Origin of the sequence: Halomonas sp. PAMB 3232, from assembly GCF_031954225.1 — a bacterium.
In the GTDB taxonomy this organism is placed as follows: domain Bacteria; phylum Pseudomonadota; class Gammaproteobacteria; order Pseudomonadales; family Halomonadaceae; genus Vreelandella.
Genome location: NZ_CP134865.1, coordinates 2,864,928 through 2,921,537 on the forward strand (window position 1 = coordinate 2,864,928; position 56,610 = coordinate 2,921,537).

Consider the following 56,610-nt stretch of genomic DNA (forward strand, 5'->3'; position numbering starts at 1 on the left):
TCGGCGCGCTGATCGCGTTTTTCGGCGCCTCGCTCTTGATGCTGCCTCAGGCACTTTCCGGTGGCTTCAACGGCGAGCTCACCGGCTACGCCATCGCGCTGCTTTCGGCCTGCTGCTGGGCGCTCTACTCCTGGTTTGGTCAAAGCGCGCCGGTGGCGCTAACGCCGCTTCTGCCGCGCCTGCTGTTGATCGCCTGCGCGTTAGCCACGGGCGCGAGCCTGGTGCTCGAAAACGACCTGACGATGCCGCAAAGCGAAGCGCTGCTGGCGGGTATTGCGCTGGGGTTGGGGCCTTACGGCATCGCTATGGTGGCCTGGGACAAGGCGCTGCGCCTGGGCCATTCGAGCCTGGTGGGAAGCCTTGCTTACGGCGTGCCGATTCTAGCCGCTCTGCTGCTGGTGCTGGCCGGCATGAGCGTGCTCGACTGGCGCCTGCCCATGGCGGCCATACTGGTCGTGGCGGGCTGCTTGAAGGCGGGGCGCTAGTACTACTCTCTAGTACTACTCTCTAGTACTACTGCCTAGCACTACCGTCTAGTACTACTGTGCCAAAAACAGCGGCAGGCAGCGCCGTCGTGCGACGGCGCTGCCGGTTACACGTCAAGCAACGCGGTTACTGGTCGAGATAGCGCGGTTTGGCGATACCGCGCAGTGCCTCCAGAGGAATCTCGAGCTCTGGCTGACCCACGGCGTAAGGGGCGATGTCGTAGACGTTGAATTTCACCACCCAGCGGTCCTCGAGCGGGGCGACGTTACGGGACTGGCTTAGCGGCCAGTTGGCCGCGAACGCGGCGTCCTGCTCGATCTCGTCGAGCCAGCGCTGATGCGCCTCGGTGACCAGCCGCTCGAAAGCGGCCTCGCGACCCTCGATCAGCATGTCGCCAAGCCCGACGGTTTCCCCTGAGCGCTCGTCGATCACCATGAACTCGGTGGCGGGCAGACCGTGCGCCTGGCCGCTAAAGTAGACGTAGCTATTGAGTTCCAGCGTCAACAGATCGTTGTGGTGGCCATACTCGTCGGCCTCCAACAGCGCTTCACTCGCCCCGCTTTCGGCAACGGAGGCGCCTTGACGCTCGACCTGATCGAAAAAGGCGTTAGCGTAGCCCGCCCAGGTCGTTTGGGCACTCGGCGCCCTGGCGCTTTCGCTTTCAAGCGGGGCCAACGCGATCAGCCGGCGGCGAAGCTCGCGCGAGAGCGTCTCGGATTTTGGAAACTCGAGTGCGGAGACCCGCAAGTGGGGGCACTGATCGAGCGCGCAGTCGGGGGCAACGAACTGCTTCTCCTGCGCCAGCGTGACGATCGCGTAGGGCTCGACCGGTTGAGACTGATAGCTTTGGCAGCCGCTGAGCAGCAGCGTCGCCGCGGCCAGTGCGCCCACTGTTAAACGTGGCATGATATTTTCCCTTTTGAGTTCCATTCCTTTGGTGTCGCGCCGAATTCGCTCGCTCGCGTGTGATCTTCGCGCGCGCCGACTTCATGCTCGACCCCTTTAAATGTAAACGCCCTTGCCGCACAAAGCGAACAAGGGCGTTTAGCATGATCGGCGGTGCCGCTGGGGTATCAGGCGTCCGGTTCGAGTTCGGTCGGCTCGAGTTCGGCGGTCAGTTCGAACAGACCGCTTTCACTGGCGCTATAGCCACGGGCATGCACGGTATAGGTGCCGGGCAGAAGCGAGGTTTCAAGCCGCGCGTTGGTGCCGGAGCCACCGTCGTCATTGGACTCGGACACACCGTTACCGGTCAATTCGAGATAGGTATCGAAGTGGCTCGAATCCAGCGCGATCGTCACCGCCGAGCTCTGTTCGACCTCGAGCTGGTAGGTCACGTCTTCGCCGCTGTACCAGCCGCTGAGCGTTTCACCGGGCGTCAGCTCGCCGCCGTTTTGAAGCTCGGTGCCCTCGGGCAGCTCGTTCTCTTCCACGGCGAGCGTGAACTGGCCGCCGGATGTGGTCTCAAAAGCGGTGCGGGCGACGATGCGGTAAGTGCCCGGTGCAAGGAAGTCCGCCAGGCGCGCATCGTAGCCGTCGCCACCGTCGTCGTTATCCCGGTAGTAGCCGTCGTCGTCGTGAAGCTCCAGGAACGCATCGACGTCGCTTGAGCGCATGTCGATCTGATACATCCCCGCCTCTTCGATCTCGAGGGTGTACTCGAGCGGGGCGTTGTTGTACCAGCCGGTCAGCGACTCGCCCGGTGCGATGGGGCCGTCGTTGCGAAAATCGCCGGCCTGGCCGCTCAGTGCGGCGGACAGCGTAAACATGCCGTTTCCGCTATCGTAGGTTTGCGCCTTGACGGTGTACTCGCCAGGCGCGAGGAAGTCGGTGATCTGGGCGTCGAGGTTGCCGCCGCTGTCGTCGTCCTCACGACGGTAGCCGTCCGGGCCTTCGATGGTCAGGTAGGCGTCGAACTCCTCGGAGCGCATGTCGATCTGGTAAAGCCCCGCTTCCTCGACCGTCAGCGTCACGACTTCTTCATCGGACTGCATCCAGTAATCCGCCGGCTCGTCGACGGCTAACGTGTCGCTGTCGCTGATTTCGACGGTACGCGGGTAGAGCGTGAACGGGCCGTAGCTGCTGGCGTCCATACCGCTGACCACCACCAGGTAATCGCCGCCCTCTTCGATGCGATAGCGAAGCGGGGCACCGCTGTCCAGCATCTGCAGATGGTCGTCGTAAAGCGTGACGGTGCCCTGGAGCGCGCCGTTCAGGCCCAGCTCGACCAGCGTGTCTTCGTCGAGCGCCAGGCGGTAGTAAAGCGAGCGGCTGCCGTCGTTGCCGTTGAGCTCGCCACTGGTGGTGAGCTCACCGCGAAGGCGCTCATCGAGGGTCAGGCTACCGAGCCCTTCGATGGAATCGATCGGGAGTGCCTGCTCGGTCTCTTCGGTATCGGCCTGCCCCGAGAAGCCGGGAACGTCCGGTACCACCTGGGCCACGAGAAAACCGGCGAGCGCGCCGCCCAGAACGCCCACGACGAGCGTTAACGATGAACTATTAGCCATTGAAAAAATTCCGTTGAATGACGTTTAAGGTGCGCTTTAGGGTCGCACATCCATTGTTATATCACACGATTCTTATAAAACGCACCGACGGTTTTGCATCGCCTTGTAACGCGAACAAGTGTTACACAAAAGAAGCACTTAAACGGTACCGATCAATTTAAATTATTTTTGGCGAACTAAATTCGAAACTTGGGGTACATCTTCGCCGATTATCGCAAAGCTTGCCCAACGCAGTTGGGGGCGTTACCATCGCGAAGCCTTTAGGCAAACCCTTTATTTATATGCACACGCTGATTAAAGAATGGCCGATCGAGATCAATAGCTGAGGTACTCCAATGGGAGTTCATGCAAACATCATCAAACAAGGTTTATTCGCGGCTTTATTAACGATGGCGTCCAGCACCGCTTTCGCCCAGGGCATCGACCAGCAAGGCGTAGCTTCCTTCTACAGCGACCGCTTCCAGGGCGCGACGACCGCCAGCGGCGAAGCCTTCGACCAGCAGGCGCTGACCGCCGCCCACCCTAGCCTGCCCTTCGGCAGCAAGGTGCTGGTCACCCGCCCGGATACGGGACAGGAAGTCGAAGTACTGATCAACGACCGCGGCCCCTTCGTCAAGGGCCGAATCATCGATCTTTCCAAGCGCGCGGCGCGCCAGCTCGGCATCGTGCGCCGCGGAACGGCCCCGGTCTTGCTGACGGTGGTCAACTAACCCGCCAACGACGCTTGGGCGTTGTGGACTTAACGGCTAGCGTACTCCCCGATGTACGATACCCCTTGAGCTACGTGCTCCACCTGTTGATTTCCGCCTTGCTCGATGATGAAAAAGCGGCCCCCATGGGCCGCTTTTATCGTTTCGACCACACCGGATATTTATTTATTAGCGATTGGCGAACTTGCCCGGGCGCCTATAGTCTTTAACAGGCTGTCTTTAACACGCCGTCTTTAACAGGACACGGCCGCTTGGCGGTGCCGCGAGACGATTCATCTACGCAGGAGGCTTTGATGCAGTCACGCTACTTTACGCTAACCGATTATCCGGAAGGGCTACCCCGCAGCGAGATTTTCAAACTCGAAACCCAGGAGCTTCCCGAGCTCGGCCCGGGCGAGGTGCGCGTTCGCAACCGCTGGCTTTCGGTCGACCCCTATATGCGCGGGCGGATGAGCGGCGTGCATACCTACGTTCCCCCTTTTGAGCTTGGCAAGCCCATGGACGGCGGTGCGATCGGCGAGGTGATCGAATCCAACGACGAGAAATTGAAAGTCGGCGACCGGGTCAGCCACATGGGCGGCTGGCGGGATATTGCCCAGGGGGCCGCCCAGGGCGTTTTCAAGCTGCCGGACCACGACGTGCCGGAGCAGGCTTATCTCGGTATTCTCGGTATGCCGGGCATGACCGCCTGGACCGGGCTTAACCGCATTGCCGAGTGCAAGCCCGGCGACAACGTGCTGGTGAGCGCGGCCAGCGGCGCGGTTGGTTCGCTGGTCGCACAGCTGGCCAAGGCCAAGGGTTGTCACGTGGTAGGCATTGCCGGCGCGGCGCACAAGCTCGCCTGGCTCGAGTCGGTGGGCGTGGAGCCGGTCACCTATAAAGAGCGCACCGCCAGTGAGCTGAGCGACGCTATCAAACTGGCAAGCCCGGAAGGCATCGACGTCTATTTCGAAAACGTCGGCGGCATCTGCCTGGAGGCGGCACTTTCCCAGCTCAACGAAGGCGCGCGCATCGCGGTATGCGGCATGATCGACAGCTACAACGCCGAGAAGCCCGCCCCGGGGCCCAGCAATCTTTCGCAGTTGGTGGTGCGCAAGGCGAAGATGCAGGGCTTCATCGTCGCCGACCACTGGTCGAACTACGGCTACTTCCTCAACGAAGTGGCACCCCAGGTCGCCGCGGGCAAGTTCGATTACAAGGAAACCGTGGAAGAGGGCCTCGAGCGCACGCCGGATGCCTTCCTCGCGCTGTTCGAAGGCGCCAATACCGGCAAGATGCTGGTCAAGCTCGACGGCTAACCGCTAGCCGCGCCAGCAGCGCCTTTTCAGCACCCAACAGGCCGTCGCGTACTCGCGGCGGCCTTTTTTCGTGAAAATCGGCAAACCCGTTCGACCAATATCCTATTGACGATTAAAATGTTCACCATAGAGCGTGCGCTAACCCATTGCCCTTTCGGGCCGCTTAATGAAGCGTCTTATCGCCCCTCGGCCGATGGGTTAGCGCATCAAGCGGGCGAGGACTCTCACGAGTCGCTTGCCCATCATGCGTGGTAACAGGGATATGGTATGAACGAACACAAACGCGCCCGCGCCGCCTGGCCGGCCGTGATTCTCGGGGTCGTGCTCGGCCTTGCGGGGCTGGCGCTGGCCGTGGGCGGCGGCCAACTAGTGAGCCTGGGCGGCAGCGCCTACTATCTGATCGCCGGTATCGCCGTGCTGGCCACGGGCATTCTGCTCGCGCTACGCAAGGGCGCGGCACTTTGGCTGTACGCCGCCACACTGCTGGCGACCCTCGTCTGGGCGCTGTGGGAAGTGGGTCTGGACTGGTGGCAACTGGTGCCGCGGGTGGCCATCCCGTGTCTGATCGCCATCGTCATGCTGCTGCCCTGGTGGCGCAAGCCGCTTGATTCACGCGGCGGGAGCCTGGCGCTAGGGCTTGGCGTGATTGCCTCTATCGCGGTCGCGATTGCCAGCCAGTTCACCGCCCCGGGCGTGGTCGAAGGCTCGCTTGCCGATAACCGCGCCAACGCCGAGGCCAACCCCGCCCAGGTCGCCGGTGACGACTGGGCCGCTTACGGCGGCACCAACGCCGGCACCCACTACTCGTCGCTCGATCAGATCACGCTCGACAACATCGGTGAGCTCGAGGAAGCCTGGCGCATCCAGACCGGCGATGAGCCCGGCCCCAACGCGCCGCCGGAGATTACCAATCAGAACACGCCGCTGAAAGTCAACGACCACCTTTATATCTGCACCTCGCACAGCCGCGCCATGGCGCTGTCGCCGGAAACCGGCGAGACGATTTGGGAGTTCGATCCCGAGATCAGCACCCAGGGCGCCGACGACTTCTCCGGCTGGGCGCACATGACCTGCCGCGGGCTCGCCTACTTCGATGCGGCCAACTATTCCGACAACGACGCTGAGGCTGATAACGACGCCAACAGCGAATCGGATAACGCGACGACCAGCGATGTCACCAACGGCGAGAATGCCACGCCTTCACTGCTGTTCGCCGAGCGCGACGCCTTCGCTATCGACGTGGCGATCCTCGAGCGGCTGAGCGCCCCAACGGCCACAGAAGACAGCGCCGTGCCGATGCTGAGCCAAACCGACGTGATGTGCCCGCGTAGGCTCTATCTACCCACGGCGGACGCCCGCCTGATCGCGCTCAACGCCGATACCGGCGAGCCCTGCGAAGGTTTTGGCGAAAGCGGCGAAGTGGATCTGACGCAAAACATCGGCAGCTTCGACCCGGGCGGCTACTACTCCACCTCGCCACCCACCGTTACCGAAAACCTGGTGATTCTGGGCGGCCACGTGACCGACAACAGCTCGGTCGATGAGCCCTCCGGCGTAATTCGCGCGTTCGACGTGCGCACCGGGGAGCTTGTGTGGAACTGGGACAGCGGCAATCCGGACGACACCGCCCCCATCGCCGACGATGAAACCTACACCCGTAACTCGCCCAACGTCTGGGCGCCGATCAGCGTCGACGAGGAGCTCGGGCTCGTCTACCTGCCCATGGGTAACGCCACGCCGGATCAGTTTGGCGGTAACCGCAGCGAAAACGACGAAACCTATAGCGCAGGGCTCGTAGCGCTTGCGCTCGACACCGGCCAGGTCGCCTGGGTCTACCAGTTCGTTCACCACGATCTATGGGATATGGACACGCCCGCCCAGCCGGTGCTGATCGACCTGAACACCGCTGATGGCGTTCAGCCGGCGGTGATCCAGCCCACCAAGCAGGGCAGTCTCTACGTATTGAACCGGGAAACCGGCGAGGCGATCGTGCCGATCGAAGAAGTGCCCGCCCCCCAGGGCGCGGTCGAGGGTGACCGGACCGCTGACACCCAGCCTCGTTCGGCATTGAACCTATTGCCAGCGCCGCTCACCGAGCGCGACATGTGGGGTGCCTCGCCGTTCGATCAGATGATGTGTCGCATCCAGTTCAACTCGCTGCGCTACGAAGGCCAGTACACGCCGCCGTCGCTCGAGGGCAGCATCATCTACCCGGGTAACGTCGGCGTCATGAACTGGGGCGGCGTTGCCGTCGATCCCGAGCGTCAGACGCTGTTCACCGGCGCCAAGTATCTGGCGTTCGTGTCCACGCTGGTCCCGCGTGAGGAGGTCGAAGGCGAACAGGGCTCGGCCAGCGAACAGGGGCTGCAAGCCAACGCCGGCGCGCCTTACGCCGTCGAGCTCGGCCCGCTGCTGTCGATCTTCAACCTGCCCTGCCAGGCGCCCTCCTGGGGCGACGTGGCCGGTATCGACCTGCAAAACGCCGAGGTCGTCTGGAAGCACCCCAACGGCACCACCCGTGACAGCATGCCGCTGGGCCTGCCGATTGGCCTGCCGGTCGGCGTTCCGGCGCTGGGCGGCCCGCTCACCACGGCGGGCGGCGTCACCTTCATGAGCGGCACGCTGGATCAGTACCTGCGCGGCTACAACCAGGAAACCGGTGAAGAGATCTTCAAGGCGCGCCTGCCCGCCGGCGGACAGGCCACACCGATGACCTATACCGGCGCTGACGGCCGCCAGTATGTGGTGGTCAGCGCCGGCGGTCACGGCACCTTCGGCACAAAAATGGGCGACTACGTGATCGGCTACGCGCTGCCACAGTAATCCCGCCGCTGGCCGGGTGCGTCATCCAGCCTTCAACGCAAAACGGGCAGCCCAAGGGCTGCCCGTTTTGCGTGTAACGCGCATTTAGCGGTTTAGAACGTAAGCTCCACACCGCCGTAGACGCTGCGCCCCGGCGCCGGCTCATAGTAGCGCCCGAAGGTGCCGTTCAAGCGCACGTTGGAATAGTGCTCCCGGTCGAAGACGTTGCGCAGGCCAACAAACGCACTGAGCCTTGATCGCTCGTCGAGCTGCCAGCCGTCGCCGACGCGCAGGTTCACCAGCCAGTAGCTGTCCGCCTCGACCTCATTGGCGTTATCCGCCAGCAGATCGCCGATGTATTCGGTCTCGAGCGTGGCGAAGCGCTCGCCCATGCCTTCCCAGGTGAGCTGGCTGATCCAGGTCTGCTCCGGCAGGCCCGGAATGCGGTTGCCGTCGAAGTTTGCCGTGGGCGTGGCGAACTCATCGAAGGTGTAACGCGCGAGCGTCAGGGCGCTGTCGAGACGCCACTGATCCAAAAACTGCCAGCCAAGCGCGAGCTCCATGCCATCGCGGTCGGTATTGCCAGCGTTCTGGTAGAAGGTACGCCCGCCCTCATCGAAAGGCACCAGCTCATCACGCACGCGCACTGAAAAGAGCGCCAGATCGTAGTCGAGCGCAAGCGGCGCCACGTAGCCGCGAAGCCCCACCTCGCGATTCCAGGATTTCTGCGGCTCCACACTGGGGTTGAAGCCGCCGCCGGCCGGGTTGGCGAACTCGGCAAACGTCGGCGTTTCAAAAGCCGTGCCGGTATTGAGATAGACCTGATGCTGCGGGCGGTAGCGATAGCTGAGCCCCGCCGAGCCGCTCCACTCGTTGAAGGTCTGATCGCCGCTTTGATCGCCGTCGTCAAGGTAGCGGTCGTCGACCTCGAGCTCGACGCGATCGAAGCGCGCGCCGAGTGACAGCGTGAGCCGATCCGTCAGACCAAGATCGCCCTGGGCGAACGCGCCGGTGGCCGTCGCGGTCTGCTTTTCGCGGGCCACCTGCTCGCCCACCGCCCCCGCGCCGCTGACGTCGTTGCGAAAGCGGTCGTCTTCCTGGCGCGCGACATCCACACCGACGACGTAATCCAGCGGCAGCGTCCCGAGTTCGATGGCGTGGTGGTACTCGGCGCTGCCGCCAATATAGTCGCGCTCATAGCCCAGCCGGCTATCGCCGACGTAGGGCAGTTGCTGCTCGAAATCGCGCCGAGCGTAGAAGCCTTTCACGTAGAGCTCACCGGGGCCCGCGCTCAGATCCTCGTACTGCAGGCCAACCAGCTGCTGGTCGACGTTCTGGTGTGCGTCCAGCGCGACTGAATTGGGCGCGGCCAGGTGGCGGCCCCGGGTGACTTCGCGGGCGTTGAGCGCGCCCGGGTCTTCTGATCGCGGGTTGTCGAGCAGGTTGACGATCGCGGTCAAGGCGCGTTCGCTTCCCAGCTCGCGGCGAAGCTTGGCATTGAGCAGATACTTCTCGGTGGAGCTCTGCTCGCGGTAGCCGTCCACGTTCAAGCCCGAAAGGCTCACGTGGTGAGACCAGTCGCCATTCTGGCCACCATTTTGAAGCGAAAGCTTCTGGTAGCCGTCGCTGCCCGCCTCGACGCGCACGCTGGAACCCGGATCGCTGCGCCCATCGGCGGTGGTGATGTCGATTACCCCGCCGGCGGCGTTGCCATATAGCACCGAGGAGGGCCCGCGAATCACCTCGATGCGCTCGGCGCTGTCCAGGTCGATGGCGTCGAGCGCTGCCTGGCCATCGGGCAGCGTGTAGGGAATGCCGTCGACGCGCACGGTGATGCCGCGCACGCCAAACGGGGCGCGGGCGCCGAAGCCGCGAATGGCGATACGCTGGCCCTGGGCGAAGTTATCGCGGTTTTGCACGAACACCCCGGGCACGCGAACGAGCGACTCGTCCAGGCGCACGCGCTGCTGACCGCGCTGAATCTCGTCCTCACCCAGCGTCGACACCGCCGCCGGGGTAGCGTAGAGCTCGCGGGCGAGCCTTGGAGCGCTGACCTGGACCGGCGCGAGGGTGACCGCTTGCTCGTCGGGGGTCGTCTGGGCCAATACGGGCTGGACGCCCATGGCGCTGGCCAGAAAAAAGGTGGGCGGCAGCAATATCTTCATGGGGCCTCGATGGGTTAATGAGCGCAGTAACGCTTGGGCACAAGGCCCGGCAATAGAGAAAGAAGCGCAGGATAAGGGGTCAGGCTAGCGATGGCGAGCCGTCGGGGCAAACTTAAATAGCCGACGCTATAAACGTTAAACATTCGCACACTGCCTCAAGGGCAACTACACTTTTCGCTAAGCCGAGCGACAGGCCGTTGCTCGTTTATTGAATAAGCATTGGAGGCTTTATGGCCCTGACCGCCACCGACCCGATCAAGATACTTTTCGCCATTTTGCTGCCCCCGCTGGGCGTCTTCATGGAAGTCGGCTTTAAAGGCCATTTCTGGCTCAACATTCTGCTGACGCTGTTTGGCTTCATTCCTGGCATCATTCACGCGCTTTACGTGATCTTGAAGTACTGATCCTCACCCGCCGGTGACGAGATCGAAAAAACGGGGCGCCTTGAGCGCCCCGTTTTTTGTTCGAATTTTCATTCAGGCGTCGCGGCTGCGATCATGAGGCTTCAAGCGTCTCGTCATGAGTCTCCTCCACCACCCCATCGAGCGCCTCGCCTTCGCTGCGCGCGACCAGCGCCGTGCCGGTCAGATCGCCGGTCACGTTGAGTGCGGTTGCGCCCATACCCACCAGTGCGTCGATCGCGGTCAAAAGCCCCACCACTTCGATGGGCAAGCCCACTTGGGTAAAAACGGTGGAAATCATAATGATCCCGGCGCCGGGCACGCCGGCGGTGCCGACGGACACCAACGTGCCGATCAGCACGATCTGCACCATGCTGGCGAAATCCAGCGGCGCACCGATGACGTTGGCGGCGAACACCGCCGAGATCGCGATGCGAATGGCGGCGCCATCCATGTTCATGGTCGCGCCCAGCGGCAGGCTGAAACCGTAGATGCTTTTCGAAATGCCCAGCCGATGCGCCGCATTCACCGTCAGCGGCAGTGTCCCGGCGCTACTTTGCGTGGCAAACGCCGTGGCCAGCGGCGTTCGTGCCTCGCGAAAGAAAGTGCGAAGGCGCACGCCGAAAAAGCGTAGCGCCACGCAGTAAAGCACCAGCTGCACGGCCAGCGCCACGTAGAGCACCAGCACCATATCGCCCAGCGCCAACAGCGTGCCAAGCCCTTGCTGGCTGACGGTGCCAGCGACGATGGCGAATACGCCGATCGGCACGACGTGAAGCACGCCCGCCATCACTTTGAGCGTCACCTCGTTCAACGCCTGCAGCACTTCGTACAGGCGCTCGCCCAGCGCGCGCTGGTGCGAGGTCTGGCGCATCTTCAAAAGCGCGATGCCGAACACCAGCGCGGTGAAGATGATGCCCAGCATATTCAGTTCGACGAAGGCGCCGAACAGGTTGCTTGGCACGATGTTCAAAAGCGCCTCGACCACGCCCGGGTTCTCCGGCACCGAGAAGCTCATGCCCTCCTGGGGCGTGGTGTTGCTGCCCGGATCGAACAGCGAGGCCACGGCCAATCCCACGACGATCGCCAGCGCCGACGAGGCGAGATAATAGAGCAGCACCTTGCCGCCGATACGCCCAACGCTGCCTTCCTGGGATTGATTGATGCCCACCATCAGCGTGAAAAGCACGATCGGTACGATCAAAAAGGTCAACAGGCGCAGCAGCAAATCGCCAAGCGGTGAAAGCCACGCGATCAGCGTCTCGCCGCCGAACAGCCCGGTGAGCACCCCCAGCACCAGCGCGATGCTGACGCGCAGAATCAACGAGGTGCGCAGGTAGCCCTGCAGTAACGTTTTCATGATTCTTGCCCCAACTTGCTCAAATGAATACCGCCTCGCGGGCGAACCCGGCTGGGCGGGAGTATAGACGCCCTGGCGCGCTTTAACTCTCACCAGGCGTCACGCACTCTTTCAGTAATGTCTCCAATGCGTCATCCCGGGCCGCGTAATAGACCAGGCGCAGGTGGCGCTCGTCGTCGATGGTCAATGAAATATGCTCGACCTCCACCGCGCCGAGTGGCGCCACGCTGAGCGTGCGCACGCCCAAACAAGGCCCATGGATCTCCTGGTCCGGCCACCAGACGCGAAACTCCTCGTCGACCTGACTGAGCGTCTCGACCAGAGCATTCAGCGCCGGGTCCGCCGGGGCGCGGGCGGCGTCGCGCTTGAAGCTTCCCAGCATCTGCCGCGCTTGGGCCTGCCAGGGGTCGAACAGCGCGCGGATGGCCGGGTCGGTGAACAGCAGCCACAACAGGTTGCGCGCCTCAACCGCGTGGCGGGAGAAGCCAAACAGCGCATCGGCGGCGGAATTGAACGCCAGCACGTCCCAGCGCAGGTTGAGTACGTAGCTTGGGCGGGTCGGCAGATCCGCCATCAGCCGGTGTACCAGCGGCGGCACCTCGCACCAGGTCTTGCCGGGCTCCGACGGAAGCCGCTGGTGGGCCAGCAAAAACAGATGGCGCCGCTCGGTCGCATCGAGCTTGAAGATGCGCGCCAGGCGCTCGAGAAAGTCGCTCGAGGCGCGAATATCGCGGCCCTGCTCGAGCCAGGTGTACCAGGTCACACCGACGCCGGCAAGGGCGGCCACCTCTTCACGGCGAAGCCCGGGGGTGCGCCGGCGCGCGCCGCTGGGGAGCCCCGCCGCCTCAGGGGCGATACGCTCGCGGCGGCTTTTCAGAAACGCGCCGAGCTCGGGGCGGGTACGCGCAAGCGTTCGTGTCTGGACCACGCGGATACCTTTTGTAATAGCATAAAGGGTTAAATTGTACCCCTTTAAATCGCGCTTCAATATGGCGGCGTTCATTTTTTCACGCCCGACCGGAGCGCCCATGTCCCTCTCTTCTCGATCATCCTTTTCATCGTCAGACGCTACCCGTTTTTCGACGCGACTCAGCGTGGCGCTGATCGCGTTAGGCGCGTTTGCCCTGGGGGTGGCGTCCTACGTCACCGCGGGGCTGATACCGCTGATCACCCGGGAGCTATTCATTCTCGATGCGGCGGCGGCCCAGCTGGTCACGGCCTTCACACTGGCCTACGCCGTGGGCTCGCCGGTGGTCGTGGCGCTGCTGCCTGGCCGCTGTCAGCGCGAGGGGCTGATCGCTGCGCTGGTAGTGTTCGTGCTGGCCAACGCGCTCTGCGCGATGAGCACCAGTTTCATCGCACTGCTGATCTGGCGGGGTGTCGCCGGGGTGGCAGCAGGCGTGTACCTGGCACTCGGCATTGCGGCAGCGGGAGCCATTTCACGCGAGGGGCGTCGCGGCCAAGCGCTGGCGGTGATCATGGGCGGCATGGCCAGCGGCACGGTGCTGGGGGTGCCCCTGGGCCTGGCGCTGGCCGAGCGCCTCGGCTGGGCGGTGGCCTTCTGGCTCGTAGCAGCCCTGGGGGCCATCGCCACCGCCGGGCTTGTCATCAAGCTGCCTCGCCTACCCGCCCCCGCGCCAACGCCCTTGCGGCAAAAGCTTGCCATTTTGAAGCATCCGCCAACGCTTGGCATTCTGAGCGTGTCGCTGCTGGCGGCGATCGCCAGTCTTGGCATGTATACCTTTATCGCGCCGTTCATGGCCGCGCCCGCCTTCGGCGGCGTCTCGTCTATCGCGCTCTATCTATGGATATGGGGAGTGGGCGGCATCGCAGGCAGCTTTCTGATCGGGCCCTTCGTCGACCGCTACCTCGAGGCGCGCGTCACCCTGGTCATCATGCTAGTGCTGACGATGGCACTGATCGCTCTGCCATTGGCCGCGGCCCAGCACCCGCTAATGGCACTCTTACCCATCGCCTTGTGGGGCGCCGTGGGATGGGCGCTTCAGGTGCCGCAGAACAATCGGCTCATGCAGGTGCGCGCCCCTCATGGCGATGCGCATTTGGCGGTGGCGCTGAACGAGTCCGCGCTCTATCTCGGCAGCGCCCTGGGAGCCGGTGCTGGCGGGCTGATCCTCACCGGCGGGCTGTCGCCCTAGCATCTGGCATTGGCAGCGGCCGGCGCTGCCGCGCTGGGTGCTTTTTTGCAACTCTTGCTCCTTACCAGGGCGCACCGGCGCTGAGATCGCCCGCCGCCTGATGGCTTGCCGACCAGACGTGAAAATAAATGCAAAAAGGCTTTGACGCGTCGCGCCAATCGTGACACTGTGTGGCCAGTGGTTAGCAAGCAGCATGGTTTCAGAAGCGTACGATCTTTTCGGCAGCCTGATATTGTATTCCTTGTTTCACCCGCCACTTCATCTGGGTAATACCAGGAACGTTATAACAGCGCACATTGCGCGAAAGGATTTAGACATGGCAACTGGCACAGTTAAATGGTTCAACGACACTAAAGGTTTCGGTTTCATCGCTCCTTCTGACGGCGGCGACGACCTTTTTGCTCATTTCTCCGAAATTCAAGCTGACGGCTTCAAAACTCTGCAGGAAGGTGCAACTGTATCTTTCGACGTAACCCAGGGTAAAAAAGGCCTTCAGGCTTCTAACATCAAGCAGACTTCTTAATCCTTTGGATTAACTGTTTGAGCGGGCTCTAGCCCGCACTAAAAGGCCCGCTCATGCGGGCCTTTTTACGTTTGGGCGCTTCCCTCCAGCGCCCGTTATCACGCCCTGACCCACCGCTTGATCACCACGTCGATCGTCAGCGTCAGCGTCTCGAGCGCCTGCGCCCTCTCCCGCCCTTCACTACTGGCCCGGTAAAGATGCGGGGTCATCGTGAGCAAATCGGCAATCTCCCCGGCGCTTTCCAGCGTGAAGCGCTCGCTGACGTGGCGCGTATCCGCCAGTTCGAACCCGTCGGGCGTTGGGGTGTCGTCTGCGCGCGGCGCCTTGAGGCGGGGATAAATGATTTCGCGCAGCTCGCGCAGATGCTCGGGCCCGGCCTCGACCTGTAGCCAGACGCCGCCGGGCTTCAGCACGCGTTCGAACTCGCTCGCCACGGGAAAGCCGAACATGCACAAAAGCCGGTCGAGGGTCTGGCTCTGCACCGGCAGACTGGCGTTGCTACCGACCGCCCAGCGAATGTCCAGCACCGGCGACGGCGGGCGGCTTTGCCGGGCGGCGGCGAGCACTGCCCACTTCGAAATATCCAACCCCATCAGCGAAAGCGCGCCGTCAGACGCCTGCGCCAGACGGCGCAGGTAGTAGCCTTCCCCGCAGCCGGCGTCCAGACACGCCAACGGTTCGTTCTCTGACGCGCCTTCGAGCGCCGCGGCGCTGACCGCGTCGGCGATGACCTGATAGTGGCCGGCCCCCAGAAAGCGCTGACGCGCCGCCACCATGACCTTGCTGTCGCCGGGGTCGACGGAGCGCTTTTGCTGCACCGGCAAAAGGTTCACGTGGCCCTGTTTGGCGATATCGAAACTGTGCCCCGCCGCGCAGCGCCAGGCGCCGCTGATAAGAGAGAGCGGCTGACCATCGAGCGGGCATGCAAGCGATTGAAACGGAGTCGTCGACATAAAAGTGGCTCTTCATGGAAGGGGATGTGAACCCGGCACGGCGCCGAACTCGAAAACGTGGCCCTGTCGCCCGTCGGGTGAGCCAACCGGGTTAGCCAACCGGGTTAGCCAACCGGGCTTAAACGCAAAAGGGCTAGCGTATCAAAAAGCTGGCCAAAAAGTGGCGCCGTCCTACCAGGCGAGCACGTCATATCGAGTGCGAAAAGCGCGCAATCACTCGAAAAGCTTGCACCCGGGGCGCGCTTAAAAGAAAGTCTAGGCACTTCGAAACGACGAGGCTGACTCTTCATGTGGCACGTGTTAAGCGTCCAGGGCGTTTGGCCCTACCTGATCGCGATCTTTCTCAACGCCTTCATCGATCTGGGCCACAAGGTCGTGATTCAGAACACGCTGTTCAAAAGCGTCGAGGGCGGCGCCCAAATCGCGCTTACGACGCTGTTGAACGCGTTGATTCTGCTGCCATTCATCGTACTCTTCATGCCCGCCGGCTTCGCCGCCAGCGCCTTCGCTCGCGTGCGGGTGTTGCGGGCGTTTGGCTGGCTGGCGCTAGGCATCTCGCTTGCAATCACCGCGGCCTACTACGCCGGGCTTTTCTGGCTGGCGCTTACGCTCACGCTCTTGCTGGCGATTCAGTCGACGTTTTACTCGGCGACGAAGTACGCGCTGATCAAGGGCCTGTTTGGCAAGCAGCGCCTGGCCGAGGCCAACGGCCTGGTGCAGGCCATCACCATTGCGGCGATTCTGGGCGCCACCCTGGTGTTCACCGCGCTGTTCGAACAGCAAATCGGCGCAAGCGTCGCAACGCCAGGCCAGGTACTGGCCGTCGTCGCACCGCTTGGCTGGCTACTGGTAGCGGGCAGTTTGCTGCAGGTCGTGGCGCTTTATCGCCTGTCGCCGGATCAACCGGTGCAGCCGGCCGGGCGGCGCCAGTACAAGCGCACACTGAGCGCTAGCTCGATGCGCCAAAGCCTTCACCGCGTAGCGCGCCAGCCGGTGCTGCGTCTTTGCATCATCGGGCTTGCCACGTTCTGGTCCGTCGGCCAGGTGCTGCTGGCCACCTTCCCCGCCTACGCCAAGGGAGCGCTGGGCGTCGAGAGCACGCTGGTTTTGCAGGGCATTCTCGCCGCCAGCGGTTTGGGCATCGCGCTCGGCTCGACGCTTGCCAGCCACTTTTCGAAAAACCGCCTCGAAACCGGGCTGATTCCGATCGGCGCGCTCGGCATGGCGCTGGGGCTTATGTGTTTGCCGTTCATCACCTCTGCCTGGGTCCAGGCGCTCAACTTCGTTTTTTTGGGCACCATGGGCGGGCTCTTCATCGTGGTGCTCAACGCGCTGATCCAGTTTCACGCCGAGGAGTGCGAGCTTGGTTACGTGCTGGCGGTGAGTAACGCGTTCCAGCACCTGACCATGCTCGGCTTTTTGATCGTCACTGCGCTGATGGCGCTGGCCGGACTCGATAGCCGCTACCTGCTGGTGCTGATCGCCGCCGTGGCGCTGCTGGGCGGCGCCTACACCCTGGTAAAACTCCCCCAGAGTCTGGTGCGCTTCGTGCTGAGCTTTCTGCTCACCCGCCACTACCGGGTCTCGGTTCAGGGTCTGGAGCACCTGCCCTCCCGCGGCGGGGTGCTGCTGCTCGGTAATCACATCAGCTGGATCGACTGGGCGATGGTGCAGATCGCCTGCCCCCGGCCGGTGCGCTTTGTAATGCTCAAAAGCGTCTATGAGCGTTGGTACCTGCGCGGCTTTTTGAAAGCGCTGGGCTGCATTCCGATCGAGCGTGGCGAAAACGCCGAGAAGGCGCTGGAGGCGGTGGCGGCCCAGCTCAACGCCGGTGAGGTGGTGTGCCTGTTTCCCGAAGGCGCGATCAGCCGCACCGGCCAGCTCGGCGCGTTTCGCCGCGGCTACCAGCGCGCCTGTGAAAAGGCCAACCCGGACGTGGTCATCGTGCCGTTTTATCTGCGCGGGCTGTGGGGTAGCCAGTTCTCGCGCTCCTCCGAGCGGCTCAAGACCCTACGCCAGGCGCCGCTTCATCGCGCGGTCGTGGTCGCCTTTGGCGAGGCGCTGCCCAAAAACACCCCGGCGGACGTACTCAAGCGGCGCATTTTCGATCAGGCGACCCGCTCCTGGCATCACGCCCTGGAGCATCTCGATACCCTGAGCGACGCCTGGATCAAAAGCGTCAAACGCCGCCCGAAGGAGTCGGCGCTGATCGATACCGCCCGCCGCTCGCTCAGCGCCCGCCAGGCGCTGGGCGAAAGCGTCATGCTCGCCCGCCGGCTTGTTCCACTCAGCCCCCAGGCGCCGCTGGGGCTGCTGCTGCCCTTGAGTATCGACGGCGTGCTGACCACGATGACTGCGCTCACGGCGAACAAGACGCCGGTGCATCTCGACCCCGAGGCCGCTGACGTTTTCAAGGCGGTGCTCGCTCGCGCCCATATCACCACGATCGTCACCTCGCGCGCGTTCATCGCGCGCCTTGAACGCCGCGGGGTGGACGTCACCGCTTTACTTGCCGACCGGCAGGTGGTGTATCTGGAGGACCTGGTACCCGGGCGAGGCGAGCGCATCAAAACCGCGCTGGCGATCAGGTGCCTGCCGGCCTGGGTGCTGATCGGCCTTTACAGCCGGGCGCGCCGGCCAGGCGCCACGGCGGCCATCGTGTTTACCGGCGACACGCCCGAGCGACTCAAGGGCGTCAAGCTTAGCCACCGTAACCTGATGGCCAACGTCAAGCAGCTCTCGGATGCGCTCAACACCGAGCACGGCGACGCCACCATGGCAAGCCTTTCGCCGTTCAACGCCTATGGACTAACCGCGACCCAGCTTTTACCGCTGATCGAAGGGCTACCGCTTGTGTGCCACGAGGAGCCCAATGACAGCGTCGGTGTTGCCCGGGCGCTCGCCCGCTACCGGGTCAGCGTGCTGTGCACCAACGCCTCTTTTTTGCGCCGGCTGACGCAAAGCGACGACGTGCATCCGCTCATGCTGGAAAGCCTTCGCGTGGTGGTGGCCGGCGGCGAGCCGGTGGACGGCGAGCTCAGGGACGCCTTCGAGCGCAAGTTCCGCAAGCTGATACTCGAAGGCTACGGCGTGACCGAAGCCGCCCCGGTCGCCACGGTCAACCTGCCGGACGCGCTCGACGTCAACTACCTGCAGGTGCAGCGCGGCGCCCGGATGGGAAGCGTCGGCATGCCGCTGCCCGGCACCAGCATCAAGATCGTCGACGTCGATAACTTTCAAGAAAGGCCCACCGACGCCGTCGGCCGAATACTGATCAGCGGGCCTCAGGTAATGCAGGGCTACCTCAACGATGAGGCGAGCACGGCCAAAGCGCTCAAGGAGATCGACGGCGACATCTGGCTTGTCACCGACGACGACGGCTACCTGGATGCAGACGGCTTTTTGACGCTGGTGTCATCGGCGACTTCGAGATAGCCGCGCGGCTCGCCTGCGCGAATTTTCTTCACGCCATGCGCGGACTTTTCCCGATGGATTAGCGCATCGCGATGATCTAAATTACGCGCATTCCGATGACGTACCTCCCGGGGGCGTAGCCCCCACATCCTCGATCTACAAGGAGAGTTCGAATGACCAATCCCGCCATTGATGTTTTCGAAAATCGTCGCAGCCAGTACGCGATCGGCAAGGAGATTCCGCTAAGCCAAAGTGAAACGTCCGAGCTGATTCAAAAGGCGGTGAAGCTGGCGCCGTCGTCGTTCAACTCGCAAAGCTCGCGCGCAGTCATCCTGTTCGACGAGGCGCACGGCCGGTTCTGGCAGATCGTCATGGATACGCTGCGCGAAATGGTGCCGCCGGAGTCCTTTGACTCGACGGAGAAGAAAGTGAACGGCTTCGCCGCTGGCGCCGGCACGGTGCTCTTTTTCGAAGAGCAGGATGTGATCAAGAATCTGCAGGAGAAATTCCCGCTCTATGCCGACAACTTCCCGGTCTGGTCGGAGCACTCCACCGGCATCGCCCAGTTCGCGGTGTGGACGGCGCTGGCGGAGGCCAACATCGGCGCGAGCCTGCAGCACTACAACCCGATCATCGACGAAGCGGTGGCTAAGGAGTGGAACCTGCCGTCCACCTGGAAGCTTCGCGCGCAGATGCCGTTTGGTTCTCACGAAGGCGAATTTGGTGAGAAAACCTTCATGGACGATAACGAGCGTTTCCGCGTTTTCGCCTAGGCTCTGTCTGAAAAATGCCTGCGCTCACCTACTTTTCAGCTAGACCCCAAGCGCTGACACGACCTGCAGACCTAAAAAAGCCCCGCCGGCGCTCGCCGCGGGGCTTTTGCATGGCGCGCCGGTCAGTCGTCGCTTTCCGGCTTGGGCGCGGAGGTGGCCATGATGGTCTTCTGCATCTTGGCGCCCTCGCCCTTGGCGATGTCCTCTCGGCTGACCACCATGATGTCGCGCGGCCACCATTCGGGATGATGATCGCGGATGAAGGTCAGCATCTTCTCCCTGAGTTCGACCTCGGTGTACCAGCCCAACAGCGGCTCGGAGGTGACGAAGTAACAGGTCAGGGTTTGCTGCGAGCCATTTTGCGCCGTGACCGCGCACATCAAGCGGTGATTCTCGACCACGTGCTCCTGCTGCTCGGCGTACTCCATGAACTTCTTGCGCAGGGTGTTGATATTGGCGCTGATATGCAGCGTCAACTCCACGTAGCGGTAGAGCTTGGAGCTTTTGACCGAGAGATTCTCGAAGGGTTTGGAGACGAAGTAGGTCACCGGTACGATCAGACGACGCTCGTCCCAGACCCGCAGGCGAATGTAGGTGTAGAAGATTCCCTCGACGTAGCTCCACTGCCCCTCGAACATGACCAGATCGCCCACGCGGATCGGCTTGGCGAGCGATAGCTGAAACGAGGAGAGAATGTTGCCCAGTACCGCCTGACCCGCGATACCCACCAGCACTGCCAGCACGCTGGCGGAGGCCAGAATGGAGAGCCCAAGGGTCTCGAACAGCTGGATCTGGCTCAGCACGTAGAGCGACACGCCCACGACGGTGAACAAAATGATCGCCCGGCGCGCGGCGTAGAGCGAGGTGAGAAAGCGGCGCTCGTCGCGGGATTTGGTGTCGTCGATTTCGCCCACGAGCTTGCGCGCCATGTTGAGCAAAATGGTATCGACCAGGCGCAGCGCGATGGAGCCCAGACTCCAGGCAATGACCATGACCAGCAGTACCCGAAACGTGGTCGTGGCCATGGCGGAAAACGACACCACGTAGTCCAGCATCGTGCGGGTAATGAACGACATCACCAAAAGCGACACGGGCAGCTTGATGCGCGTAACGAAGATGCTGATACCGCCCGTGGGCAGCACGTGCGCCAGGAATACGACGACCTTGTTGACGACCCAGCCGAGCGCGGCGATCAGCAACAAAAACAGCGGAATGGCGATCCACTCCCAGACCATGAGCGGGCCCAGCGACACCTTCAAGCGCTCGGGAAGCTGCTCTTCGACCCAGGAAGGGCCGAAGGCGTCGTAGAGAATCGAAATGGAGGCCACGCTTTCGGGCATGATCAGCCAGACAGGCTCCTGATCCTCGACGTGATAGCGCCCCAGACGGATGTCGTAGGTCTCGCCACCGCTTTCGAGCGCCGAGATCTCGATATTCCGGCGCGGCTTACCGGCCATCGGGTTTTCGCCGGGGGAGCTTTCGATCACCGCATCCTGCCGGGCAGGCAGATTGGAGGTGGAGAGCCAGTCGCCGCGCTTGAGCACCTCGGAGAGCTGCATGGCAAGCTCGGCGCCGCGCTCGCGCTGCTCGCCAATATCGATATCGGAGAGATTGAGAATGTGCGCCGCGGCGGCGTAGTTCTCATCACGGGTCAACTGGAGAAAGCTTCGGATCGTGTCGCGCGGCGTCACGCGGGAGACGTCTTCGGGAAGCTCGCCAAGCCCCGGGTTGATTTCATCCACCGAGAACCAGAGCCCGTCGTCGTTGCCAGCCTCCTGGGCCTGAGCCTGGGACTGAGCCACACCGATGCACAGCCAGGCGAGCAGCGCCAACGCCTGTAAAGGCCACCACCTACTTCGTTTCATGCGAATTTCCATTGATAATACGGCCAGGCGAAAGCAGGACAACTAACGGCGGCGCTTGCTACAGTCACGACCGGTCGTACCGGCCTCGTATCGACCAGGGCCCGGTCGCAAGGGCGCAAAGCTTAACGCAACGGCGTCCAATTGGCGCGACAACATGAGTTAACCGCTACACTAAATCGTTCCAACTGCCATACCTCGCCAAGGGCGTGCGTCTGGTGTGACGATGATCGTTACCACTAAGGACATCATGGGTCTTCAAGAGATCACACTCGGCGGGATTTATATTAGCCCACTGCTCGTTTATGCGCTGGCCGGGTTTATCCTGACGTTGCTCATACGCACGCTGTTACACGTCGTGCTGTCATCGAAAGCGCTCTGGTTCGAGGCCTGGTTCGATGTCTCGCTGTTCGTCATTCTCACGGCGCTGATCGCCTTCGTTTTCACCGTTTTGCCAGGGACCTATTGATGCGCTCCTCGCTTCGCATACTGCTTACGCTGATCATGGTGGCGCTGGCCATTGCCGCCGGCACCTGGCTTTGGCGCTACTACCTCTATACGCCCTGGACGCGCGATGGCCGGGTACACGCCGACGTCATCACCATCGCCCCGGACGTCTCCGGCTGGGTCCGCACGCTGAGCGTGGGCGATACCGACTACGTCGACCAGGGCGACGCGCTTTTTCAGATCGACCAGGCGCGCTATCAGGCCGCCCTCGACCAGGCCCAGGCCGAGGTCAACCACCGCCAGGCCACGCTCGATCTTAACCGGGCCGAGGCGAGCCGGCGCAACCGGCTGGGCAACAGCCGTGCGATCAGCGAAGAGAACCAGCAGATCGCCCAGATCAACGCCCAGGTGGCCGCCGCGGACCTGGAGCAGGCCCAGGCGTCGCTCGAGGCCGCCAGACTCGATCTTGAGCGCGCCAGCGTCACCGCGCCGGCGAGCGGCCACGTGCTCAACGTACAGTTCAGTGAAGGCAACTACGTCAGCCGCGGCACGCCGGTCATGGCGCTGATTCGCGAAGAATCCTACTACGTGGTGGGCTACTTCGAGGAGACGAAAATGGCCTCGATCCGCGTCGGCGACCCCGCCGACGTCACGCTGATGCAGGGCAATACGCGGCTCAACGGGCGCGTGGCGGGCATCGGGCGCGGCATCGCCGACGCCAATACCACGCTCAACGCACAGCTTCTTCCTCAGGTGACGCCCACCTTCAACTGGGTGCGCCTGGCCCAGCGCATTCCGGTGCGCATCGTGCTCGACGAGGTGCCAGCCGATACGCTATTGAGCGTGGGCATGACCGCCACAGTGCGTATTCACCCGGACGACGCGTAGCCCCATGTCGCCGCTCGTCAAAACCTACCTGATGCCCGAACCGGCGGCGGTGAAGTTCGCCATCAAAACCACGCTGGCAATGATGCTGGCGCTTTACGTCGCCTTCGCCTTCGATCTCGAGCGCCCCTATTGGGCGCTGATTTCCGCCGCCTTTCTTCAAGTACGGCCGATGAGCGGGATGGTGATCGAGAAAGGCATCTGCCAGCTCGGCGGCACCTTCATCGGCGCCGTGGCCGGTATCGTGATCATGGCGCTGTTCGCCCAGGCCCGGGTACCGGCGATAATAACGCTGACGCTCTGGATCGTGCTGTGTACCTACGTAGGCTCGCTTTGGCGCAACAACTACACCTACGGCTGCCTGATGGCGGCGGTGACCGCGATGCTGATCGTGGTGATCGCCGGCGGCAGCACCCCGGCCGGCATTTTCGACGTGGCGGTGGCGCGAATGACCGAGCTGGGTCTCGGCGCGATTTGTGCCACCCTCGTAAGCTCGCTGCTGTGGCCCTCGAGGGTGGGCCAACATCTCGCCGACCAGGCCGATACGGTCATCAATCGCGCCTTTTATCACGCCGCACTGCGCCTTGAAACGAGCGACGATCGGGACGAGCTGCTCAGGGCGCTGCGCGAAAGCCTCGGCGCGCTGACCCAGCTCGAAACCGACAGCCAGGCCGCCCGTTTCGAAGGCCCGGAAGGCCCCGGGCGCATTCGCGCCTCCCACGTGCTCACCCGCCGCACGCTGCGCTTTTTGGCGAGCCTTCACGCGCTGGACCAGCTGTTGTCCGATCATACCGAGCGGCTGGACCCTCAAAGCGTGGCCATCGCCCGCGAGCTTGCCCAAGGCTTCACCGACGCCGAGCACGTGCAGGGCGTGGCCGGCGCGCGGCGCTATCTGCAGGCGCTGCGCGGCCAGGTACACGAAAGCGATGACCCCACACTTGCGCCGCTGGACCGGCGCCTGCGGCTGGGACTACGCGAAGTGCTGGGCCACGCGATGATCATGCTCGACGCCCGCGAGGCCATCGCCTCCCCCGGCACTTACACGCTCAAGGCCGGGCCGCTGGCCTGGCACCGCGACCGGCTAGCAGCGTTGATCAACGGGCTGCGCTCGGGGCTGGTATTCGCCGGGCTTGCGACGTTCTGGATCGTAACGGCTTGGAATAGCGCCATGGTGGCCATGATGCTCGGCACGCTGTTCTCGGCGTTTTTCGCCAGCCGCGATAACCCGGTGGCCGTCACTCTGATGTTCTACAAGGGGATGCTCGCCGCCATTCCCAGCGCGTTCCTGTTCGGTCACGTGCTGCTGGCCCAGGTGCATGATTTTCCGTTGATGGCCGTGGTATTCGGCACGCCGCTGTTTTTAGGGCTTCTGGGCGCGGCCAACCCGGCCACCATGGGGTACTGCCTGGCGTTCACCATCTTCAACATTCTGCTCACCATGCCGGGCAACGACATGGACTTCTCGTTTGACAGCTTCGCCAACCGCGCGGTGGCGGCGATCATTGGCCTGACCACGGTAGTCACCGCGTTTCGCCTGCTGCCGGGGCTCGGCACACGCCTTCGAAGGCGGCGTTTGATTCGCGCAATCTCCCGGGATATCCACGGCCTGCGCCGGCGCTCGATCACCCAGGGCGAAACCCGCTTCAGCGGCCATATGGCGGACCGCCTTTTGCAGCTCGCCCAGCACGACGACGTGCTGCCCCAGGAGCAGCGCCACCTCTTCGCGCTGGGGCTGACCGGGCTCGATGTCGGCACGGCCATTTTGCGCCTTCGCCACCGCTTCGACAGCGCCGATCATCCGGCCATCCAGAGTGCCCACCAGGCGCTGCTCAAGGCCCTGGCCCTGGGCTTCGAGCAAAGCGCCCGGGGCCACAGGTTCGAAGGCCTCGAGGCAGCGGGCGAGGATCTGAAGGCCGCTTTGCAAACGCACACCGACGATAGCCCGGCGCGGCTGGCGCTATTGACCGGGCTCATCGAGCGGCTGTCGCTTTCGCTCGACCGCCTGGCCGATACCATGGCGGCCCCGGCGGATCGTGCAAGCGACGCCCCGACCGACGCTAAAAACCCGGCATGAGCGTGGCAACGTTGAGACGTTCAGCGAACTTTTAGCCGCCCTGCTCATCCAAGTGAGCGGCCAAAAGGGTTGGACGAAGCGGCCTTTAGCATATAAACCGAGTAGAGCATAAAAACCGAATAGAACGCGCCCGCCGGCACTTCGCCTCGAGGCCTGCGTCAGGGAGACCACCATGCTGATCAAAATCGCCAAACCCGGTGACCTGCACGAATCCGATGTGACCCCCGAATCCGTTTACCTGAGCCGGCGGCGCTTTCTGGGCGGCGTGGCGGGTATCGGCGCGGGCCTTGCGCTTTCCGGGCGCGTCAAGGCGAGCGAGGCGTACACCGACGTGCCGAGCGGTGACGCGCCGGCCTGGCTCAGCGAGAAGATCGATCAGACCCAGTGGCGCGCCGTGACACCGGCGGACCCCGACAAGGACGCGCTGGCGCCTTTCGAAGACGCCAGCGGCTACAACAACTTCTATGAGTTCGGCACCGGCAAGAGCGACCCGTCCAAACGCGCGGGGAGCCTTTCAACCGAGCCCTGGAGCGTGGTGGTCGATGGCGAGGTCAACAACGGCGGACGCTTCACGCTCGAGGACTTCGCAAGCCCTTCACAGTTCGAGGAGCGCATCTACCGGCTTCGCTGCGTCGAGGCGTGGTCGATGGTCATTCCCTGGCTCGGTATACCGCTGGCTGACGTTATCCGCCGCGCCGACCCGACCAGCAAGGCCAAATACGTGCGCTTCGAGACCCTGGTCGACCCGGAGCAGATGCCCGGACAGCGTTCGTCGTTTGCGCTGATCGACTGGCCTTACGTTGAGGGGCTTCGCCTGGACGAGGCGATGCATCCGCTGACGATTCTGGCACTCGGCATGTACGGGCGCGAACTGCCCAATCAAAACGGCGCGCCGCTGCGCCTGGTGGTGCCCTGGAAGTATGGCTTCAAGAGCATCAAGTCGATCGTTCGCATCTCGCTGGTCGAGGAGCAGCCGGTCAACTCCTGGCAGTTGTTGGCCCCCAACGAGTACGGCTTCTACGCCAACGTGAACCCGAACGTGGATCACCCGCGCTGGAGCCAGGCGAGCGAGCGCCGGCTACCCAACAGCCTGTTCAGCCCCAACAACATCGACACGCGCATGTTCAACGGCTACGAAGACGAGGTCGCCGAGCTCTACGCCGGCATGGACCTAAGCGTCAACTATTAACTTCACAGGCGACCCGGGCAGGTAAGCATGGCAAAGCAGCAAGCCAAATGGCGGCTTTGGCGGGGGGCGGTCTTTCTGGCTGCCCTCGCCCCGCTGATTTACTGGGGGTTTCAGGTCTATCAGAACGCCGCCGGCCCGGAGCCGGGGCGCTATCTGCTGTTGAACATCGGCATTGGGGGGCTCTGGCTGATGCTGCTGACCCTGTCACTGACGCCGCTTTCAAAGCTCACCCGCTGGAAGGGCTTTGCGCTGATTCGCCGACAGCTGGGGCTCTGGACACTGGCCTACGCCACGCTGCACCTTTGCTGCTACGCGCTGTTCATCCTCGGGCTCAACTGGGCGCTGCTGGGCGCCGAAATCGTCAAACGCCCCTATATCATCGTCGGTATGCTGGCACTCATCGGCCTGACAGCGCTGGGAGCCACCTCCAACCGCGCCGCCATGCGTAAACTCGGCAAGCGCTGGAAATCGCTTCACCAGCTCGCCTACCCGATTCTGGCGCTGATTCTTCTGCACTTTTTCTGGGTGGTGCGGGCGGATATGGGCGAGTGGGCAATTTACGCCGCGATTGGCGCTCTGCTGCTCGCCTTGCGACTGCCCCCCATCGCGCGAACGCTACCCCGGTTTCGCCAGCGGTTGGCGGTGAAGTAGCGTCTTTTAAAACCACTCACTCGCCGAACCATCGGCGTTCACTCCAGGTGAATCGCGGGCGGGCGCTCGCTCACGTTGGGTGGTATGAACGAGTCGGAGCGCGCGCTCTCCCAGTACTTCTTGAACACCGTGTGCTCGCACGTCGACTCGAGCAGCTCATTGGGTTTCAAGAACGTGAACAGTTGATCGTAAGACTGAATCTCGTTGTCCGACACTCGGCGGATGATGTGATGCGGCCCAAGCTCACCTGGATGGTGAAGCCCCGCGGCGCCCAGCATTTCCGCCAGCGCTTTTAGCGTGTTCTGGTGAAAGTTGTAGACCCGCTCGGTCTTGTCGGCGACATCCAGGTGGCGGCTGCGTCGAGGGTCCTGGGTCGCCACGCCACTGGGGCACTTGTCCGAGTGGCAGTTGAGCGCCTGAATACAGCCTAATGAAAACATGAACCCGCGCGCCGAGTTGCACCAGTCGGCGCCGAGCGCCAGGGTACGGGCGATGTTGAAGCCGGACATCACCTTGCCCGCCGCCCCGACACGAATCTCGTCGCGAAGCCCCGCCCCCACCAGGCTGTTGTGTACCAGCATCAGCGCTTCGGTCAGCGGCACGCCCATGTGGTTGATCAGCTCCAGCGGTGCCGCTCCCGTGCCGCCTTCACCGCCGTCGACGACGATAAAGTCCGGGCGCTCGCCGGATTCGAGCATCGCCTTGACGATCGCGAACCACTCCCAGGGGTGGCCAATCGCCAGCTTGAAACCAACCGGCTTGCCGCCGGAGAGCGCTCGCAATCGCCCGATGAACTCCATCAGCTCCATGGGCGTCGAAAACGCGGAGTGGGCGGCGGGCGAGACCACGTCCTGGCCCATCGGCACTTCGCGCGCCTCGGCGATCTCTTTGGTCACCTTGGCCGCCGGCAGAATACCGCCGTGGCCGGGCTTCGCGCCCTGGGAGAGTTTGATCTCGATCATCTTGACCTGATCGATACTGGCGTTTTCGGCAAAGCGCTCTTCGTTGAACGTGCCGTCGTCATGGCGACAGCCGAAGTAGCCCGAGGCGATCTCCCACACCAGGTCGCCGCCGTGGATGCGGTGATAGCGGGAAATCGAGCCCTCGCCGGTATCGTGATAGAAACCGCCCTTGGCAGCACCCGCGTTCAGCGCCTCGATGGCGTGGCCGGAAAGCGAGCCAAAGCTCATGGCGGAGATGTTCAGCACGCTGGCGTGATAGGGCTGGGTACACCGCTTGCCGCCGACCCGAACGCGGAAATCGCGCTCTTCGACCTTGCTCGGCAACACCGAGTGATTGATCCACTCGTGCCCGGAGTGATACATCTGCAGCAAAGAGCCAAAGGGCTTTTTATCGCCTTCGTTTTTGGAGCGCTGGTACACCATTGCCCGCTGCTCGCGGGAGAACGGACGCTCGTCCAGATCCGACTGGATGAAATACTGGCGGATCTCCGGGCCGATGGACTCCAGGAAATAGCGAAAGTGGGCAAGAATGGGGTAGTTGCGGCTCACCGTGCGCCGCTTTTGCACCCGGTCATGAAGCCCCAGCGCCGTCAGCGCGCCGAACACGACCACCCCGGCGAGCCACGCCAACGAATACCAAACGCCCACCAGCGAGACCACCAGTAGCGCAAGGCACACGACCAGGGCGATATTACGCGGCGCAATGCGCGTCAATCCGCGAGCTTTGAACATGACAACGTGATCCTTGTAAATACGACCCCTGACCGGGGCGGCCCTACCGGCCGGATTGAAATGGCGAACACAGATAAGTGTTAGCTAATTATGGCGATCCATCAAATGGGAGGGGCGAACCGGCCGTTTCTGATATCGCGCACCGCGGGCGAAAGGCGATCACGACAACCGTTTCAAAGCGCGGCGAGACGCGGGCTACTTTTTCCTGAACGCTTCGCTGAAGGCTGCGGCCAGAATGCCCGTGGGCATGGCGATGAGGCCGATACCCGACACGGCGGTCAACCCGGCAAAGATCTTGCCAAGCGGCGTGATCGGGGTCACGTCGCCGTAGCCGACCGTGGTCAGCGTGGCGATGCTCCACCAGAGCGCCCGGGGCACACTGCCAAAGGCTTCCGGCTGAGCATCGGCTTCCACTACGTAAAGACAGGCCGACGAGAACAAAAGCAGCAGCCCCGCCACACCAGCACTTAGCCAGAGCTCGTAGGTGCGGGTTTTCAGCGCGCAGGCAAGCGACGACCAGGCCTGGCTAAAGCGCCCCAATCGCGCCAGCCGAAGAATGCGCGCCAGGCGCAAAAGGCGCAGGAGAAAGGCGTTGTCCTGATGAAAAAAGCCGATGAAAAACGGCAAAATCGCGACCAGATCCAGCAGCGCCCAGAACGACACCATGTAGCGAAGCCGCCCCAGCACGCCGCGATAGCGCACATCCTCTCCCACCGCGTACAGGCGAATCAGATATTCGATGGAGAAAAGCGCGACGAACAGCGTTTCAAGCGTCGCGAAAAGCGCCGCCGCCGGCTCACGAAGCGTCGGCTCGGTTTCGAGAATGGCGGTCAATGACGCGAGAAGGATCAGCCCGCAGATCACCCAATTGACGCCGGAAAGCCCTCGCTGTCTGCGGGTTTCCGGCGCCAACTGGCGGTAAAGCTCGGCTCTCGTCATGGGCTTTCTCGTCAAGGCGTCAAACGCTTTTCAGGATACTACGCCAAAGGCGCGCTGACACCGGCCCGCCCGCGCCCTCCCCTCACAAAAAAGCCTCTGGACGAACCAGAGGCTTTACGCTCGCGGCCGATCAGGAGTCGACGTGAAACGCCATGGTGGCGTTGACCGCCTTTTTCCAGCCGCCGTAGAGTTCGTCGCGCTTTTGCGCTTTCATTTCCGGCGTGAAGCGGCGCTCAAGCGCCCACTGCTCGGTGATCTCCTCACGGGACTTCCAGAAGCCCACCGCCAGCCCCGCCAAATACGCCGCGCCCAGCGCGGTGGTTTCGTTGACCTCGCAGCGCAGCACGTCGACGCCGAGAATATCGGCCTGAAACTGGCCCAGAAAGTCGTTGGCAATCGCCCCGCCATCGGCGCGAAGCTCGGTCAGCGCGATATCGGCATCGGCCTGCATGGCGGTCAGCACGTCGGCGCTCTGGTAGGCCAGCGACTCCACCGCCGCGCGGATGAAGTGCTCCTTTTGCGTACCGCGAGAGAGCCCGAACATCGCGCCGCGCACGTTGGAGTTCCAGTACGGCGCGCCCAGGCCGGTAAAGGCCGGCACCATGTAGACGCCATCGTTATCCTTGGCACGCACGGCGTAGGCTTCGGAGTCCGAGGCCTTGCCCAGCATGCGCAGGCCGTCGCGCAGCCACTGAATGACCGAGCCGGCCACGAACACGCTGCCTTCCAGGGCGTACTCGAGGGTGCCGTCCACTTCCCAAGCGACGGTGGTGAGCAGGCCGTTTTTCGACGGCGTGGCGCTGGTGCCGGTATTCATCAGCGTGAAGCAGCCGGTACCGTAGGTGTTCTTGGCCATGCCCGGCGTGAAGCAGGCCTGGCCGAACAGCGCGGCGTTCTGGTCGCCGGCGATCCCGGCGATCGGGATTTCCTGGCCCATCAGGTATTTCGGCAGAATCTGGCCGACCACTTCGCTCGAGGATTTGACCTCGGGTAGCATCGATTCGGGCACGCCGAAAAGCTCAAGAAGCTCCGGGTCCCATTTTCGCTCGCGGATGTTGAACAACATCGTGCGCGAGGCGTTGCTGACGTCGGTGGCATGCACCTTGCCGCCGGTCAGATTCCACACGAGCCACGAATCGATGGTGCCGAACAAGAGCTCGCCCTTCTCGGCTTTCTCCTTGACGCCGGTGACGTTATCGAAGATCCACTTGAGCTTGGTCGCCGAGAAATAGGCGTCGATGACCAGCCCGGTCTTGTCACGAATCATCTCGGCGTGGCCGGCTTCACGCAGCGCGTCGCAGATCTCGGCGGAGTGGCGCGACTGCCAGACGATGGCGTTGTGCACGGGCTGGCCGGTGTTCTTGTCCCACACCACGGTAGTTTCACGCTGATTGGTGATACCGATGGAGGCGATCTCGGCGACGTCCACGCCGCTTTGGTTGATGACCTCGGTCAACGTGGTAAGCACGCTGGTCATGATCTCGCGCGGGCAGTGCTCGACCCAGCCTGGCCGTGTAAAGATCTGCTCGAACTCGTGCTGCGCCGTGCTGGCGACCCGGCCTTCATGATCGAATAGCATTGCCCGCGAGCTGGTCGTGCCCTGGTCGATAGCGAGAACGTATTTTTTCTGGCTCATGAACTGTCTCTCAAACGTTGGCGTAAGAAATAGGGTAACGGGCGTCAAGCCGCGCTAGTAGACGTGGGCGGCAAGCCCGGCAAGCGTGCTGCCAATCAAGGGCCCGGCGATGGGCACCCAGGCGTAGGCCCAGTTGCTGCCCTGTTTGTGTTTGATGGGTAATAGCGCGTGGGCGATGCGCGGGCCCAAATCGCGGGCGGGGTTGATCGCGTAGCCGGTGGGCCCACCTAATGAAGCGCCGATCGACACCACCAATAGCGCCACCGCCAGCGGGCCGAGCCCGGAAGGTGTATTGCCGAACATGATGATGACAAAGATCAGCACGAAGGTACCGATAATCTCGGTCACCAGGTTCCACCCGTAGGCGGCGATGGATGGCCCGGTCGAAAACGTGGCGAGAATCGCAGGGGCCTGGTCGGTGGCGTCGTAGTGCTTTTTATAGGCCAGATAGCACACCACGGCGCCGATGAAGGCGCCGATGAATTCGGCGCTAAAGTAGGCAAGCGTAGTGGCTAGCGTAATCGGAATATTCGGTGCGTACTCGCTGGCCGGTCCCACCAAAAGCGCCAGCGTCACCGCCGGGTTGATGTGCGCGCCGGTATCGAAGGCAACGTACACCGCGCAAAATACGGCCAGCCCCCAGCCGAAGAAGATGACGATACCGTCGCTTCCCTTGCCATTGGTGTCGTTTAACAGCACGTTCGCCACTACCCCGCAGCCCAGTAGCGTCAATAGGGCCGTTCCAGCGACTTCGTGAAAAAAGATGGTTCCAAGCATGGCGTTCCAACCGGTACGTGTATCGACTCGCACGTCTGCCTTTCTTCATTACTCCGGCAAGCGCTGCGTGTTCTTTTTCGAAAACGTCGTTTTCATTTTTGGCATCCTATCGGCGCGATAATAAAAAACAATATAAAATTCCGAAAAAACCATAATATCGCCGATAAGATTATGATTTTAGTTAATTTACAGACTACTTAGACATTAGTTGAGCAACCAATTACCGCATATTGATAGTGACTTACGCGAAAGCGAAAAAATTCGACGTGTCAATTAACGAACACTTCGATTCAGGCCGATTGTACGCTCGAGCGCTGCCGAATGAGGACTGGCGCTCAAAAGGAATGTTGTCTGTCCCGGCGTAACGTCTCCTATACTCAAGCACACGGTCATCGACCGGGCACCTGAAAGCTTGCCATGGAGCGAACGTGTCCGGCGCACCGCACCGGGTCATCCATCAAGGAGGAACACCATGCAGACGACTGCACACCCCAGGGCTTATGGCGGCATTCACCCGCTTCATGCCGTTCTGTTGGCGGGCATGCTCCCGCTTTTTCTCGGCGCCGCCCTGTGCGACTACGTCTATTTCACCAGCTATCACATCCAGTGGGGTACGTTCGCTTCCTGGCTGATCGCCGGGGGTCTGGTCTTCAACGGTTTGGCGATTCTTGCCGCGCTAATCGGCGTTTTTCGCGCCGAGCGGCGCAAGGGGCTGTCGCTTGTGTATCTGGCGGTGCTGGTGGTGAGCTGGGTACTCGGCTTCATCAACGCCCTGGTTCACGCTAAAGACGCCTGGGCGATGATGCCCGCAGGCCTCATGCTCTCGATCGTCGTGGTCGTTTTGACCCTGGTCGCTCTTTTTCTCGGATTCACCCGCACGCGCGCTGCCGGAGTCGCCTCATGAATGCCTTTTGCCTCAAGTCTCGCGTCCACTATCTGGCGCCTCTTTCCGCCTTACTGGTGGCCACCAGCGTCAACGCCGCCGATGTCGAGCAGCCCTATGGCCCTAACCCAACGCTGCCGGAGCCCGAGCGCGGCCTGTTACCAAACATGACCGTGCCGGAGCCCGCTGAATGGGGCGATCAACTCCCCACCGTGCCCGAGGGCTATACGATCTCCGCCATTGGCACTGACCTTCTGGTGCCGCGCCAGACCATCGTGCTGCCGGGCGGCGATATTCTGGTGGCCGAAGGCAGCGGCGGCAACGCCCCGCAGCTCAAGCCCAAGGACTTCATCGCCGGGGTGATCAAAAGCAAGGGCAACACCTCGGTCGAAAGCGGCGATCGTCTGACGCTGTTGCGTCCCAACGGCGACGGCACCTATGAGCAGTCCGTCTTCGCCGAGAACCTGAACGCTCCTTACGGCCTGGCGCTGATCGATAACGATCTATTCGTGGCCAATCAGGATGCGCTGGTACGCTTTGACTACGAAGAGGGCCAGCGTGAGGCCAGCGGCGCGCCGGAAGTGATCGCCCAGCTTCCCGCCGAGATCAATCACCACTGGACCAAGGCAATGGTTGCCAGCGCCGACGGCGAGTATCTCTACGTCGGCATCGGCTCGAACAGCAACATCACCGAGCGCGGCATGGACGCCGAGGTGAACCGTGCCGAGGTGTGGGAGATCGATGCCGAGACCGGTGCTCACCGCCCCTACGCCACCGGCCTTCGTAACCCTACCGACTTCGCCATCCAGCCCGGTACCGATCAGCTCTGGGCGGTGGTCAACGAGCGCGACGAGCTGGGCCCGAACCTGGTACCGGACTATCTGACCACGGTACAGGAAGGCGGCTTCTACGGCTGGCCCTACAGCTATTGGGGCCAGAACGTCGACCCACGCGTTCAGCCGCAAAACCAGGAAAAGGTCGATGCCGCGATCGCCCCGGACTACAGCCTGAGTTCCCACGTGGCCCCGCTGGGCGTGGCGTTCTCCATTCCCGAGGTAGGCGATGAGTACGCCGACGGCGTGTTCGTCGGCGAGCACGGCAGCTGGAACCGCGCCGACCCGGTCGGCTACAAGGTGGTGTTCATCCCCTTCGAGAACGATGCGCCCGCCGGTGACCCGATCGATTTCGTCAGCGGCTTTTTGACCGAGGACGGCAACGCTCGCGGCCGCCCGGTCGGCGTCACCGTCGCCCCGGACGGCGCGGTGATCGTCGCTGATGATCTAACCAACGTGGTCTGGCGCATCGCCCCAGACGAGCCGGTCGTGACCGCCGCCAGAAGCGATGCGGAAAACAGCGAGGCCAACGAGACATCCAGCGCGGTCGAGCCGGCCTCGAACGAGGCCGATGATATCGATAGTGAAGAGACCGACACGGACGACGAGGAACCGGAAGCCCAGGAGTAATCGCGTCATCAGGCCGGTCGGTTAAAACGGTCTGTAAAAAAAGAGGGGCGCTGATCAGATGGTCAGCGCCCCTCATTCTTTTCTCTCGGTTCTTTTCTCTCGGTTCTTTCCTGTCTGTTTTTTCCTATCTGTTCTTCCCAATCTGTCTTTACGATTTTTCTACACGTCGAGGGTAAGCGCGGCGAGCCGCTCGCGGTCGATTTCGATGCCGAGCCCCGGCCCTTTCGGCAGCGCCAGTCGGCCATGATCCAAGCATAGCGGTTGGCTCAAAAGCGCCTCGCGCAGCGGGTTGTCGGCGGAGACGTCGAACTCGACCCAGGTCGGGGTGTGATCGCGCGCCGGGTGCGGGTGCGGCGCTAGCGCAGCGGCGTAATGGGCGGCAGCCACGATGCCCACCGCGCTTCCCCACACGTGAGGCGATATCCTTAAGCCGTTCAACTGCGCCATGTCGGCGATACGCAGCGCTTCGACGAAGCCGCCGCACAGATTGAGATCCGGCATCAGCACATCGACCCCGCCGGTCGCCGCCAGCTCGCGAAATTCCACTGCGTTGACCGAGGCCTCCCCCGCCGCGACGCGCCCCGACCGGCGCGAGGCCAGTCGCCGGAACCCGGGCAGGTCCTCCGGCGCGACGGGCTCTTCGATCCAGTAGGGACGAAACGGCGCGAGTGCCTCCATGGCTTCCAGCGCGATGTCCGCGGTGTAGGCGCCGTTGATGTCCGCCATGATCGCCACGTCATCGCCCAGGATACGCCGTGCGCTCGCCATCCGCTCGACGTCGCTCTTGATGCCGCGGCCGATCTTGATCTTGTAGCCCTCGAACTTACCGGCCACGCGCTCGAGCTGTGCCTCGAGCGAAAGCGCGGCTGGCTCATGGAAGTAGCCGCCGGAGGCGTAGACCTGGACCGATGCCTGCTCCTCGCCGCCGAGCAGGCGGTAGATCGGGAGCCCCAGCAGTTGGCCGATCCCGTCGTGCAGCGCGATATCCAGCCCGCTGACCGCGGCGGCGAGCTGGCTTTGAGCGCGCACGTGATAGAGCACGTTGGTCATGCGCCGCCAGATCACCCGATGATCGAAGGCGCTCTGGCCAATGTAGGCCTCGCGCAGAATGTCGAGGTAGCCACGCGTCGTTTTCGGTGGCCCGTAGCACTCGCCGACCCCCACGATGCCCGAGGCCAAGCGCACGAAGATCAGCGTCGCCATACGGGCGTGGCCGATTTCGCGAGCGCTGCCGTAACCGCCATCCGCTGGCAAAAAGCTTCCGATGGGCACCATGTCGATCGACTCGATCCGCGCACCCCGAACGGTGGCGGCGCCATCACGGGCAGTGTCGAGAGGTTGATTCATGCAAAAGGCTCCAAATTAGATGAGGCTGGGCAGCCAGAGCGTCAGCGCCGGAATGAAGGTAATCAGTACCAGCGATACCAAAAGGGCCGCGATGAACGGAAGCGTCGCGCGCACCGCGCGAGGAAAGGAGATATCGGCCACTCGCGCCAGCACGAACAGCACCAGCCCCACCGGCGGTGTCAAAAGCCCGATCATCAGGTTGAGCACCATGATGATGCCGAACTGCACCGGGTCGACGCCGGCCTGCACGGCCAACGGCAGGAGCACCGGCGTCAGGATCGTGATCGCCGCCACGGTTTCCATGAAGCAGCCCACCACCAGCAAGATCAAATTGATCAGAATCAGGATCAAAATCGGGTTGTCGGCCACCGCCATGACGGCGCCGGCAAAGGCCGTCGGTACGCCTTCGCGGGTCAGAATCCAGGCAAAAATGGAAGATGCCGCGACGATCAAGAGCACCACCGAGGTCATTTCGATGGTTTCACGAAACACGGTGATGATCTGGCGCCAGCCGGCGCTGCGGTAAACGAGCGTGGCCAGCACCAGCACGTAGGCCACCGCCGCGATCGCACTTTCAGTGGGTGTGAAGATCCCCAGCACGATGCCGCCCACGATGATCACCGGAATCAGCAGCGATAGCGCCGCGTGCACAAAGGTCGAGGCCAGCCGCGTCAGAGAAAAGCGCGCCCCGACAGGGTAGCCGCGCCGATGCGAGATCACCGCGACCATCAGCATCAAAAGCCCCGCGATCAGAAGCCCCGGCACGATACCGGCAACGAACAGCTGGCCGATCGAGGCGCCGGCCACTACGCCGTACACCACCAGCGGCAGCGACGGCGGGATGATCGGCCCGACCGTCGAGGATGCGCCGGTGATGCCCACGGCGAAATCGACGTCATAGCCCTGTTCGCGCATCGCCTTGATTTCGACCGCGCCAAGCCCGCCGGCATCGGCGATCGCCGCCCCGGACATCCCGGCAAAGATGACCGATGCGCCCACGTTGACATGGCCAAGCCCACCGCGCATCCAACCCACCATGGAATCGGCGAAATTGAAGATACGCTCGGTCACGCCGCACACGTTCATCAGGTTGCCGGCGAGGATGAAAAACGGCACCGCCAGCAACGGGAAGCTGTCCACGCCGCCCACCATGCGCTGAATCAGGACGATATCCGGAATGCGGTCGGCGGCGAGCAGGTAGATCAGCGATGAGCCGGCCAACGCCACCGCTACCGGCGCGCCGATCAACAGCAGTACGCCAAGCGCTGCGAAAAGCAGAATGATCATAGCGACGTTTCTCCTCGCCAGTGGCTGATTCCCTGGCGCGCGAGCCGATACGCCATCATCAAAAGGGCGGCGGCCACGAGCGTGTAGATCCACCCCTTGGAGATCGGCAGCGTGCTCATGCTGGAATTCCAGACCCGCTGGCCCACCTGCCAGGCAAGCCAGGCTACATAGGCGAAAAAGACCGCGCTCAGCAGGTTATTGAAACCCTTCAGCCAGCGCTTGCCGCGCTCGGGCAGCACCAGCTCGAGAATCTCCACGTAGATATGGCCGCGTCTCGAGGCCGCCCCGGCGGCGCCGATGAAGACCAGCAGTACCAGCAGCATACGAGCGCCCTCCTCGGTCCAGCCGATCGAGTGGTTGAACACGTAGCGCGATAGAAACTGCGCAAAGACCACGCCGCCGAGCAGTATCAGTACTCCAAGCGCCACGTGATCCTCGAAAACCCATCGAGGGGCGGGCGCATCAACCTCGGACGTGGCCGGTATAGCGTTAGCAGGCATGGCGCTAGCAGGTATGGCGTTAGACGAGGGCGGTGGCGCAGAGCCGGCCGCATCGTCGCGGCCGGGTGAGACATCCGCCGCCCGAGAGGTCGGGAGGTGTCTGTCCTCTGGAGAGTTCATTACTCGATCGCCTCCAGACGCTCGAGCTGTTCGGCACTCCAGCCCACGTCATCCGCGGTCAGATAAGGGCGCACCAGCGCTGCAAAGGGCTCGCGATCCACTTCGTGAACATTGGTACCGTTCTCCTCGAACCAGGTGACCAGTTCTTGCTCCTGCTGCTGAATATCCGCACTCCCCTTCTCGCCGGCCTCACGGAAGACCTCGCGAAACAGCGTCTGATCCTCTTCGGAAAGCTGCGACCAGGCGTCGCCGCTCATGATGATCGGCTGACTGTCGAAGATATGGCCGGTCAGCGAGATATCCGATTGCACCTCGTTGAACTTCATCGCCTTGATGATCGGCAGCGGGTTTTCCTGGCCGTCGACCACGCCCTGCTGCAGCGCCAAATACACTTCTGAAAACGCGATTGGCGTGGGGTTGGCGCCTACGGCGCGCGGGAACATGAGCAGAAGCGCTGCGTCAGGCACGCGAATCTTCATGCCCTGCATGTCCTCCGGCGTGAGGATGGGCTGGTTGGCGGTGACGTGGCGCTGGCCGAAGTAGATCAGACCCAGCGGCACGTGGCCGGTGGTCTCTTCGTACCCCTGAGCAAGCTCCTGAAACAGGTCGCTACGGGCGTAGGCGAGCCAATGATCGAAATTCCTGAAAACGAAGGGGGCACTGCCCAGGGCAATGGGCGGATAGGCGTTGCCGGCAAAGGCGTTACCCGTGTAGATGATGTCGACGACGCCCAGATCCAGCCCTTCGTTGAGTTCGACCTCATTACCCAGCTGTGAAGAGGGAAAGACTTCAACGGTGTGGCGACCTTCGCTGCGCTTTTCGATCTCCTCGGCAGCCCACTGCGCCCATTGGTGATGGCTATGGCTTGCCTCGTAAATGTGTCCGAAAACGAAGTCATTGGCCTGGGCGGTCGATGCCAAGGAAAGCGCCAAAAACAGCGCGGTAAGCGGATGACGTGCACGCATTGTTATCTCCTTATTAGAATGAAGAACCGACCCATGCAGTACACTTGGAATAGCAAATCAGCGCAATTTGTTTGTTTTAAAACCCATTGAAATGGCCTAAATAACTGTAAAATAAAGGTATTGATATCGACATCGAGTTTCAGGGCATGACAACAAAGACCAAAGTCGAAAAGACCAAAGCCTTATACGACGACATGCATCACTGGATACTACGCGGGCAGTATTTGCGCGGGGCCAAGCTTCCTACCGAAGCCGAGCTTTCACAACGCTATACGCTGAGCCGTAGCGCGGTCAGGGAAGTAACGGCGCGCCTCAAAGCGGAAGGCCTAATCGTCTCACGTCAGGGGGCCGGGCTCTTCGTCGCGACCCGCCCGACCACGGCGCTGGACGCGCCAAGTTTCATCGATAGCCGCCAGGACCTGGATGCGCTTTTCGATTTTCGCTTGTTGATCGAGACCGAGTCGGCAGCGCTGGCCGCACGCCGCCAGACGCCCGGCGATATCGAGCGCATTGAACAAAAGGCGCAGGCGCTTTGCGCGCTATTTCGCAAGGAACAACAGGGCACCCAGGAGGATTTCGACTTTCACCTGCAGATCGCTAAAACGTCCGGTAACAAGTTTTTGCTCAGCTCGCTTCTGGCGCTTCAAACCGGGGTCATTTTTGGCGCCCGGTTCAACCAGCCCAAATCCGAACGCGACCGTCTACTGCATTCACGCCAGGTGGCGCAAGAGCACGCCGCGATTGTGACCGCGCTGCATCATCGCGATGAGGTGAGCGCCCGCGAGGCCATGAAACGTCATATCGAAGCGTCGCGTTTGCGCATCAGGGTGTGAGCCTCGGTGTTATTGGCTACGCTTTCAAGGCCGGGCGTGTATCCACGCGCGCGGACATTCGCTTAAATCGGGTAACGCTGCAGGGAAGGCAGCGATGCGCGACCTCGCAAGCCGACGCAAGGAGAAACGCAATGATCGAAACCGTCGCAGAGCTCGAAAACGCGAAAAAAGCGTGTCAAAAGAAGGTGAACCGCAGCTCGAGCCTTTCCGCCGGCGCCGCCATCATCCCGATTCCGGGCGTGGACATCGGCTCTGACGTGGCGATTCTTCTGCGCTTGATTCCGCAGATAAACGAGCGCTTTGGCCTTACGCCGGAGCAGATCGACGATCTGGATACCCAGTCGAAGGTCATGGTGATGACCGCGATTTCCAACGTGGGCAGCAAGATGGCGGGCAAGTACATCACCCGCAAGCTGATTATCAACCTACTGCAGAAGATGGGTTTCAAGATCGCCGCCAAGGGGACGTCGAAATTCGTGCCGGTCATCGGCAGCGCCGTGGCCGGCACCATCAGCTACACCGCCATGAAGTACATGGGCACCAAGCATATCGAGGAGTGCTATCAGATCGCGCTCGAAACGCTGGAGCAAAAACAGGCGCTGCGCGAGCCTATCGACATCACGCCCGAACCGATCGAGGCGCCAGACGAGCCGCGCTAACGCTTGACGCCTCTCAAAACCCCACTACTCGGCGGCGCAGCGGGCGCAGGGCGAAAAAGCCCAACACCGCCAGCGCCGCCCACTCGATACCCGACGGCAACAGCGCCTGCACCTGCCCTGCCTGGCTGACCGGGTCGATCCCGACGTGCGCCAGCACCGCATCGACCAGCGCGCCCAGTGCCACCGTCACCACGAAAATGCTGCCCATGTAGATCGCCAGCGCCGCGGTGCCGAGCTCGCGGCGAAAGACGGCCAGCGTGGCAAGGCTCGTGATCGGGCCGGCCAGCAAAAACACCAGCGCCATGCCCGGGGTAATACCGGCGAGCAAAAGTCCCGCGGCGATGGGCGTGGCCGCGGCGGCGCACACGTAAAGCGGAATGCCGACGAGGGCCATCAGCGCAAGCGCCAGCGGCCCTCCCGAGAGGCCGGCCAGCGCGTCCGGCGACACCCAAGCCATCAGTACGCCGGCCAGCAGCAACCCGGCAAAGATCCAGACGCTGAAATCGTCCAGCAGCTCGCTGAAGGCGTAGCGAAGCCCGGCCAGCAAGCGACCCAACAGTGTGTCTGGCGCATCATGGGTCGCGCCACTTTGGTGGTCGTGAGTATCGTGTGAGCCACAGCAGCCACCGCATGACGCTTCAGGGGCCGCCACGGCGCGCTCTTTGGTAAAGCTGACCAGAATGCCGGTCACGATCGCGGTCACCAGGGCTCCCAGTACGCGCAACAGGGCCATCAAGGGGCCGAGCAGCGCACTGGTCAAAAAGATGGAGTCCGCCCCGACGCCGGGGGTGCTGATCAAAAACGCCGTGGTCGGGCCGCGCCCGGCCCCGCCCCGATGCAGCGCCATGGCCGTGGGAATGGCGCCGCAGGAGCACAGTGGTAGCGGCATACCGATGATTGAGGCGCGCAAAATGCTGCCCAAACCGGTACCACCCAGCCAGCGTGTGAGCATCTGCTCGGAAAGAAAGGCCTTGATCAGCCCGGCGACGAATAGCCCCAGCAGCAGCCAGGGAGCGGCACTAAGGGCAACGCTCAATAGCGCTTCGATCGTGTTCATGGCGACCTCCTGCTTGTACGTTCAGGGGAGAATGACTAGCCTAGACCCTGTAACCGTTACAGGGTCAAGCCATGAGCAATGTCTATCGCATCGGCGAGGTGGCCCAACGCACGGGCTGCTCACCGGAAAGCATCCGCCATTACGAAAAGCTCGGTTTATTGAAGCCACCCGCTCGCGGCGAGCAGGGCTATCGGTACTACAGCGACGAGGCGCTGTCGCGTATCGGCTTCATTCGCCACGGCCGAGAACTGGGGCTGGATTTGGGCACCATTCAGGAGCTTTTGACACTGTCAGATCAGCCGGAGCACAGCTGCGCCGTCGCCGACGATATCGCCAGCCGCCACTTGACGCATTTGGAAGAGCGTATTCGCGCACTGCAAGCGCTAGCCAATGAGCTGCGCCAGGTGGTCGATCAGTGCCGTGGCGGTACGGCTGCCGAGTGTCGGATCATTCAAACGCTTTACAATCTCTGATCGAAAACTCTACCAATAAAAAATAAAAACAATTCTCATGAAGATTTACACCAGATAACGGTTTTTATATCCTTTGACGTGACTTTCTATATAGCGTCCATTTATAAGGCGCATAACGTACGTTCAAGGGATCCTATGAAAACCGCACCTTTCGCCGCCAATGCGACCGTCACGGTTCTGGCCTCGAGCTGCCTGCTGTGCGCCGGTCAGGCGTTCGCACAAGCTGAAAACGAGTCTCAAACGCTCGAAACCGTGACGGTCACCGCCACCAACCTTTACGACAATGTCGGCTACACGCGGCGCAGCACCACCGCCGGCACGGGGCTTACGCTCACGCAAAGAGAGCTGCCCCAGGCGATCAGTATCGTGACCGAACAGCGCATTCGCGATCAGAACCTGGACTCCATCGAGGACGTGCTGGCCAACACCACCGGCATTTCCACCAACAAGATCGACAGCGAGCGGGTCAGCTTCAATTCACGCGGTTTTCGGATCAACAGCTATCAGTACGACGGCATTCCCACGCTCAACCGCGACGGCCGCTGGTACTTTGGCGAAGGCCGGCTCAACACCGCCATTTACGACCGCGTGGAAGTCATTCGCGGCGCCAACGGCTTGACGACCGGCTCGGGCAACCCCGGCGCCTCGGTCAACTTCGTGCGCAAGCGCGCCGATAGCCGCGAGTTCGAAGGCTCCATTTCCGGGACGCTTGGCAGCTGGGACGAGCGCGGCTCGACGGTGGATCTTTCGACCCCGCTCACCGCCTCCGGCGACGTGCGCGCGCGCTTCATCGGCGGCTATGAAGAAGGCGGCGCGTTTCTTGATCGCGAAGACAAGCGCCGCACCTTCGGCTACGGCGTGATCGACGCGGACGTCACCGACGCAACGACCGTATCACTGGGTTTTGACTACCAGGACAGCCACACCTCCTCGCCCACCTGGGGCGGGCTTCCGCTGTGGTTCGACGACGGGTCGCCGACCGACTACTCGCGCTCGTTCAGCGTCGCCCCCGACTGGTCCTACTACGATTTCGACTCCGAGAAGGTCTTCGCCGAAATTAGCCATCGGTTCGCCAACGGCTGGCAGGCGCGAGTAGTGGGCACCCACGAAGAGACGGACATGGACGGCAAGCTCGCCTACCCCTACGTGGAGGGGACGCTGCCCAGCCGTGCAGACGGCAGCGGCGTGTTCTTCTATACCGGCTGGAACCGTGGCCACCGCGAGGTCGACTCCGTCGATGCCCAGGCAAGCGGCCCCTTTAAGCTATTCGGTCGTGAGCACGAGCTGGTCGTCGGCGGAAGCTACAGCGACCAGACCAACGACTACGAGAACACTTTCATCGACGGCTTCGCGGTTGAAGATTTCAATAACTGGAACGGCACCGCGCCCAATGAAGGCTGGGCACCGTTTGCGCCGTCCGAGGCGTCGAGCACGCGGCAAAAGGCCGTCTACTCGGCGGCACGTTTTTCGCTGGCCGAGCCGCTTTCGCTGATCGCCGGCACGCGCTACACCGAGTGGGAAGGCATGACCCAGTTTCGCGGCCTGGACAGTCAGAGCAAGTACGAAGTCACGCCTTACGGCGGGCTGGTGTTCGATTTCGACGACACCTACTCGGCGTTTGCCAGCTACACCGAAATCTTCGAGCCGCAGAACTATCTCGACATTGGCGGCAGCTACCTCGACCCGGTCGAGGGCAAGAACTATGAAACCGGCCTCAAGGCCGCCTGGTTCGATGGCCTTTTGAACGGCTCCGTTTCCGTATTTCGCATCGAGCAGGACAACGTCGCCGCGGCCTTGCCGGGGCTTCCCGGCCAGACCGAGACGTTTTACGAAGGCGTCGACGGCATTGTCAGCGAAGGCTTCGAGGTAGAACTCAGCGGCGCGGTAACCGAGGATCTGGATTTGACCGCAGGCTACTCGCACTTTACGGCGACCTCCGATGAGGACGACTTCAATCTCAACCAGCCGCGCTCGCTGTTCAAGCTGTTTGCCAGCTACCACGTGCCCGCACTTCGCCAGCTAACGCTGGGCGGCGGCGTCAACTGGCAAAGCAGCCTGAGTGCCAGCAATCTCAGCACGCCGGCGGGCCTGCCTGAGCGCTTCGAACAGGGCAGCTACACGCTGACCAACCTGTTCGGCCGCTATGAATTCACTCCGGCACTCAGCCTGCAGGCCAACGTGGATAACCTGTTCGACGAGAAGTACTACAGCCACGTCAACGGCTACGGTGTCTACGGCGAGCCGCGTAGCCTCTCAACCACGCTGCGCTACGACTTCTAGGCGACTCGCCCCTCTCCGCCGCCCGGGCATGCCCCGGGCGGCGGCTTTGTTAAAGGAACCGTCCATGTACGCCCTCAAACGTCTCAAGGCGCCTGGCTTCAAGCGACTTGGCTTCAAGCGACTTGGCCGCAACAGACTCGGCCTCAAGAGACTTGGCCTGACGGCGCTGGCCGCAGCGGCTCTGCCGCTGTCGCCGGCCAGCGCTACAGACTACCCCTTGAGCATCGACCATGCGCTGGGCACCGCCGTACTCAAACAGGCGCCTGAACGTATCGCCACCGTCGCTTGGGCGAACCACGAGGTGCCGCTGGCGCTGGGCGTGGTACCGGTGGGCTTTGCCGCCGCCAACTTCGGCGACGAAAACGGCAGCGGCCTGCTGCCCTGGGTCGAGGCGCGCCTTCAAGCGCTCGATGCCCCCGCGCCGACGCTTTATGACGAAGGCGACGGCATCGACTTCGAGGCCGTCGCCGCCAGCCGCCCGGACGTGATTCTGGCCGGCTACTCCGGGCTTAGCCAAAGCGACTACGACACGCTCAGCCAGATCGCCCCGGTAGTGGGTTACCGCGAAGGCCCCTGGGCGACGAGCTGGCGCGACATGATTCGCCTGAACAGCGCCGGCATGGGCATGGCAAAAGAAGGCGACGCGCTGATTGCTGAACTCGAGGCGCAGATTCGCGAGACTGCCGCGCGCTATCCGGTGCTCGACGGCAAGACCGCGATGTTCGTCACGCATCTCGACCCCAACCACCTGGGACGGATCGCCTTCTACTCGGATAACGATGCCCGCGTGCAGTTCTTCCACGATCTCGGCCTCGCCTCCCCCCAGGTGGTGCTGGATAACGCCGCCGAAGGTCAGTTTTCCGGCTCCATCAGCGCCGAGCTGATCGACGAACTCAACGACGTGGATATTCTGGTCACCTACGGCGGTGAGTCACTGCTGGATGAGCTCAAGGCCAACCCGCTCACCTCGCGCCTGCCCGCCGTAGCGAACGGCGCGGTGGTGATGCTCGACGACAGCCCCCTGGGCACCGCCGCCAACCCGACGCCGATGTCGATCGCCTGGGTACTGGATGAGTATGCAAGGCTCCTCGCCGACGCCGCGCGCAAGGCCGAGTGACGCGATGCCCGCGCGCCCGAGCGCCTACCGCCGGTACCTGGCCAAGCGCCTGACCGGCGCGGCGCTATTGGTGGTGCTTTTGATCGGGGCCGCAGCGCTTTCGATCGCGCTGGGCGCGCGAAACGTCGGCTGGGCGGAGATTCACGCCGCGCTCACAGGCCAGGTGCAGAGCGTGGGCGACGCCGCCGTGGCCAGCCGCCTGCCGCGCACGCTGCTGGCGCTGCTCGCCGGTGCCGCACTGGGCGTGGCCGGCGGCGTCATGCAGGGGCTGACGCGCAACCCGCTGGCCGACCCGGGTCTTCTCGGCGTCAACGCCGGGGCCGCACTGGCCGTCGTGATCGGCATTGCCTGGTTCGACATGCAGACCAGCCTCGGTTTCATCATTAGCGCCCTGACCGGGGCGAGCCTTTCGGCGGTCGCGGTCTACACCATCGCAAGCCTGGGCCGCGGCGGGGCCACGCCGCTTCGCCTGGCGCTGGCCGGCGCGGCGATCACCGCCGCGCTCACATCGCTCACCACCGCCGTGATTCTGCCCCGGGGCGATATCTCGGGACTGGTGCAGTCCTGGCTGGTCGGCGGCGTAGGCGGGGCGACCTACGGCCAACTCCTTCCCATCCTGCCCTGCCTGGCGATGGGGTTCATCGTGTCGGTCGCCTCGGCGCGTAAGCTCAACCTGCTGGCACTGGGCGACGATACCGCCGCCGGGCTCGGCGAAAACGTCGTGCTGGCCCGAGCGATATCGGCGATCGGCGCGGTGCTCTTGTGCGGCGCGACCACCGCGGCGTGCGGGCCGATCGGCTTCGTGGGCCTGGTCGTGCCCCACGCCTGCCGCCTGCTGGTGGGCACCGACTATCGCTGGCTGTTGCCGTTCTCCGCCCTCGGCGGGGCGATACTCCTGATGCTGGCCGACGTGGCCGGGCGGCTGGCGGCGCATCCGGCGGAGCTCGACGTGGGCATCGTCACGGCGTTCGTCGGCGCGCCGGTGTTCATCTGGATCGTGCGCCGTCGCAAGGTGGGCGCGCCATGAAGCAGGCGAGTCTCACGCAGCGGGCGCATCTGAACGCGCTGCGCCGTGCCCAATCAAGGCGACGCCGGAGCGTGCTGATGCTGCTCGCCGCCGGGCTTTTGTTGGGCGTGCTGGTGACGCTCGCGCTGGGCCAGTCCTACACCCCGCTTTCCACGGTGGCGCGGGTGCTCGCCGGCATCGACGTACCGGGCGCGAGCTTCACCGTGCGCGAGCTGCGCCTGCCCCGGGCGGTGGCGTGCCTGCTCGCCGGCGCCTGCTTTGGTCTCGGCGGCGTGGCCTTCCAGACGCTCTTGCGCAACCCCTTGGCGAGTCCGGACATCATCGGCATCAGCAGCGGCGCCAGCGCCGGTGCGGTGTTTGCCATCGTCGCGCTCTCCTGGAGCGGGCCGGCGGTGGCGCTTGCGGCGGTGGCCTCGGGGCTTGGCGTGGCGCTTTCGATCTACCTGCTCTCCTGGCGCGACGGCGTGACCGGCGCTCGGCTGATCCTGATCGGCATCGGCCTTGCCGCCATGCTGCAAAGCGTAACGGCGTATCTTCTGATGCAGGCGCCGAGCTGGTCGCTGCAGGAGGCGCTTCGCTGGATCACCGGCAGCGTCAACGGCGTGCGCCTGGCGCAAGCGCTGCCGCTGGGTCTGGCGCTGACTCTGCTGGGCGGGCTGTTGCTGAGCCGACGCGCTGATCTCGACGCGCTGCGCCTGGGCGACGAGCTCGCCGCTGGGCTCGGCGTGCGCCTTGGCGTTACTCGCCTCGTCGTGGTGCTGGCGGCGGTAGGCCTGGTGGCCTTCGCCACGGCGGTGACCGGGCCGATCGCCTTCGTGGCGTTTCTTTCCGGGCCGATCGCCGCGCGCATCAACGGCCAGAACGGCTCGCTGCTCTGGTCGGCGGCGCTGGTGGGAGCGCTTTTGGTGCTCGCCAGCGACTACGCCGGGCAGTTCCTGCTGCCCGCCCGCTACCCGGTCGGCATCGTCACCGGCGTGCTGGGCGCGCCTTACCTCGTTTATCTGATCATTCGCGACAACCAACGCAAGGGCGCCCCATGAACGCATCCTCCCTGCAGGCCGACGCGCTCACTGCCGGCTACGGCGAGCGCCGCGTGCTCGAAAACGTCAGCGTCACAGTGACGCCCGGCCATATCACCGCCATCGTCGGGGCCAACGCCTGCGGCAAGTCGACGCTGTTGCGCGTGCTCTCAAGGCTGATCACCCCGGCCAGCGGGCGTGTGCTGCTCGACGGCCACGCCATCGACGGTGTCCCCGGGCGAAAGCTCGCCCGCCAGCTCGGCTTTTTGCCGCAGTCGCCCATTGCGCCGGAGGGCATCAGCGTGCTGGAGTTGGTCAGCCGGGGCCGCCACCCCCACCAGGGGCTGTTCAAGCGCTGGAGCGCAGCGGACGAGGCGGCGGTCGCCGATGCGCTGGCCGCCACCCATCTTTGCGAGCTTGCCGAGCGCGCGGTGGACGAACTCTCTGGCGGCCAGCGCCAGCGGGTGTGGATCGCCATGGCGCTGGCCCAGCAGACCCGCGTCCTGCTGCTCGACGAGCCCACCACCTTTCTCGACATCAACCACCAGATCGACGTGCTGGATCTACTCACCGAGCTCAACCAGACCCGCGGCACTACGGTCGTGATGGTGCTCCACGAGCTGAACCTGGCCGCCCGCTACGCCGATACGCTGATCGCCATGGCGGGCGGGCGCGTGTACGCGGCGGGGCCGCCCGAAAGCGTGCTGACCGAGCAGATGGTGCGTGAGGTGTTCGGCCTGGAAAGCCGGGTCATTGACGATCCGGTGACCGGCAAGCCGATGATGATTCCGCTGGGGCGCCACGGCGGCGTAAAGGCTAAATCACGGGCCAAGGTATCGCAGCCCAATGAATTAACGCCTGAGTACGAAAACGCCCCGCAATGACGGCGGGGCGATCAAGCGGCGCGAGGGAGCGGCGCTACTCGCTCATCTTCATCTCTTTCACCACCGCGTCGAGATGGCTCTGGTTGATCTCGGCGGGCGAATTGGCGCCGATCAGCGTCATGGTCACGCGCATGTCCGCGGCGATCAGCTCCAGAAGGTGCGAGACCCCCGCCTCGCCCCGGGCGGCCAGCGCGTAGGCGTAGGCGCGGCCGAGCAGCACGCCCTTGGCGCCGAGGGCCAGCATGCGCACCACGTCGAGCCCGGAGCGCACGCCGGAGTCCGCCAGTACGGTGAGTTCGTCGCCGACTTCTTCGACGATATGCGGCAGCGCCTGGGCGGTGGAGATCGCGCCGTCGAGCTGGCGGCCGCCGTGATTCGACACCACGATGCCATCGGCGCCCATGCGCTGCGCCTCGCGGGCATCGTCCTTGTCCAGAAGCCCCTTGATGATCAGCTTGCCTTTCCAGCTTTCGCGAATCCAGGCCAGCTCATCCCAACTGATCGAGGGATCGAAGTTCTTGGCCAGAAAACCCATGTAATCGTCCATGCCCATCGTGCGCTGCGTGTAGGCCTCGATATTGCCAAACGACAGCGGCTTGCCCTTGAGCCCCACGTCATACGCCCACTGCGGATGGGTGATCGCCTGGGCGTACTGGCGAAGCTTGGCGTTGGGGCCGGACATGCCCGAGCGCCGGTCACGATAGCGCGAACCGGGCAGCGGCATGTCCACGGTGAACACCAGCGTCTTCATGCCCGCTTCCCAGGAGCGCTCCAGGGCGTTTTTCATGAAGCCGCGATCCTTCAATACATAAAGCTGCGACCACTGCTCGCCGTGGGCATCGCGAGCCACCTCCTCGATCGAGCAGACCGACACGGTCGAGAGCGTATAGGGAATCCCCGCCTTCTCGGCGGCGCGCGCCGCCTGTACCTCGCCGCGCCGCGCGTACAGGCCCGTGGCCCCGACCGGGGCGAGCGCCACCGGCATCTTCCACTGGCTTCCCAGAATCTCGGTATCGAGAGTGGGCGTACCGCCGCCTTTCAATACCCGCTGGCGCAGCGGAATGCCCTGCAGCGCCTCGACGTTGCCGCGCAGCGTGCTCTCGGTCACCGAGCCGCCGTCGAGGTAGTCGAACAGAAAGCGGGGAATGCGCTGCTTGGCGGCTTGCCGGTAATCCGAAGGGCTTGAAATGATCATGGAATCGCCTTACCTCTCGAGACGGGAAACTGTGAAGCGTCCGTACCTCCAACGCCTTACGCTACCGGCTAGCGTACCAAGTAAACCCGCCCGGGGAGCGCCCCACTGCCCCCAACTTTAGTCTATGGAAAACTCACTCGGACGGCGTTCGACTCGCGCCTTTTACCTCGTGGGATCGATCGACGCCAGGAGACTGCGCGGCCATCAGCGCAGCGACCCACTCGATGAACACGCGCAGCCTGGCGCTGACGTGACGATGAGGTCGAAAGGCAACGAACATCGGCATCGGCGCTAGCTGCCAATCATCGAATAGCTGAACGAGCTCACCGCGAAGGACATGCTCGCGCGCCATGTAACCCGGCAACCACACCACGCCCAGCCCCGCCAACCCCGCCGCTAGCGCAGCGTTACCATCGTCGACGATTAGCCGGTAGCGCCCCGGGACACTGACACTTTGTGCACCGCGATAAAGCGTGGGGGCAAAGGCCGCCCCGCCACGCCACTTGAAGCCGACAACATAGTGAGGCGCGCCAGAAAGCGTTGCAGGATGCGAAGGCACGCCGGTTTTTTCCAGATATTCCGGGGCTGCGTAAATGCCCAAACCAAGCTCCCCCACGCGACGGGCCACTAGCGAAAGGTCGGTCAGCTCTGACCCGCGGATGACGCAATCCACGCTTTCATCGATCAGATCCACCCGACGGTCACTGACCCCCATGTCGAGCTGAATATCGGGGTACTGCGCCCAAAAGTCTGGCAGCGCGGGAATCAAAATCATGCGTGCAAACGGGCTGGGCACATCGATTCTAAGCCGCCCGCGTGGCGCGACGGCCGCATTGGATAGGCTGGTGTCGGCATCGTCCATATCCGCCAAAAGCTTAACGACACGCGCATAGTAGGCCGCGCCGTCCTCCGTGGTATTCACCTTGCGCGTGGTGCGGTTTAAAAGCTTGACCCGCAGCCTGGCCTCCAACTGCTGCACCAGCTGGGTGACGCTGGTCTTGCTGATACCCAGCGTTTGCGCCGCCCGGGTGAAGCTTCCGGTCTCGACAACACGGGCAAAAGCCTGCATGGCAGTGAAACGGTCCATGGCGACCCACTCCTTGTGATTGTTTGGAAAGAGCAAACAGTGCTGGGCAGGATAGCGCGTTTATCACGCCCTTGAGCCGACTTAAAGTAGCGTTATCAAGCACACTTTTTGCAGTAAACCACCAATGGAGAGACCGCTATGGCACAACGCGATGTCGTATTCCCCCATAAACGTCAGGCCCTTTACGAACAGAACGGTTATAGCGCGGCCGTGCGCGCCAATGGTTTTCTGTTTGTATCAGGCCAGGTCGGTAGTCGTGAAGACGGCACCCCGGAGCCTGATTTGGCACGCCAGATCCAGCTCGCCTTCGACAACCTGCAAGGCGTGCTGGAGGCCGCAGGGGCAAGCTTTGACGATATCGTCGATGTGACCAGTTTCCACACCGACCCTGAAGCCCAGTTCGAGAGCGTTCTGGCCACCAAGGCCCGGGCGTTTCCCAATCAGCCCTACCCGAACTGGACGATGATCGGCGTCAACTGGCTGGCCGGGTTCGAGTTTGAAATCAAGGTGATTGCCAAGTTGCCCGAATAAGCGCAACGCCAGCTCAGGCTCCTCGACGGTTAGCGCCCTGCTGCTAAAGTTAGAAAAGCGCCTAACGCGACGAGGAGCAGAGAATGAGCACACCCACGCTCGAAACGCTTTATCTTGAAGGCGATGTTCAACGCGGCTTTCCCAACTCACGGCTGCCGGTGCTGATTTACCGTGGCGTGGTCGCGCACGTTGACGCCGAACAGTGCGCCCAGGCGCTCGAGGCGCTGTTCGAGCAAAACGGCTGGCCGCCCGCCTGGCGCTATCACCTCTACGATTTTCAGCACTTCCACGCCGATGCCCACGAAGCGCTGGGCGTGTTTCGCGGCCGCGCCCGGGCGCAGCTGGGTGGCCCCGACGGGCCCGTCATTACGCTTACCCCGGGCGATGTGCTGGTGCTACCGGCGGGCACCGGTCACGCCTGCCTGCAGGACGAGGGCAATTTCTGCATGGTTGGCGCCTACCCACCCGGCCAAACGCCGGATTTGGAGCGCGGCAATCCGCAGGATTTCGACGCGTTGAAAGCGCGGGCCGCCGCCGTTGCTCTGCCTGCCCAGGGCCCGGTCGATGGCGACGCCATGACGTTCTGGCAAGCGCATTAAAGCGTGATCGTACCTGTCAGGTACGGCGCGACCCGCCCCTGAATCACGACGTACTCATCCTTCAGGTGAACCCGAAGCGTACCCTGACGTGCGCCGCCCTGACGCGCCGTAAGTGAGTGCTTACCCAGCCGCTTGGCCCAGTAGGGCGCAAGCGAGGTATGCGCCGAGCCGGTGACCGGGTCCTCTTCAACGCCGACCTTCGGGCCGAACCAGCGCGAAACGAAGTCTTCCTCCTGACCAGGCGCGGTCACGGCGACGCCCCTTCCCGGTAGCGCCCTGAGTTTTGCCATGTCCGGCGTGATCGTGGCGACGACCTGGGCGTTTTCCACCACCGCGATGATATCGTCGGCAATCAGCACCTCGTCGACTTGGGAAAGCCCCAGGGCAGCGGCGACCTCGTCTTTCAATGCAAGTGATGCGGGCGGTTTGGCGGGAAACGTCATGGCCAACGCCTCACCGTCGCGGGCGACCAACAGCTCACCGCTTCGCGTTTGAAACGCAAGCATCTCGGTATTCACGCCCAGCGCGTTAAAGATTACCCAGGCGGCGGCCAGCGTGGCGTGACCGCAAAGATCCACTTCGACCGTGGGCGTAAACCAGCGCAGCCGGTATCCCGCCCCCTCAGGTACGAAAAACGCGGTTTCCGATAGATTGTTTTCCGCCGCGATGGCCTGTAGCAGGGTGTCATCCAGCCACGCGTCGAGCGGACAAACGGCGGCGGGGTTGCCTTCAAACGGCCGGTCGGCAAAGGCATCGACCTGGTAAAGATCCACATGCATACAAGAGGCTCAAAAGCGAAAAAAGGAGCGCCATTTTATCATGGCGGCGGCGGGCACCAACACGCGGCGGTGGACGCCCTATCGATCTCGGGCCAGAATTCAGGGTTCTTGACGGCCCCAGGCCGGATGCCCGAAGACCTCGCCATCCGGCTCATGACAGGAGTAAATGCATGTCCGCCTACGTTGTACTAATTAAAGAACGCACCCACGACGAGCAGGAGTTCAAAACCTACGGTGAAAAAGCCAAGGCCGCCCGCGAAGGTCATGACCCTGAGCCGCTGGCGTTCTACGGCGACTTCGAGGTGCTGGAAGGCAGCGCCATGGAAGGCGGCGTGATTCTGCGCTTCCCCGACATGGACGCCGCCCGCGCCTGGTACCACAGCCCCGCCTATCAGGAGGCTCGAAAGCACCGCTTTCTAGGCGCCGACTACCGCGTACTGCTGCTCGACGGGCTGCCAGAGGGCTAACCCCCAGTGCGAACCGCCCCGGCCCGTTGGCAACAGCGGGCCGAGTTACCTACGCTCAAGTGAGTCTTTTCCTGTACATGTTTGACCACACAAGGAGTCAGCGATGAACATTCTGATGGTCGTGACCTCTCACGATAAGCTCGGCGACACCGGCAACAAGACCGGCTTCTGGCTCGAAGAGCTGGCCGCGCCCTACTACACCTTTCTGGATGCGGGCGCCAAGCTGACTCTGGCCTCCCCTGCCGGCGGCCAGCCGCCGCTGGACCCATCGAGCGACGCGCCGGACGCCCAAACCGACGCCACCAACCGTTTCAAGCAGGATCTTGACGCGCAGCACGCGCTGGCTCACACCCAAACGCTCGACGATATCGATGTCAGTGATTTCGATGCGATCTTCTATCCCGGTGGCCACGGCCCGTTGTGGGATTTGGCTGAAAGCGCCACCTCGGCCCGCCTGATCGAAGACGCCCTGGCCGCCGACAAGCCGGTTGCTGCGGTGTGCCACGCCCCCGGCGTGCTTCGCCACGTGCGCAAAAGCGATGGCAAACCGCTGGTCGCCGGGCGCAAGGTGACAGGCTTTAGCAATAGTGAAGAAGAAGCCGTGGGGCTTACCAAAGTGGTGCCGTTTCTGGTCGAGGACATGCTCAAGGAGCAAGGCGGCGAGTACTCGAAGGGCGATGACTGGAGCGCCTACGTGGTGGAGGACGGTCTTTTGATCACCGGCCAGAACCCCGGCTCCTCCGAGGCGACTGCCGAGGCGCTATTGAAGAGGCTCAAGCGCTAAATCCAACGCCTGGAACCTTGCGCTGCTCCCTTCGCGCTGAAACCCCTCACGCTGAAAATGATGCGCCTGACGCCCCGGTAATGCATCGATCCACGCACATTGGCTCTCTTCAACCTCCCCGGCTGAAGAGGGTTTTATGTATCTGCGGCACCACCAACACATTGCATGCCACCTTCGCTCGCTTGATCCAACCAGGCTCGGTACGCCTGACAAGAGCCCCATATTGAACTCTTCATTGCCAAAATCCTCAAAAGGTACAAGAATTGTACAACGTATAATTTTCGAGGATGCCTTTGATGGCGGATTTCAAGCAGCGCGAGTGGGTGAAATGGAAATGGGGTGACAACTGGGCCGAAGGTCAGGTCACCAAAAAGTACTGCGAGAAAGTGACGCGCAAACTTCAGGGCAGCGAGGTGACCCGCAAGGGTAGTGAAAAAACCCCCGCCTATCTGATTAAACAGGAGGACGGCAGTCGCGTTCTCAAACTGCACACTGAAATCAAGAAAGCGTAGCCAAGGAGGCCACCATGACGTTCGACGAGTTCGTAAAACTTGCCGGTCAGTCGAGTATCAAGGAACTGCACATCGAGTCTCATGAAGGCGATGTGTTCGTCTTTCGCGCCATGACCGACGATGACGAAGAACATGTACTGGTCGACCACCACGGCAAGCCCATACGTCCGCAGTCGCTGACCGACGCGCGCAAACGCTTGAGCGACGTGGGCGGGCTGGAAAACGTGCCGCTCTATCTCGTCCAGCAGGTGCCCTACGATGAAATGATCGGCCTCGACGCCGACCAGGAGTCCCACAAGACACCACTGACGCTTCACTCCGGGGCGTAGAAAGCGCTCCTCATAAAAACGGCGAGCGTCGAAAGCGCTCGCCGTTTCTTTGGCGCGCCGTGTTCAAGCGCCGCTCGGTTCGAGAGCATTGGTCGGACATGGTAAGTAAACGGCTCGATTGCGTCCGCTTGTTTTGGCCTGATAAAGCGCCTGGTCGGCGCCTTTTAACAGCACACCACCGCCGGTTGCGCGCATCGTTACGGCGGCTTCGGTGCTCGATACTCCGGCGCTCAGTGTCACCCAGGCGCTCGTGCTTGAGTCTTCGTTGGGTATTTCAAGCGCTTCGACCGTCTGGCACAGCCGATCCGCGATATGGCGCGCCCCCTGAGCGGCAGTATTCGGCAGCACGATGACGAACTCCTCACCGCCATAGCGCGCGATCAGATCCGAGGGCCTTGAAAGCCCTTCCTTCAAGGCGGCGGTGACGCGCTTGAGACATTCATCGCCCGCGTCGTGACCGTAGCGGTCGTTGAAGCGCTTGAAGTGGTCGATATCACACATGATGATCGAGAGCGCTCCGGAATGTCGTGAAAGCCGCGACCACTCGCGCTCCAACGCCTCGTCCAGCACCCGCCGGTTGGCAAGCCCGGTTAGCGGGTCGGTATTGCTCAGCGTTTTGAAATGGCGACTCAATAGCATCAACTCGCGCTCGGCATGATCGATCTGCTGGCGAAACAGACACAGAAAAATACCCAATAACGTCAGCACCCCAATGCCGCTGCCCACGTACATGACGTTCACCCAAGGGGCGGGAACCGGCGATAACGCTCTGGACGGCGTAAACAGAAAGTGGGCCGTCATATAGAGCGTACCCAGAAGCGCCATGTGAGCGATATATCGTCGTCGCCCGCGCTGCTTCATGAACACCAGTACCGCAGCAATGGTGAAGTAAAAAAGATGCACCCCGGCATCGGCACCGATCAGCGCGGTCACGACGAACATCTGGATATTGACGTTGATCAACAGCGTTCGCTGCGCCAGCCCGTAGCGCCGCATCCCATTGAGCACGAGCACTGACAAATACCCTAGAGTAAAAACGATATTGGCAGTAAACACGCTGTTGAAATAGGCGAAGTCGTACAAATAGTAGAACAGCTGATATGGAGCCGTCGCTACCGCGCCGAATAGCCCTATCTGGTTGGCCAGTTCGATTTGGCGACGTCGCTGCATGGTATTACCGGCCACGCCTGCCGCCCAAACCCATTTGACTCTCTTTAACATTGTAGGCGCCCTAAAAGAGAAGCTTGGAATTCAGCGCAAAAAGACGCGTGGCGAGACGTTTCAAGTGAGCGAGTAGCAGCCCATACAGACCGTTTGATCGCGTCCGTTTTTCTTGGCCAGATAGAGCGCTTGGTCGGCGCACTTGAGCAGGCGCTCGCCACTTTGCTCGAAATGCGTGCTGGTAAAGCAAGTGGAACTCGAGACACCGACACTGACAGTCACGATACCGCCTTTTATATGGGGATTGGGGATGGCCAAACGCCGCACAGCTTCGTTGATTTTTTCCCCCACGTGTCGAGCGCCCTGCTCGTCGGTCGCGGGCAGCACGACCGCGAACTCCTCGCCACCATAGCGCACCGCCAAATCCGAAGGCCGCTCGAGCACCTCCTTGATCGCCCAGGCAATTTGACGTAAGCACTCGTCGCCCCCATCGTGACCAAAATAGTCGTTATAGCCCTTGAAGTGATCGACATCGCACATGATGACCGAGAGCGTGCCCGGATGACGCGCAAGCCGCAGCCACTCGGCGCGCAGGGCCTCGTCCAGCGCGCGCCGATTGGCGAGTCCGGTTAGCGGATCGGTGCTCGAGCGGACCTGGAGCATCTGGCTGGTCGTCAACAGCTCCTTCTCGGTGTTCTCGATTTGGTGTCGAAAAAGATTGAGTAAGGCTACCATCAGCAGCAGCGCGCCGGAGGCGCTGCACACGTACATGAGATCCACCCAGGGATGGGGCACCGGCGTAATCGCGACTTCTGACGTCAACAATAGCTGAGTGCCGAGATAGAGCGCACCGCATACGAGCTGCCAGGCGACCAACCCCAGCCAGCAAAGCCCAGGAAACAAAAAGACCAGCACGGCGGCCTGGGTGAAATAGAAAAGATTAACGCCTACGCCAGAACCCGCCATGAGCGATGAAACGAACATGTGGGTGCTCACACACAACATGAGCAAATTGCGCGCCGCCCCGTACTCGCCGCGCCGGTTGAGCAGTAGCACCGTCGCGTAACAGGACATGAACATCAGATTGATAATGAATATTTCGCTAAAGTAAGCGAGATCGTAAAAGATATAGAAAAGCTGGTAAGGAAGAGGCGTAAAAAACGCAAAAATACCCAACTGATCACACACCAGAACCTGACGCTGACGCTTGGCGGGCAGCTCCCTCATATCGACGGCGCTTAGCTTCATCCATTGATCGAGCATTCTTCGTACTCCCAAAGCGCCGCTATCCTGCCGCGTACGTCAAAAAAACGGCCCGGTCGCGACCGAGACTCTTGGCCTGGTAAAGCGCCTGGTCTGCGCACTTGAGCAGGCTTTCACCCTCTTCCGCATTCAGGCCGTTACAGTTCAGCGCATGGATACTCGATACGCCGACGCTGACGGTGACAAAGCCGTCACCCGCGCCGGGATTGGGTATTTCAAGGCGTCGAACCGCCTCGCACAGTCTATGTGCCACGTGGCGCGCGCCTCGTTCATCGGTTTCCGGAAGT

The 56,610-nt window shown here is 62.6% G+C and carries 52 protein-coding genes (2 of these 52 running past the window's edge); 30 read left to right on the forward strand and 22 right to left on the reverse strand.

Annotated elements, in window-relative coordinates:
- Nucleotides 1–485, forward strand: the 3' portion of a protein-coding gene (locus RN346_RS13095; RefSeq protein WP_311961362.1) for a DMT family transporter. Its footprint begins 394 nt before the window's first position; the window shows 485 of its 879 coding nt (coding positions 395–879); its start codon lies off the left edge, out of view; it ends in the stop codon at nt 483–485.
- Between the two features lie 127 nt (nt 486–612).
- Here the strand turns inward: RN346_RS13095 and RN346_RS13100 are convergent, their stop codons facing one another.
- Nucleotides 613–1,392 (reverse strand): RsiV family protein, encoded by a 780-nt coding sequence (locus RN346_RS13100; RefSeq protein ID WP_311961363.1) that lies wholly within the window; start codon nt 1,390–1,392, stop codon nt 613–615.
- A gap of 167 nt (nt 1,393–1,559) precedes the next feature.
- The gene (locus RN346_RS13105) at nt 1,560–2,993 is read right to left on the reverse strand and encodes a hypothetical protein (RefSeq protein ID WP_311958490.1); all 1,434 of its coding nucleotides are present in this window, start codon (nt 2,991–2,993) and stop codon (nt 1,560–1,562) included.
- 389 nt (nt 2,994–3,382) lie between these two features.
- Here RN346_RS13105 and RN346_RS13110 point away from each other — a divergent pair, with 389 nt between their 5' ends.
- The 3 genes from RN346_RS13110 to RN346_RS13120 all read left to right on the forward strand — a co-directional run bounded on the left by RN346_RS13110 (nt 3,383) and on the right by RN346_RS13120 (nt 7,824).
- The gene (locus RN346_RS13110; protein ID WP_263586388.1) at nt 3,383–3,703 is read left to right on the forward strand and encodes a septal ring lytic transglycosylase RlpA family protein; all 321 of its coding nucleotides are present in this window, start codon (nt 3,383–3,385) and stop codon (nt 3,701–3,703) included.
- A 293-nt stretch (nt 3,704–3,996) separates the two neighbouring features.
- Complete coding sequence (locus tag RN346_RS13115; RefSeq protein ID WP_311961364.1) at nt 3,997–5,001, forward strand: NADP-dependent oxidoreductase; 1,005 nt, start codon at nt 3,997–3,999, stop codon at nt 4,999–5,001.
- A 267-nt stretch (nt 5,002–5,268) separates the two neighbouring features.
- On the forward strand, nt 5,269–7,824 hold the full coding sequence (locus tag RN346_RS13120; RefSeq protein WP_311961365.1) for a glucose/quinate/shikimate family membrane-bound PQQ-dependent dehydrogenase: 2,556 nt from the start codon (nt 5,269–5,271) through the stop codon (nt 7,822–7,824).
- A 92-nt stretch (nt 7,825–7,916) separates the two neighbouring features.
- Here RN346_RS13120 and RN346_RS13125 read toward each other — a convergent pair whose 3' ends face one another.
- Nucleotides 7,917–9,968 (reverse strand): TonB-dependent receptor, encoded by a 2,052-nt coding sequence (locus tag RN346_RS13125; RefSeq protein WP_311961366.1) that lies wholly within the window; start codon nt 9,966–9,968, stop codon nt 7,917–7,919.
- Between the two features lie 230 nt (nt 9,969–10,198).
- On the opposite strand from RN346_RS13125, the gene RN346_RS13130 reads away from it, so the two are divergent.
- Nucleotides 10,199–10,372 carry a YqaE/Pmp3 family membrane protein gene (locus tag RN346_RS13130; RefSeq protein WP_263586384.1) on the forward strand — a complete coding sequence of 58 codons (174 nt, stop codon included), beginning with the start codon at nt 10,199–10,201 and terminating at the stop codon, nt 10,370–10,372.
- 91 nt (nt 10,373–10,463) lie between these two features.
- Here the strand turns inward: RN346_RS13130 and RN346_RS13135 are convergent, their stop codons facing one another.
- On the reverse strand, nt 10,464–11,729 hold the full coding sequence (locus RN346_RS13135; RefSeq protein WP_263586383.1) for a dicarboxylate/amino acid:cation symporter: 1,266 nt from the start codon (nt 11,727–11,729) through the stop codon (nt 10,464–10,466).
- An 82-nt stretch (nt 11,730–11,811) separates the two neighbouring features.
- Entirely contained in the window at nt 11,812–12,657 is an 846-nt protein-coding gene (locus RN346_RS13140) for a helix-turn-helix transcriptional regulator (RefSeq protein WP_311961367.1), read from the reverse strand.
- Between the two features lie 100 nt (nt 12,658–12,757).
- On the opposite strand from RN346_RS13140, the gene RN346_RS13145 reads away from it, so the two are divergent.
- Complete coding sequence (locus RN346_RS13145; protein ID WP_311961368.1) at nt 12,758–13,885, forward strand: MFS transporter; 1,128 nt, start codon at nt 12,758–12,760, stop codon at nt 13,883–13,885.
- A gap of 316 nt (nt 13,886–14,201) precedes the next feature.
- Entirely contained in the window at nt 14,202–14,408 is a 207-nt protein-coding gene (locus RN346_RS13150) for a cold-shock protein (RefSeq protein WP_252106441.1), read from the forward strand.
- Between the two features lie 98 nt (nt 14,409–14,506).
- Here RN346_RS13150 and RN346_RS13155 read toward each other — a convergent pair whose 3' ends face one another.
- The gene (locus RN346_RS13155) at nt 14,507–15,361 is read right to left on the reverse strand and encodes a putative RNA methyltransferase (protein ID WP_311961369.1); all 855 of its coding nucleotides are present in this window, start codon (nt 15,359–15,361) and stop codon (nt 14,507–14,509) included.
- 288 nt (nt 15,362–15,649) lie between these two features.
- Between RN346_RS13155 and RN346_RS13160 the strand changes: the two genes are divergently transcribed.
- The gene (locus RN346_RS13160; RefSeq protein ID WP_311961370.1) at nt 15,650–18,796 is read left to right on the forward strand and encodes an MFS transporter; all 3,147 of its coding nucleotides are present in this window, start codon (nt 15,650–15,652) and stop codon (nt 18,794–18,796) included.
- A 152-nt stretch (nt 18,797–18,948) separates the two neighbouring features.
- Nucleotides 18,949–19,548, forward strand: coding sequence for a nitroreductase family protein (locus RN346_RS13165; protein WP_311961371.1), 600 nt, complete (start codon nt 18,949–18,951; stop codon nt 19,546–19,548).
- Nucleotides 19,549–19,670: 122 nt separating this feature from the next.
- On the opposite strand, the gene RN346_RS13170 is transcribed toward RN346_RS13165, so the two are convergent.
- Entirely contained in the window at nt 19,671–21,413 is a 1,743-nt protein-coding gene (locus tag RN346_RS13170) for a mechanosensitive ion channel family protein (protein ID WP_263586377.1), read from the reverse strand.
- Nucleotides 21,414–21,636: 223 nt separating this feature from the next.
- On the opposite strand from RN346_RS13170, the gene RN346_RS13175 reads away from it, so the two are divergent.
- The 5 genes from RN346_RS13175 to msrQ all read left to right on the forward strand — a co-directional run bounded on the left by RN346_RS13175 (nt 21,637) and on the right by msrQ (nt 26,656).
- Nucleotides 21,637–21,879, forward strand: a complete 243-nt coding sequence (locus RN346_RS13175) for a DUF1656 domain-containing protein (protein ID WP_263586376.1) — start codon at nt 21,637–21,639, stop codon at nt 21,877–21,879.
- Nucleotides 21,879–22,745, forward strand: coding sequence for an HlyD family secretion protein (locus tag RN346_RS13180; RefSeq protein ID WP_263586375.1), 867 nt, complete (start codon nt 21,879–21,881; stop codon nt 22,743–22,745). Before RN346_RS13175 ends, RN346_RS13180 begins: the two co-directional genes overlap by 1 nt.
- A gap of 4 nt (nt 22,746–22,749) precedes the next feature.
- The gene (locus RN346_RS13185; RefSeq protein ID WP_311961372.1) at nt 22,750–24,816 is read left to right on the forward strand and encodes an FUSC family protein; all 2,067 of its coding nucleotides are present in this window, start codon (nt 22,750–22,752) and stop codon (nt 24,814–24,816) included.
- Nucleotides 24,817–24,988: 172 nt separating this feature from the next.
- On the forward strand, nt 24,989–26,005 hold the full coding sequence (msrP, locus tag RN346_RS13190) for a protein-methionine-sulfoxide reductase catalytic subunit MsrP (RefSeq protein ID WP_263586373.1): 1,017 nt from the start codon (nt 24,989–24,991) through the stop codon (nt 26,003–26,005).
- A 27-nt stretch (nt 26,006–26,032) separates the two neighbouring features.
- Complete coding sequence (gene msrQ, locus RN346_RS13195) at nt 26,033–26,656, forward strand: protein-methionine-sulfoxide reductase heme-binding subunit MsrQ (protein WP_311961373.1); 624 nt, start codon at nt 26,033–26,035, stop codon at nt 26,654–26,656.
- A gap of 38 nt (nt 26,657–26,694) precedes the next feature.
- Here the strand turns inward: msrQ and RN346_RS13200 are convergent, their stop codons facing one another.
- The 4 genes from RN346_RS13200 to RN346_RS13215 form a co-directional block, all read right to left on the reverse strand.
- On the reverse strand, nt 26,695–28,350 hold the full coding sequence (locus RN346_RS13200) for an FMN-binding glutamate synthase family protein (RefSeq protein ID WP_263586371.1): 1,656 nt from the start codon (nt 28,348–28,350) through the stop codon (nt 26,695–26,697).
- 195 nt (nt 28,351–28,545) lie between these two features.
- The gene (locus RN346_RS13205) at nt 28,546–29,289 is read right to left on the reverse strand and encodes an ion transporter (protein ID WP_311961374.1); all 744 of its coding nucleotides are present in this window, start codon (nt 29,287–29,289) and stop codon (nt 28,546–28,548) included.
- A gap of 130 nt (nt 29,290–29,419) precedes the next feature.
- A complete protein-coding gene (gene glpK / locus RN346_RS13210) occupies nt 29,420–30,925 on the reverse strand; it encodes a glycerol kinase GlpK (protein ID WP_311961375.1) in 1,506 nt (501 codons plus the stop codon).
- 54 nt (nt 30,926–30,979) lie between these two features.
- A complete protein-coding gene (locus tag RN346_RS13215) occupies nt 30,980–31,702 on the reverse strand; it encodes an MIP/aquaporin family protein (RefSeq protein ID WP_311961376.1) in 723 nt (240 codons plus the stop codon).
- Nucleotides 31,703–32,174: 472 nt separating this feature from the next.
- Here RN346_RS13215 and RN346_RS13220 point away from each other — a divergent pair, with 472 nt between their 5' ends.
- Both RN346_RS13220 and RN346_RS13225 read left to right on the forward strand, forming a co-directional pair.
- A complete protein-coding gene (locus RN346_RS13220; RefSeq protein ID WP_263586367.1) occupies nt 32,175–32,606 on the forward strand; it encodes a DUF2231 domain-containing protein in 432 nt (143 codons plus the stop codon).
- Nucleotides 32,603–34,048 (forward strand): sorbosone dehydrogenase family protein, encoded by a 1,446-nt coding sequence (locus RN346_RS13225; RefSeq protein ID WP_311961377.1) that lies wholly within the window; start codon nt 32,603–32,605, stop codon nt 34,046–34,048. Before RN346_RS13220 ends, RN346_RS13225 begins: the two co-directional genes overlap by 4 nt.
- Before the next feature lie 159 nt (nt 34,049–34,207).
- Here RN346_RS13225 and RN346_RS13230 read toward each other — a convergent pair whose 3' ends face one another.
- The 4 genes from RN346_RS13230 to RN346_RS13245 all read right to left on the reverse strand — a co-directional run bounded on the left by RN346_RS13230 (nt 34,208) and on the right by RN346_RS13245 (nt 38,267).
- Nucleotides 34,208–35,395, reverse strand: coding sequence for a mandelate racemase/muconate lactonizing enzyme family protein (locus RN346_RS13230; protein ID WP_311961378.1), 1,188 nt, complete (start codon nt 35,393–35,395; stop codon nt 34,208–34,210).
- Between the two features lie 15 nt (nt 35,396–35,410).
- A complete protein-coding gene (locus RN346_RS13235; RefSeq protein WP_263586364.1) occupies nt 35,411–36,682 on the reverse strand; it encodes a TRAP transporter large permease in 1,272 nt (423 codons plus the stop codon).
- Nucleotides 36,679–37,110 (reverse strand): TRAP transporter small permease, encoded by a 432-nt coding sequence (locus RN346_RS13240; RefSeq protein WP_311958506.1) that lies wholly within the window; start codon nt 37,108–37,110, stop codon nt 36,679–36,681. The genes RN346_RS13235 and RN346_RS13240 overlap by 4 nt, the downstream gene beginning before the upstream one ends.
- Nucleotides 37,111–37,301: 191 nt before the next feature.
- A complete protein-coding gene (locus tag RN346_RS13245; protein WP_311958507.1) occupies nt 37,302–38,267 on the reverse strand; it encodes a sialic acid TRAP transporter substrate-binding protein SiaP in 966 nt (321 codons plus the stop codon).
- A 146-nt stretch (nt 38,268–38,413) separates the two neighbouring features.
- Here RN346_RS13245 and RN346_RS13250 point away from each other — a divergent pair, with 146 nt between their 5' ends.
- Both RN346_RS13250 and RN346_RS13255 read left to right on the forward strand, forming a co-directional pair.
- The gene (locus RN346_RS13250; RefSeq protein WP_311958508.1) at nt 38,414–39,100 is read left to right on the forward strand and encodes an FCD domain-containing protein; all 687 of its coding nucleotides are present in this window, start codon (nt 38,414–38,416) and stop codon (nt 39,098–39,100) included.
- A gap of 131 nt (nt 39,101–39,231) precedes the next feature.
- Nucleotides 39,232–39,759: a hypothetical protein gene (locus RN346_RS13255; RefSeq protein WP_311958509.1), complete on the forward strand. Its 528-nt coding sequence runs from the start codon at nt 39,232–39,234 to the stop codon at nt 39,757–39,759.
- Nucleotides 39,760–39,772: 13 nt separating this feature from the next.
- On the opposite strand, the gene RN346_RS13260 is transcribed toward RN346_RS13255, so the two are convergent.
- Entirely contained in the window at nt 39,773–40,816 is a 1,044-nt protein-coding gene (locus tag RN346_RS13260; protein ID WP_311961379.1) for an SO_0444 family Cu/Zn efflux transporter, read from the reverse strand.
- Nucleotides 40,817–40,887: 71 nt separating this feature from the next.
- Here RN346_RS13260 and RN346_RS13265 point away from each other — a divergent pair, with 71 nt between their 5' ends.
- The 6 genes from RN346_RS13265 (at nt 40,888) to RN346_RS13290 (ending at nt 47,616) form a co-directional block, all read left to right on the forward strand.
- Complete coding sequence (locus RN346_RS13265) at nt 40,888–41,289, forward strand: helix-turn-helix domain-containing protein (RefSeq protein WP_263586358.1); 402 nt, start codon at nt 40,888–40,890, stop codon at nt 41,287–41,289.
- A 135-nt stretch (nt 41,290–41,424) separates the two neighbouring features.
- A complete protein-coding gene (fhuE, locus tag RN346_RS13270) occupies nt 41,425–43,569 on the forward strand; it encodes a ferric-rhodotorulic acid/ferric-coprogen receptor FhuE (RefSeq protein WP_311961380.1) in 2,145 nt (714 codons plus the stop codon).
- 64 nt (nt 43,570–43,633) lie between these two features.
- The gene (locus tag RN346_RS13275) at nt 43,634–44,686 is read left to right on the forward strand and encodes an iron-siderophore ABC transporter substrate-binding protein (protein WP_311961381.1); all 1,053 of its coding nucleotides are present in this window, start codon (nt 43,634–43,636) and stop codon (nt 44,684–44,686) included.
- Nucleotides 44,687–44,690: 4 nt separating this feature from the next.
- Nucleotides 44,691–45,713: an iron ABC transporter permease gene (locus RN346_RS13280; protein ID WP_311961382.1), complete on the forward strand. Its 1,023-nt coding sequence runs from the start codon at nt 44,691–44,693 to the stop codon at nt 45,711–45,713.
- A complete protein-coding gene (locus RN346_RS13285) occupies nt 45,710–46,753 on the forward strand; it encodes an iron ABC transporter permease (protein WP_311961383.1) in 1,044 nt (347 codons plus the stop codon). The genes RN346_RS13280 and RN346_RS13285 overlap by 4 nt, the downstream gene beginning before the upstream one ends.
- Nucleotides 46,750–47,616 carry an ABC transporter ATP-binding protein gene (locus tag RN346_RS13290; RefSeq protein ID WP_311961384.1) on the forward strand — a complete coding sequence of 289 codons (867 nt, stop codon included), beginning with the start codon at nt 46,750–46,752 and terminating at the stop codon, nt 47,614–47,616. Before RN346_RS13285 ends, RN346_RS13290 begins: the two co-directional genes overlap by 4 nt.
- Before the next feature lie 34 nt (nt 47,617–47,650).
- On the opposite strand, the gene lldD is transcribed toward RN346_RS13290, so the two are convergent.
- A complete protein-coding gene (gene lldD / locus RN346_RS13295; RefSeq protein ID WP_311961385.1) occupies nt 47,651–48,811 on the reverse strand; it encodes an FMN-dependent L-lactate dehydrogenase LldD in 1,161 nt (386 codons plus the stop codon).
- A gap of 133 nt (nt 48,812–48,944) precedes the next feature.
- Entirely contained in the window at nt 48,945–49,898 is a 954-nt protein-coding gene (locus RN346_RS13300; protein WP_311961386.1) for a LysR family transcriptional regulator, read from the reverse strand.
- 138 nt (nt 49,899–50,036) lie between these two features.
- Here RN346_RS13300 and RN346_RS13305 point away from each other — a divergent pair, with 138 nt between their 5' ends.
- Nucleotides 50,037–50,429, forward strand: coding sequence for a RidA family protein (locus tag RN346_RS13305; RefSeq protein WP_263586351.1), 393 nt, complete (start codon nt 50,037–50,039; stop codon nt 50,427–50,429).
- Nucleotides 50,430–50,512: 83 nt separating this feature from the next.
- Nucleotides 50,513–51,028 (forward strand): cupin, encoded by a 516-nt coding sequence (locus RN346_RS13310; RefSeq protein WP_311961387.1) that lies wholly within the window; start codon nt 50,513–50,515, stop codon nt 51,026–51,028.
- Here RN346_RS13310 and RN346_RS13315 read toward each other — a convergent pair.
- Nucleotides 51,025–51,807: a PhzF family phenazine biosynthesis protein gene (locus RN346_RS13315; protein WP_311961388.1), complete on the reverse strand. Its 783-nt coding sequence runs from the start codon at nt 51,805–51,807 to the stop codon at nt 51,025–51,027. The genes RN346_RS13310 and RN346_RS13315 overlap by 4 nt on opposite strands.
- 170 nt (nt 51,808–51,977) lie before the next feature.
- On the opposite strand from RN346_RS13315, the gene RN346_RS13320 reads away from it, so the two are divergent.
- From RN346_RS13320 to RN346_RS13335, 4 genes are all read left to right on the forward strand, one after another.
- Nucleotides 51,978–52,274 carry a DUF1330 domain-containing protein gene (locus tag RN346_RS13320; RefSeq protein WP_311961389.1) on the forward strand — a complete coding sequence of 99 codons (297 nt, stop codon included), beginning with the start codon at nt 51,978–51,980 and terminating at the stop codon, nt 52,272–52,274.
- Between the two features lie 103 nt (nt 52,275–52,377).
- A complete protein-coding gene (locus RN346_RS13325; RefSeq protein ID WP_263586347.1) occupies nt 52,378–53,058 on the forward strand; it encodes a type 1 glutamine amidotransferase domain-containing protein in 681 nt (226 codons plus the stop codon).
- A gap of 296 nt (nt 53,059–53,354) precedes the next feature.
- Nucleotides 53,355–53,570 (forward strand): DUF2945 domain-containing protein, encoded by a 216-nt coding sequence (locus RN346_RS13330; RefSeq protein WP_311961390.1) that lies wholly within the window; start codon nt 53,355–53,357, stop codon nt 53,568–53,570.
- A gap of 14 nt (nt 53,571–53,584) precedes the next feature.
- Nucleotides 53,585–53,899: a DUF6482 family protein gene (locus tag RN346_RS13335; RefSeq protein ID WP_263586345.1), complete on the forward strand. Its 315-nt coding sequence runs from the start codon at nt 53,585–53,587 to the stop codon at nt 53,897–53,899.
- A gap of 63 nt (nt 53,900–53,962) precedes the next feature.
- Here RN346_RS13335 and RN346_RS13340 read toward each other — a convergent pair whose 3' ends face one another.
- The 3 genes from RN346_RS13340 to RN346_RS13350 all read right to left on the reverse strand — a co-directional run.
- Entirely contained in the window at nt 53,963–55,069 is a 1,107-nt protein-coding gene (locus RN346_RS13340; RefSeq protein WP_311961391.1) for a diguanylate cyclase, read from the reverse strand.
- Nucleotides 55,070–55,180: 111 nt separating this feature from the next.
- Nucleotides 55,181–56,323: a diguanylate cyclase gene (locus tag RN346_RS13345; protein ID WP_311958522.1), complete on the reverse strand. Its 1,143-nt coding sequence runs from the start codon at nt 56,321–56,323 to the stop codon at nt 55,181–55,183.
- Between the two features lie 22 nt (nt 56,324–56,345).
- On the reverse strand, nt 56,346–56,610 hold the end of the coding sequence (locus tag RN346_RS13350; protein ID WP_263586342.1) for a GGDEF domain-containing protein. It continues 878 nt past the right edge of the window; the window shows 265 of its 1,143 coding nt (coding positions 879–1,143); its start codon lies beyond the right edge, outside the window — the gene reads right to left on this strand; its stop codon occupies nt 56,346–56,348.

Coding starts and splice junctions, on each gene's coding strand:
- RN346_RS13265 (WP_263586358.1), top strand. CDS start 40,888: ATGAGCAATGTCTATCGCATCGGCGAGGTGGCCCAACGCACGGGCTGC.
- RN346_RS13185 (WP_311961372.1), top strand. CDS start 22,750: ATGTCGCCGCTCGTCAAAACCTACCTGATGCCCGAACCGGCGGCGGTG.
- RN346_RS13130 (WP_263586384.1), top strand. CDS start 10,199: ATGGCCCTGACCGCCACCGACCCGATCAAGATACTTTTCGCCATTTTG.
- RN346_RS13315 (WP_311961388.1), bottom strand. CDS start 51,807: ATGCATGTGGATCTTTACCAGGTCGATGCCTTTGCCGACCGGCCGTTT.
- RN346_RS13155 (WP_311961369.1), bottom strand. CDS start 15,361: ATGTCGACGACTCCGTTTCAATCGCTTGCATGCCCGCTCGATGGTCAG.
- RN346_RS13340 (WP_311961391.1), bottom strand. CDS start 55,069: ATGCAGCGACGTCGCCAAATCGAACTGGCCAACCAGATAGGGCTATTC.
- RN346_RS13255 (WP_311958509.1), top strand. CDS start 39,232: ATGATCGAAACCGTCGCAGAGCTCGAAAACGCGAAAAAAGCGTGTCAA.
- RN346_RS13180 (WP_263586375.1), top strand. CDS start 21,879: ATGCGCTCCTCGCTTCGCATACTGCTTACGCTGATCATGGTGGCGCTG.
- RN346_RS13325 (WP_263586347.1), top strand. CDS start 52,378: ATGAACATTCTGATGGTCGTGACCTCTCACGATAAGCTCGGCGACACC.
- RN346_RS13165 (WP_311961371.1), top strand. CDS start 18,949: ATGACCAATCCCGCCATTGATGTTTTCGAAAATCGTCGCAGCCAGTAC.
- RN346_RS13200 (WP_263586371.1), bottom strand. CDS start 28,350: ATGTTCAAAGCTCGCGGATTGACGCGCATTGCGCCGCGTAATATCGCC.
- RN346_RS13245 (WP_311958507.1), bottom strand. CDS start 38,267: ATGCGTGCACGTCATCCGCTTACCGCGCTGTTTTTGGCGCTTTCCTTG.
- RN346_RS13250 (WP_311958508.1), top strand. CDS start 38,414: ATGACAACAAAGACCAAAGTCGAAAAGACCAAAGCCTTATACGACGAC.
- msrP (WP_263586373.1), top strand. CDS start 24,989: ATGCTGATCAAAATCGCCAAACCCGGTGACCTGCACGAATCCGATGTG.
- RN346_RS13275 (WP_311961381.1), top strand. CDS start 43,634: ATGTACGCCCTCAAACGTCTCAAGGCGCCTGGCTTCAAGCGACTTGGC.
- RN346_RS13330 (WP_311961390.1), top strand. CDS start 53,355: ATGGCGGATTTCAAGCAGCGCGAGTGGGTGAAATGGAAATGGGGTGAC.
- RN346_RS13310 (WP_311961387.1), top strand. CDS start 50,513: ATGAGCACACCCACGCTCGAAACGCTTTATCTTGAAGGCGATGTTCAA.
- RN346_RS13125 (WP_311961366.1), bottom strand. CDS start 9,968: ATGAAGATATTGCTGCCGCCCACCTTTTTTCTGGCCAGCGCCATGGGC.
- RN346_RS13345 (WP_311958522.1), bottom strand. CDS start 56,323: ATGCTCGATCAATGGATGAAGCTAAGCGCCGTCGATATGAGGGAGCTG.
- RN346_RS13100 (WP_311961363.1), bottom strand. CDS start 1,392: ATGCCACGTTTAACAGTGGGCGCACTGGCCGCGGCGACGCTGCTGCTC.
- RN346_RS13225 (WP_311961377.1), top strand. CDS start 32,603: ATGAATGCCTTTTGCCTCAAGTCTCGCGTCCACTATCTGGCGCCTCTT.
- glpK (WP_311961375.1), bottom strand. CDS start 30,925: ATGAGCCAGAAAAAATACGTTCTCGCTATCGACCAGGGCACGACCAGC.
- RN346_RS13215 (WP_311961376.1), bottom strand. CDS start 31,702: ATGCTTGGAACCATCTTTTTTCACGAAGTCGCTGGAACGGCCCTATTG.
- RN346_RS13150 (WP_252106441.1), top strand. CDS start 14,202: ATGGCAACTGGCACAGTTAAATGGTTCAACGACACTAAAGGTTTCGGT.
- RN346_RS13305 (WP_263586351.1), top strand. CDS start 50,037: ATGGCACAACGCGATGTCGTATTCCCCCATAAACGTCAGGCCCTTTAC.
- RN346_RS13115 (WP_311961364.1), top strand. CDS start 3,997: ATGCAGTCACGCTACTTTACGCTAACCGATTATCCGGAAGGGCTACCC.
- RN346_RS13300 (WP_311961386.1), bottom strand. CDS start 49,898: ATGGACCGTTTCACTGCCATGCAGGCTTTTGCCCGTGTTGTCGAGACC.
- RN346_RS13335 (WP_263586345.1), top strand. CDS start 53,585: ATGACGTTCGACGAGTTCGTAAAACTTGCCGGTCAGTCGAGTATCAAG.
- RN346_RS13220 (WP_263586367.1), top strand. CDS start 32,175: ATGCAGACGACTGCACACCCCAGGGCTTATGGCGGCATTCACCCGCTT.
- RN346_RS13230 (WP_311961378.1), bottom strand. CDS start 35,395: ATGAATCAACCTCTCGACACTGCCCGTGATGGCGCCGCCACCGTTCGG.
- RN346_RS13205 (WP_311961374.1), bottom strand. CDS start 29,289: ATGACGAGAGCCGAGCTTTACCGCCAGTTGGCGCCGGAAACCCGCAGA.
- RN346_RS13280 (WP_311961382.1), top strand. CDS start 44,691: ATGCCCGCGCGCCCGAGCGCCTACCGCCGGTACCTGGCCAAGCGCCTG.
- fhuE (WP_311961380.1), top strand. CDS start 41,425: ATGAAAACCGCACCTTTCGCCGCCAATGCGACCGTCACGGTTCTGGCC.
- RN346_RS13120 (WP_311961365.1), top strand. CDS start 5,269: ATGAACGAACACAAACGCGCCCGCGCCGCCTGGCCGGCCGTGATTCTC.
- RN346_RS13290 (WP_311961384.1), top strand. CDS start 46,750: ATGAACGCATCCTCCCTGCAGGCCGACGCGCTCACTGCCGGCTACGGC.
- lldD (WP_311961385.1), bottom strand. CDS start 48,811: ATGATCATTTCAAGCCCTTCGGATTACCGGCAAGCCGCCAAGCAGCGC.
- RN346_RS13260 (WP_311961379.1), bottom strand. CDS start 40,816: ATGAACACGATCGAAGCGCTATTGAGCGTTGCCCTTAGTGCCGCTCCC.
- RN346_RS13235 (WP_263586364.1), bottom strand. CDS start 36,682: ATGATCATTCTGCTTTTCGCAGCGCTTGGCGTACTGCTGTTGATCGGC.
- RN346_RS13105 (WP_311958490.1), bottom strand. CDS start 2,993: ATGGCTAATAGTTCATCGTTAACGCTCGTCGTGGGCGTTCTGGGCGGC.
- RN346_RS13170 (WP_263586377.1), bottom strand. CDS start 21,413: ATGAAACGAAGTAGGTGGTGGCCTTTACAGGCGTTGGCGCTGCTCGCC.
- RN346_RS13145 (WP_311961368.1), top strand. CDS start 12,758: ATGTCCCTCTCTTCTCGATCATCCTTTTCATCGTCAGACGCTACCCGT.
- RN346_RS13110 (WP_263586388.1), top strand. CDS start 3,383: ATGGCGTCCAGCACCGCTTTCGCCCAGGGCATCGACCAGCAAGGCGTA.
- RN346_RS13285 (WP_311961383.1), top strand. CDS start 45,710: ATGAAGCAGGCGAGTCTCACGCAGCGGGCGCATCTGAACGCGCTGCGC.
- RN346_RS13175 (WP_263586376.1), top strand. CDS start 21,637: ATGATCGTTACCACTAAGGACATCATGGGTCTTCAAGAGATCACACTC.
- RN346_RS13320 (WP_311961389.1), top strand. CDS start 51,978: ATGTCCGCCTACGTTGTACTAATTAAAGAACGCACCCACGACGAGCAG.
- msrQ (WP_311961373.1), top strand. CDS start 26,033: ATGGCAAAGCAGCAAGCCAAATGGCGGCTTTGGCGGGGGGCGGTCTTT.
- RN346_RS13135 (WP_263586383.1), bottom strand. CDS start 11,729: ATGAAAACGTTACTGCAGGGCTACCTGCGCACCTCGTTGATTCTGCGC.
- RN346_RS13160 (WP_311961370.1), top strand. CDS start 15,650: ATGTGGCACGTGTTAAGCGTCCAGGGCGTTTGGCCCTACCTGATCGCG.